The 56,702-nt window shown below is 48.4% G+C and carries 61 protein-coding genes (2 of these 61 cut by a window edge); 49 read left to right on the top strand and 12 right to left on the bottom strand.

Annotated features, from left to right (window positions below):
• Positions 1 to 442, top strand: partial view of a YkvI family membrane protein gene (locus tag CHL76_RS11625; protein WP_233133385.1) — the 3' portion only. 647 nt of this gene lie to the left of the window's left edge; the window shows 442 of its 1,089 coding nt (coding positions 648-1,089); its start codon lies beyond the left edge, outside the window; its stop codon occupies positions 440 to 442.
• A 365-nt stretch (positions 443 to 807) separates the two neighbouring features.
• Here CHL76_RS11625 and CHL76_RS11620 read toward each other — a convergent pair whose 3' ends face one another.
• On the bottom strand, positions 808 to 2,397 hold the full coding sequence (locus tag CHL76_RS11620) for a solute:sodium symporter family transporter (protein WP_179124146.1): 1,590 nt from the start codon (positions 2,395 to 2,397) through the stop codon (positions 808 to 810).
• 338 nt (positions 2,398 to 2,735) lie between these two features.
• On the opposite strand from CHL76_RS11620, the gene CHL76_RS11615 reads away from it, so the two are divergent.
• Positions 2,736 to 3,950 (top strand): MFS transporter, encoded by a 1,215-nt coding sequence (locus tag CHL76_RS11615; protein WP_094908625.1) that lies wholly within the window; start codon positions 2,736 to 2,738, stop codon positions 3,948 to 3,950.
• A gap of 46 nt (positions 3,951 to 3,996) precedes the next feature.
• Here the strand turns inward: CHL76_RS11615 and CHL76_RS11610 are convergent, their stop codons facing one another.
• Positions 3,997 to 4,995: an LLM class flavin-dependent oxidoreductase gene (locus CHL76_RS11610; protein WP_094908624.1), complete on the bottom strand. Its 999-nt coding sequence runs from the start codon at positions 4,993 to 4,995 to the stop codon at positions 3,997 to 3,999.
• Between the two features lie 94 nt (positions 4,996 to 5,089).
• Between CHL76_RS11610 and CHL76_RS11605 the strand changes: the two genes are divergently transcribed.
• Both CHL76_RS11605 and CHL76_RS11600 read left to right on the top strand, forming a co-directional pair.
• Entirely contained in the window at positions 5,090 to 5,683 is a 594-nt protein-coding gene (locus tag CHL76_RS11605) for a hypothetical protein (RefSeq protein WP_094908623.1), read from the top strand.
• Positions 5,684 to 5,731: 48 nt separating this feature from the next.
• Positions 5,732 to 5,980: a hypothetical protein gene (locus CHL76_RS11600; RefSeq protein WP_094908622.1), complete on the top strand. Its 249-nt coding sequence runs from the start codon at positions 5,732 to 5,734 to the stop codon at positions 5,978 to 5,980.
• 9 nt (positions 5,981 to 5,989) lie between these two features.
• Here the strand turns inward: CHL76_RS11600 and CHL76_RS11595 are convergent, their stop codons facing one another.
• Entirely contained in the window at positions 5,990 to 6,532 is a 543-nt protein-coding gene (locus CHL76_RS11595) for a GbsR/MarR family transcriptional regulator (protein WP_079475392.1), read from the bottom strand.
• A gap of 258 nt (positions 6,533 to 6,790) precedes the next feature.
• On the opposite strand from CHL76_RS11595, the gene CHL76_RS11590 reads away from it, so the two are divergent.
• The 3 genes from CHL76_RS11590 to CHL76_RS11580 are packed head-to-tail and all read left to right on the top strand — an operon-like array spanning position 6,791 to position 9,819.
• A complete protein-coding gene (locus tag CHL76_RS11590) occupies positions 6,791 to 7,987 on the top strand; it encodes a quaternary amine ABC transporter ATP-binding protein (protein ID WP_079475393.1) in 1,197 nt (398 codons plus the stop codon).
• Positions 7,980 to 8,819, top strand: coding sequence for an ABC transporter permease (locus CHL76_RS11585; protein WP_079475394.1), 840 nt, complete (start codon positions 7,980 to 7,982; stop codon positions 8,817 to 8,819). The genes CHL76_RS11590 and CHL76_RS11585 overlap by 8 nt, the downstream gene beginning before the upstream one ends.
• Before the next feature lie 58 nt (positions 8,820 to 8,877).
• Positions 8,878 to 9,819: a glycine betaine ABC transporter substrate-binding protein gene (locus CHL76_RS11580; RefSeq protein ID WP_079475395.1), complete on the top strand. Its 942-nt coding sequence runs from the start codon at positions 8,878 to 8,880 to the stop codon at positions 9,817 to 9,819.
• Positions 9,820 to 10,068: 249 nt separating this feature from the next.
• On the opposite strand, the gene CHL76_RS11575 is transcribed toward CHL76_RS11580, so the two are convergent.
• A complete protein-coding gene (locus CHL76_RS11575) occupies positions 10,069 to 10,308 on the bottom strand; it encodes a DUF362 domain-containing protein (RefSeq protein WP_079475396.1) in 240 nt (79 codons plus the stop codon).
• 226 nt (positions 10,309 to 10,534) lie between these two features.
• Here CHL76_RS11575 and CHL76_RS11570 point away from each other — a divergent pair, with 226 nt between their 5' ends.
• Both CHL76_RS11570 and CHL76_RS11565 read left to right on the top strand, forming a co-directional pair.
• The gene (locus CHL76_RS11570) at positions 10,535 to 12,313 is read left to right on the top strand and encodes an SLC13 family permease (RefSeq protein ID WP_158219167.1); all 1,779 of its coding nucleotides are present in this window, start codon (positions 10,535 to 10,537) and stop codon (positions 12,311 to 12,313) included.
• A 61-nt stretch (positions 12,314 to 12,374) separates the two neighbouring features.
• A complete protein-coding gene (locus CHL76_RS11565; protein WP_158219166.1) occupies positions 12,375 to 12,890 on the top strand; it encodes a VanZ family protein in 516 nt (171 codons plus the stop codon).
• Positions 12,891 to 12,974: 84 nt separating this feature from the next.
• On the opposite strand, the gene CHL76_RS11560 is transcribed toward CHL76_RS11565, so the two are convergent.
• Positions 12,975 to 13,361 (bottom strand): single-stranded DNA-binding protein, encoded by a 387-nt coding sequence (locus CHL76_RS11560; RefSeq protein WP_079475399.1) that lies wholly within the window; start codon positions 13,359 to 13,361, stop codon positions 12,975 to 12,977.
• A gap of 18 nt (positions 13,362 to 13,379) precedes the next feature.
• Positions 13,380 to 13,946, bottom strand: a complete 567-nt coding sequence (locus CHL76_RS11555) for a transposase (RefSeq protein ID WP_079475400.1) — start codon at positions 13,944 to 13,946, stop codon at positions 13,380 to 13,382.
• Positions 13,947 to 14,289: 343 nt separating this feature from the next.
• On the opposite strand from CHL76_RS11555, the gene galU reads away from it, so the two are divergent.
• On the top strand, positions 14,290 to 15,177 hold the full coding sequence (gene galU, locus CHL76_RS11550; protein WP_079475401.1) for a UTP--glucose-1-phosphate uridylyltransferase GalU: 888 nt from the start codon (positions 14,290 to 14,292) through the stop codon (positions 15,175 to 15,177).
• A gap of 83 nt (positions 15,178 to 15,260) precedes the next feature.
• On the opposite strand, the gene CHL76_RS11545 is transcribed toward galU, so the two are convergent.
• A complete protein-coding gene (locus CHL76_RS11545; RefSeq protein WP_079475402.1) occupies positions 15,261 to 16,196 on the bottom strand; it encodes an accessory Sec system S-layer assembly protein in 936 nt (311 codons plus the stop codon).
• Positions 16,197 to 16,409: 213 nt separating this feature from the next.
• Between CHL76_RS11545 and CHL76_RS11540 the strand changes: the two genes are divergently transcribed.
• From CHL76_RS11540 to CHL76_RS11530, 3 genes are all read left to right on the top strand, one after another.
• Positions 16,410 to 17,525 (top strand): CAP domain-containing protein, encoded by a 1,116-nt coding sequence (locus CHL76_RS11540; protein WP_158219165.1) that lies wholly within the window; start codon positions 16,410 to 16,412, stop codon positions 17,523 to 17,525.
• A 7-nt stretch (positions 17,526 to 17,532) separates the two neighbouring features.
• Complete coding sequence (gene rbsK, locus CHL76_RS11535) at positions 17,533 to 18,411, top strand: ribokinase (RefSeq protein ID WP_094908620.1); 879 nt, start codon at positions 17,533 to 17,535, stop codon at positions 18,409 to 18,411.
• Positions 18,412 to 18,548: 137 nt separating this feature from the next.
• Positions 18,549 to 19,850, top strand: a complete 1,302-nt coding sequence (locus CHL76_RS11530) for a UDP-glucose dehydrogenase family protein (protein WP_094908619.1) — start codon at positions 18,549 to 18,551, stop codon at positions 19,848 to 19,850.
• A gap of 66 nt (positions 19,851 to 19,916) precedes the next feature.
• Here the strand turns inward: CHL76_RS11530 and CHL76_RS11525 are convergent, their stop codons facing one another.
• Both CHL76_RS11525 and CHL76_RS11520 read right to left on the bottom strand, forming a co-directional pair.
• Positions 19,917 to 20,960, bottom strand: a complete 1,044-nt coding sequence (locus tag CHL76_RS11525) for an LCP family protein (protein ID WP_094908618.1) — start codon at positions 20,958 to 20,960, stop codon at positions 19,917 to 19,919.
• A gap of 219 nt (positions 20,961 to 21,179) precedes the next feature.
• Positions 21,180 to 21,818 (bottom strand): YigZ family protein, encoded by a 639-nt coding sequence (locus CHL76_RS11520; protein WP_094908617.1) that lies wholly within the window; start codon positions 21,816 to 21,818, stop codon positions 21,180 to 21,182.
• A gap of 230 nt (positions 21,819 to 22,048) precedes the next feature.
• Here CHL76_RS11520 and CHL76_RS11515 point away from each other — a divergent pair, with 230 nt between their 5' ends.
• From CHL76_RS11515 to CHL76_RS11455, 13 genes are all read left to right on the top strand, one after another.
• Complete coding sequence (locus CHL76_RS11515; RefSeq protein WP_079475408.1) at positions 22,049 to 23,182, top strand: sensor histidine kinase; 1,134 nt, start codon at positions 22,049 to 22,051, stop codon at positions 23,180 to 23,182.
• A 59-nt stretch (positions 23,183 to 23,241) separates the two neighbouring features.
• The gene (locus tag CHL76_RS11510) at positions 23,242 to 23,958 is read left to right on the top strand and encodes a response regulator (protein ID WP_079475409.1); all 717 of its coding nucleotides are present in this window, start codon (positions 23,242 to 23,244) and stop codon (positions 23,956 to 23,958) included.
• 135 nt (positions 23,959 to 24,093) lie between these two features.
• Entirely contained in the window at positions 24,094 to 24,951 is an 858-nt protein-coding gene (locus CHL76_RS11505; protein ID WP_233133382.1) for a DegV family protein, read from the top strand.
• A gap of 62 nt (positions 24,952 to 25,013) precedes the next feature.
• Positions 25,014 to 26,471: an ATP-dependent helicase ComFA gene (locus CHL76_RS11500; RefSeq protein WP_079475410.1), complete on the top strand. Its 1,458-nt coding sequence runs from the start codon at positions 25,014 to 25,016 to the stop codon at positions 26,469 to 26,471.
• Entirely contained in the window at positions 26,461 to 27,177 is a 717-nt protein-coding gene (locus CHL76_RS11495) for a ComF family protein (protein WP_079475411.1), read from the top strand. Before CHL76_RS11500 ends, CHL76_RS11495 begins: the two co-directional genes overlap by 11 nt.
• Before the next feature lie 58 nt (positions 27,178 to 27,235).
• Complete coding sequence (locus tag CHL76_RS11490; RefSeq protein ID WP_079475412.1) at positions 27,236 to 27,640, top strand: TIGR03826 family flagellar region protein; 405 nt, start codon at positions 27,236 to 27,238, stop codon at positions 27,638 to 27,640.
• 133 nt (positions 27,641 to 27,773) lie between these two features.
• Positions 27,774 to 28,040: a flagellar biosynthesis anti-sigma factor FlgM gene (gene flgM, locus CHL76_RS11485; RefSeq protein WP_079475413.1), complete on the top strand. Its 267-nt coding sequence runs from the start codon at positions 27,774 to 27,776 to the stop codon at positions 28,038 to 28,040.
• Positions 28,041 to 28,088: 48 nt separating this feature from the next.
• Positions 28,089 to 28,574, top strand: a complete 486-nt coding sequence (locus CHL76_RS11480; RefSeq protein WP_079475414.1) for a flagellar protein FlgN — start codon at positions 28,089 to 28,091, stop codon at positions 28,572 to 28,574.
• A 33-nt stretch (positions 28,575 to 28,607) separates the two neighbouring features.
• Positions 28,608 to 30,209, top strand: a complete 1,602-nt coding sequence (gene flgK, locus CHL76_RS11475; RefSeq protein ID WP_079475415.1) for a flagellar hook-associated protein FlgK — start codon at positions 28,608 to 28,610, stop codon at positions 30,207 to 30,209.
• An 18-nt stretch (positions 30,210 to 30,227) separates the two neighbouring features.
• On the top strand, positions 30,228 to 31,127 hold the full coding sequence (flgL, locus tag CHL76_RS11470; protein WP_079475416.1) for a flagellar hook-associated protein FlgL: 900 nt from the start codon (positions 30,228 to 30,230) through the stop codon (positions 31,125 to 31,127).
• A 114-nt stretch (positions 31,128 to 31,241) separates the two neighbouring features.
• Complete coding sequence (gene fliW / locus CHL76_RS11465; protein WP_079475417.1) at positions 31,242 to 31,694, top strand: flagellar assembly protein FliW; 453 nt, start codon at positions 31,242 to 31,244, stop codon at positions 31,692 to 31,694.
• A complete protein-coding gene (csrA, locus tag CHL76_RS11460; RefSeq protein WP_079475418.1) occupies positions 31,688 to 31,915 on the top strand; it encodes a carbon storage regulator CsrA in 228 nt (75 codons plus the stop codon). The genes fliW and csrA overlap by 7 nt, the downstream gene beginning before the upstream one ends.
• Before the next feature lie 350 nt (positions 31,916 to 32,265).
• Positions 32,266 to 32,970 carry a response regulator transcription factor gene (locus tag CHL76_RS11455; protein WP_094908616.1) on the top strand — a complete coding sequence of 235 codons (705 nt, stop codon included), beginning with the start codon at positions 32,266 to 32,268 and terminating at the stop codon, positions 32,968 to 32,970.
• A gap of 790 nt (positions 32,971 to 33,760) precedes the next feature.
• On the opposite strand, the gene CHL76_RS11450 is transcribed toward CHL76_RS11455, so the two are convergent.
• The gene (locus CHL76_RS11450) at positions 33,761 to 34,228 is read right to left on the bottom strand and encodes a competence protein ComK (protein WP_079475420.1); all 468 of its coding nucleotides are present in this window, start codon (positions 34,226 to 34,228) and stop codon (positions 33,761 to 33,763) included.
• 279 nt (positions 34,229 to 34,507) lie between these two features.
• Here CHL76_RS11450 and CHL76_RS11445 point away from each other — a divergent pair, with 279 nt between their 5' ends.
• The 5 genes from CHL76_RS11445 (at position 34,508) to CHL76_RS11425 (ending at position 37,646) form a co-directional block, all read left to right on the top strand.
• Positions 34,508 to 35,887: a flagellin N-terminal helical domain-containing protein gene (locus CHL76_RS11445; RefSeq protein WP_094908615.1), complete on the top strand. Its 1,380-nt coding sequence runs from the start codon at positions 34,508 to 34,510 to the stop codon at positions 35,885 to 35,887.
• 132 nt (positions 35,888 to 36,019) lie between these two features.
• Positions 36,020 to 36,370 carry a hypothetical protein gene (locus CHL76_RS11440; RefSeq protein ID WP_079475422.1) on the top strand — a complete coding sequence of 117 codons (351 nt, stop codon included), beginning with the start codon at positions 36,020 to 36,022 and terminating at the stop codon, positions 36,368 to 36,370.
• An 84-nt stretch (positions 36,371 to 36,454) separates the two neighbouring features.
• Positions 36,455 to 36,700, top strand: a complete 246-nt coding sequence (locus tag CHL76_RS11435; protein WP_158219164.1) for a putative motility protein — start codon at positions 36,455 to 36,457, stop codon at positions 36,698 to 36,700.
• A gap of 29 nt (positions 36,701 to 36,729) precedes the next feature.
• Positions 36,730 to 37,083, top strand: a complete 354-nt coding sequence (locus CHL76_RS11430; RefSeq protein ID WP_079475424.1) for a flagellar protein FlaG — start codon at positions 36,730 to 36,732, stop codon at positions 37,081 to 37,083.
• 284 nt (positions 37,084 to 37,367) lie between these two features.
• Entirely contained in the window at positions 37,368 to 37,646 is a 279-nt protein-coding gene (locus tag CHL76_RS11425; RefSeq protein ID WP_198951237.1) for a hypothetical protein, read from the top strand.
• A gap of 101 nt (positions 37,647 to 37,747) precedes the next feature.
• On the opposite strand, the gene CHL76_RS11420 is transcribed toward CHL76_RS11425, so the two are convergent.
• The gene (locus CHL76_RS11420; protein WP_079475425.1) at positions 37,748 to 37,963 is read right to left on the bottom strand and encodes a hypothetical protein; all 216 of its coding nucleotides are present in this window, start codon (positions 37,961 to 37,963) and stop codon (positions 37,748 to 37,750) included.
• 102 nt (positions 37,964 to 38,065) lie between these two features.
• Between CHL76_RS11420 and CHL76_RS11415 the strand changes: the two genes are divergently transcribed.
• The 8 genes from CHL76_RS11415 (at position 38,066) to CHL76_RS11380 (ending at position 45,715) form a co-directional block, all read left to right on the top strand.
• Positions 38,066 to 38,824, top strand: a complete 759-nt coding sequence (locus CHL76_RS11415; protein ID WP_079475426.1) for an IclR family transcriptional regulator — start codon at positions 38,066 to 38,068, stop codon at positions 38,822 to 38,824.
• 127 nt (positions 38,825 to 38,951) lie between these two features.
• The gene (locus CHL76_RS11410; RefSeq protein WP_079475427.1) at positions 38,952 to 39,590 is read left to right on the top strand and encodes a bifunctional 4-hydroxy-2-oxoglutarate aldolase/2-dehydro-3-deoxy-phosphogluconate aldolase; all 639 of its coding nucleotides are present in this window, start codon (positions 38,952 to 38,954) and stop codon (positions 39,588 to 39,590) included.
• Positions 39,587 to 40,534 (top strand): 2-dehydro-3-deoxygalactonokinase, encoded by a 948-nt coding sequence (locus CHL76_RS11405; RefSeq protein WP_079475428.1) that lies wholly within the window; start codon positions 39,587 to 39,589, stop codon positions 40,532 to 40,534. Before CHL76_RS11410 ends, CHL76_RS11405 begins: the two co-directional genes overlap by 4 nt.
• Positions 40,531 to 41,679, top strand: coding sequence for a galactonate dehydratase (gene dgoD / locus CHL76_RS11400; protein ID WP_094908614.1), 1,149 nt, complete (start codon positions 40,531 to 40,533; stop codon positions 41,677 to 41,679). Before CHL76_RS11405 ends, dgoD begins: the two co-directional genes overlap by 4 nt.
• Before the next feature lie 133 nt (positions 41,680 to 41,812).
• Entirely contained in the window at positions 41,813 to 42,790 is a 978-nt protein-coding gene (locus CHL76_RS11395) for a tripartite tricarboxylate transporter substrate binding protein (protein WP_158219163.1), read from the top strand.
• Positions 42,791 to 42,801: 11 nt separating this feature from the next.
• On the top strand, positions 42,802 to 43,245 hold the full coding sequence (locus CHL76_RS11390; RefSeq protein ID WP_079475431.1) for a tripartite tricarboxylate transporter TctB family protein: 444 nt from the start codon (positions 42,802 to 42,804) through the stop codon (positions 43,243 to 43,245).
• Between the two features lie 17 nt (positions 43,246 to 43,262).
• Positions 43,263 to 44,744, top strand: a complete 1,482-nt coding sequence (locus CHL76_RS11385) for a tripartite tricarboxylate transporter permease (protein ID WP_079475432.1) — start codon at positions 43,263 to 43,265, stop codon at positions 44,742 to 44,744.
• A gap of 2 nt (positions 44,745 to 44,746) precedes the next feature.
• On the top strand, positions 44,747 to 45,715 hold the full coding sequence (locus CHL76_RS11380; protein WP_094908613.1) for a 2-hydroxyacid dehydrogenase: 969 nt from the start codon (positions 44,747 to 44,749) through the stop codon (positions 45,713 to 45,715).
• A 35-nt stretch (positions 45,716 to 45,750) separates the two neighbouring features.
• Here the strand turns inward: CHL76_RS11380 and CHL76_RS11375 are convergent, their stop codons facing one another.
• Positions 45,751 to 46,449: an aspartate/glutamate racemase family protein gene (locus CHL76_RS11375; protein WP_079475434.1), complete on the bottom strand. Its 699-nt coding sequence runs from the start codon at positions 46,447 to 46,449 to the stop codon at positions 45,751 to 45,753.
• Between the two features lie 560 nt (positions 46,450 to 47,009).
• Here CHL76_RS11375 and CHL76_RS11370 point away from each other — a divergent pair.
• The 10 genes from CHL76_RS11370 to CHL76_RS11325 form a co-directional block, all read left to right on the top strand.
• On the top strand, positions 47,010 to 47,273 hold the full coding sequence (locus CHL76_RS11370; RefSeq protein WP_079475435.1) for a hypothetical protein: 264 nt from the start codon (positions 47,010 to 47,012) through the stop codon (positions 47,271 to 47,273).
• Between the two features lie 155 nt (positions 47,274 to 47,428).
• Positions 47,429 to 48,013, top strand: a complete 585-nt coding sequence (locus tag CHL76_RS11365; protein WP_079475436.1) for a class I SAM-dependent methyltransferase — start codon at positions 47,429 to 47,431, stop codon at positions 48,011 to 48,013.
• Between the two features lie 181 nt (positions 48,014 to 48,194).
• Positions 48,195 to 48,857, top strand: a complete 663-nt coding sequence (locus tag CHL76_RS11360; protein ID WP_079475437.1) for a DUF4867 family protein — start codon at positions 48,195 to 48,197, stop codon at positions 48,855 to 48,857.
• A 14-nt stretch (positions 48,858 to 48,871) separates the two neighbouring features.
• Positions 48,872 to 50,650 carry a solute:sodium symporter family transporter gene (locus tag CHL76_RS11355; RefSeq protein ID WP_079475438.1) on the top strand — a complete coding sequence of 593 codons (1,779 nt, stop codon included), beginning with the start codon at positions 48,872 to 48,874 and terminating at the stop codon, positions 50,648 to 50,650.
• Positions 50,651 to 50,663: 13 nt separating this feature from the next.
• Entirely contained in the window at positions 50,664 to 51,863 is a 1,200-nt protein-coding gene (locus CHL76_RS11350) for a Gfo/Idh/MocA family protein (protein WP_079475439.1), read from the top strand.
• Positions 51,864 to 51,934: 71 nt separating this feature from the next.
• Positions 51,935 to 53,281 (top strand): sulfoquinovose isomerase, encoded by a 1,347-nt coding sequence (gene sftI, locus CHL76_RS11345; RefSeq protein WP_079475440.1) that lies wholly within the window; start codon positions 51,935 to 51,937, stop codon positions 53,279 to 53,281.
• Between the two features lie 18 nt (positions 53,282 to 53,299).
• On the top strand, positions 53,300 to 54,478 hold the full coding sequence (locus CHL76_RS11340; protein ID WP_158219162.1) for a diphosphate--fructose-6-phosphate 1-phosphotransferase: 1,179 nt from the start codon (positions 53,300 to 53,302) through the stop codon (positions 54,476 to 54,478).
• Positions 54,450 to 55,184, top strand: coding sequence for a GntR family transcriptional regulator (locus CHL76_RS11335; RefSeq protein ID WP_079475442.1), 735 nt, complete (start codon positions 54,450 to 54,452; stop codon positions 55,182 to 55,184). Before CHL76_RS11340 ends, CHL76_RS11335 begins: the two co-directional genes overlap by 29 nt.
• Before the next feature lie 12 nt (positions 55,185 to 55,196).
• Positions 55,197 to 56,087 carry a class II fructose-bisphosphate aldolase gene (locus CHL76_RS11330; RefSeq protein WP_079475443.1) on the top strand — a complete coding sequence of 297 codons (891 nt, stop codon included), beginning with the start codon at positions 55,197 to 55,199 and terminating at the stop codon, positions 56,085 to 56,087.
• A gap of 19 nt (positions 56,088 to 56,106) precedes the next feature.
• Positions 56,107 to 56,702, top strand: the 5' portion of a protein-coding gene (locus CHL76_RS11325; protein WP_079475444.1) for an aldehyde dehydrogenase family protein. The gene runs 838 nt beyond the window's last position; 596 of the gene's 1,434 nt are visible here — the first part of the coding sequence; it begins with the start codon at positions 56,107 to 56,109; its stop codon lies beyond the right edge, outside the window.

Here is a 56,702-nt window from a genome sequence, read left to right as displayed (position 1 = left end):
CGAAGAAAAGAACGAAAAAAACGCAATAATCGGCGGCCTTCTTGGAGGTCTAGGTCTGGGTTTTATAATTATTTTGGGAAATGGAGCTATTTTTTCTCAGATGGCTGTACTAGATGGCCAGGCATTACCTATTCTTGAAATGGTAAACAATATTTCCCCCATTCTTGGAATTTGTATGGCACTCGTGCTATACGCTATGATTTTTAACACTGCTATTAGTATGTTTCTACCCTTTACGACTAGATTTACGAAAATAGGCACTAAAAATTTTGCTTTCTTCTTAGGTACTACTCTTATAATAGCTTATATAGCTAGTTTTATTGGTTTTTCTGATTTGATTGGTTTATTTTATCCAGTTATTGGTTTTCTAGGTTTGGTTTTACTTATCACACTGGCGATCTCTTGGCTCCGTTTAAATCGTTTAGAGAAACAATATAGTTAAATCATTTACATGAGAACATAATATTTAAAAGTCCCATTAAAACAAAATTGTTCTTCAAACGTTATTTTAAAAGTAACTCATTTCTTATTGAGTTTTTCATTTTTAGAACTTCTTTTTCACTATTATTTAAAGGATAATAAAATAGGCTGTGCTGAAAATGAACTGAACTCTATCAAGTAGATAATAAAAATAAGTAAAATCCTTAAGCGGCTTGATTCCGGTATTCTATCGGAGTCAAGCCGTTTAAATATTCCTAGTATCAATTGGTAGTTGGAAAACTGAGTGTAGCGGCGAACCGCTTCCACCAGAACCTTAGAATTGGCATAAAACGAGCCAAGCAGATAGTATCTTCACATTTTTTGAGATTAAGAAGCAATTCCAAGAGGAGAAAAGATAACATATAGGATAGCGATGCCGGCAACCAGGCCGGCCGCAGCTGGTTTAGCGTATTTCCAAGGCACCATATCGACAGGTGCTTCATTTTTGAATTCAAAAGGCTCGGCCATCGGTTTGAATTTACCGACAACAAGCATCACGATTACGCTGAGTGGAAACAACACGCTCAGTACATAAAGGAAGTTGAGTTCTCCGATAAAGATTTTACTGGCGCCGTACAAGATGATATGCACCGGCACAGCCACTTTTGCGGCAAATGGCGACACTCTTTTGGTGTAAAAGCCGACGACCATAATGGCAAGCACGGGAATGTTAAAAAACCCGAACATTTCCTGCAGATAGTTATAAAGTCCTGATGGGGCAAACAAAATAAATGGGGAGATGAAAATAGAAACGATTGCTACAATCATCGCAAACCGCTGGCCGGAACGAACAAGAGTCGTTTCATCTGCGTCCGGGTGAAATAGCGGTTTATACAAATCAAGCGTAAACAGCGTAATCACGCTGTTAATACCCCCATTAAACGAACTCAGGACAGCCCCGAACAAAATAGCTGCGAATACGCCAGTGAGTACTGGCGGCAGCAGGTCAGTCACAAGGGTTGGGTACGCGGCGTCTCCATTGGCGAGACTGTTGCCATACAGATGATAAGCGATTACGCCGGGAAGAACGAGGTAAAAGGCGCCGAATAATTTAAACAGGGCGGTAATCATGACGCCTTTTTGGCCTTCTTTTAAATTGCGTGCTGCAAGTGGACGCTGGACAATGGCCTGGTTGATACAAAAATAAAAAAGGTTATTAAATAACAGTCCCATAAATATGGTGGGCCAGGGCACCTGGGCGTCATTGCTGCCGTCGATGGCATTTAATTTTTCAGTATGTTCAGAGGTGAGCGTCCCGACTCCGTTAAACACATTACCATTGCCGAGCGCCATGAGACCGAGTATCAGAATAAGCAGGCCCCCGGCAATTAAGCCAACGCCGTACAGGGAGTCGGCAGAAGCAATGGCCTTCAGACCGCCGAATACGATGTAGAGCATACCGACAAGCCCAATGGCGGCAGAGACAATCAAAACAGTGAAGAATTGACTCGTGCCGAGCACGCTTGAAATATCAAATATTTGATCAAGCACAAGCGAGCCGGAATACAGCACCGTCGGAAGAAATGAAGAGGCAAAGCCAAGCAGCATCAGTAAAGAAACAATCTGTCTGGTCCGCTGGTCATAACGCTTTTCAAGAAATTCGGTGACGGTGGTTACCCCCGCCCGTAAGTATTTTGGCAGAAACATAAACGCCATAAAAATGAGCGCGATCGGCGTTGTAACTTCCCAGGCCATTGAAGCCATTGATCCAGTGTATGTCTGTCCACTCAGTCCGACAAGCTGCTCGGTAGAAAGATTGGCAAGCAGAGTAGAGGAGCCGATGGTGAGTGCCATCAGGCTGCGTCCACCAAGGAAATAGCCTTCCTGGCTTTTCATATTAATGCTTTTTGTCCGGTAGGAGGCGTAACCGGCAATGGCTATGGTAATGAGAATGAATGTAAAAAGTGAAAACATGATGTCCCTTCTTTCCTGCTGTTAAATTATGTCGAAACGTTTTGGTAACGTGCACGAAAAAAGGTTTACCCCGGGGGATTTCTGCGCAAACCCCCGATGTAAGCGGATTGTACAAAAAACATCATAACGATGATTTCATAAAGCAAATGAAACTATTGATAAAAAAGAAATGATAACCCTTACATGATGTAAATAAAAAAATCAACAGAAAAAATGTGACGATTTTGTGTCGTAAGCGTTTTACAATCTAGACGTATGTAGACTCAGCCTATAGAATAAGAACTCGTTGCGGTTAAACAGGACGAAAGAATGATTGATTAATATATCAAGGAGGGATAACAATGATCGTACGCAATGGCCAAACGTTTCGCCCAATGGTGATGATTGCCATGTTTATGATTTCTACGTTCGCTATCGGTACTACCGAATACGTCGCCATGGGGATTTTATCGAATGTCTCGGATTCCTTTGGCATCACGATTTCTGCTGCAGGGCTGATTGTCAGCATGTATGCGCTCGGTGTCGCTGTGCTCTCGCCAATCGCTATATCTCTGTTGGTGAAATTTCCAAGAAAGTATGTATTGATTGGATTGATGCTGCTGTTTATCGGGTCCAGCATCGCCAGTGCGCTGGCTCCAAACTATACGGTGCTGCTGTGGGCACGCGTCTTCTCCGCATTGATGCACGGACCTTTCTTTGCCATTGCCATGGTTATGGCGAGTGAAGTTGTCCCTCCATCGAAGAAAGCCGGCGCGGTGGCTGCCATTAACGGCGGACTGACTATTTCGCTAATGATCGGGGTGCCGTTTGGAGCATATATTGGAGATTTGTTTGACTGGAGAATGGTTTTTGCCGGCATTGCCGGCCTCGGTGTTATCAGCCTGCTCGGCATCATCTTTTTCGTGCCGAATATGAACGCCGAAGAGCCAACATCGATGAGAAAAGAACTTGGCGTATTTAAGAGGAAGCAGGTGCTGTTTGCACTAGCTATTACGGTTTTCGGATATTCAGGTGTTTTCACTGCCTACACGTATATTGAACCACTGCTTCAGGATATTACCGGCCTTGGTCCGGTAGGTATAACGCTTTCCCTCTTTTTATTCGGGGTAGGGGGCGTTCTGGGCAACATGCTGTCCGGACGCCTGAACGCTGAATCACTGCTGAAGCCGCTCATGGTTGTGATGGCTTCGCTGACTGTTATTTTGTCGACTCTCACCTTAACGAGCACGATTACCTGGCTGGCTCCGATTTCGGTGCTTCTGCTTGGAATGGGGGCCTTTGGGACGGTGCCTATTCTGCAGACGACGGTTATCCGGGCGGCAGAAGGAGCGCCATCGATTGCGAGCGCTTCTGCAGTCTCTGCATTTAATCTGGCCAACGCCTTTGGAGCCTGGGTCGGCGGTGTAGTGATCAGCCTTGGTTTCAGCCTTCCGCTGATTGGTATGGCCGGTGCTGTTATTACGCTCTTAGGCTTAATGCTTTCGTGGCTTTCGTTTCGTTCCAGCGAAAAAGAAGTCCAGGAAAACAGACAGGGAGTCCCGGCCACAGATTCTTAAGAACGAAAAAATCCGCACCGCTCAATCGAGCGTGCGGATTTTTTGTTTAAAGATTGCCGGCAATATCTGCAGTATACTGAAAAGATATCTTTTTTGCTTCAAAATCATAAATGTTGGTAATGCCCATTAATTCATCGAGTCCGAGCTTATCCCGAAGCTCGCGCAGCTGCTTTTGGACCGTGGCGGGAGAGCCAATAACAGCACGGCGTCGATTGTGCCGGACTTTTTCCTGTTCTTCCTGTGTCCAGTTACTGGGGTCTATACTGTTTGGAGCAGGTACTTTCGTATTTGTTCCTTTTTCAACATTTAACAGCCATTGATCCTGACTTAAAGCGAGGTGCTCAGCTTCTTCGTCGGTGGGAGCACAAACGATAAATACGCAGGCGGCAGTCACCGGCCGAGGCTGGCGCTCGCTTGGTACAAAAGAATCGTGATATTTTCGGACTGCGTCCACCCCCTGGTTGGGACTGATGAAATGGCCAAACATGAACCCGGCGCTTTGTTTGCCAGCGTCCCGGGCGCCGCGTTCAGACAGGCCCAGCACCCATGTTTCGGGCAGAGAGGCACTCATCGGAGAGGCTTTAATGGAGGCATAGGGGTGGTTTCCGGGAAGAGAGCGGTCAATAAACCCCTGGACTTCCTGCAGAAGGCGGGGGAAGGCGGAAAGGCTCTTTTTATGGCCATCGGTCAAAGCTTCCCGGATCGTATTGCCTCCCCCGGGAGACCTTCCGATGCCAAGGTCGATTCTGCCTGGAAATAAAGCTTCAAGCACCTTGAAGTTTTCTGCTACTTTATAAGGACTGTACTGAGGAAGCAGGACCCCTCCTGAACCGATGCGGATGCTTGAAGTAACGCTTGCCAGGTGCGACATCAGAATTTCCGGCGAAGAACCGGCCAGGCCGCTCGTGCTGTGATGCTCAGCTACCCAAAAGCGGTGAAATCCCAAGTCTTCGGCCAGTTTAACAAGTTCACGTGTGTGTTCAAAGGCTTTTTCGGGTGTTTCGCCGTCTGCAATTGGTGACTGGTCAAGAATGCTTATATTCATACGCGTTCCTCCAACTAAACAGAATGCTTTTCTATGCTAGTCCAGTGTAAAAGAAAACCGGAAAAATCTACAGTAAATGAAACGGAGGCGTTTGATGAACACAAAAGCAATCAGCCATTGGATCCAGGAAGTGTACGGTATAGCCCGGGCAACGGTTCAACAATGCGGAGCCAGTCATTATGAAGTGAAAGACAGAATGAATACAGAATGGGTTCTGATAATTGGAAAGCTTGTCCTTTCAGAGAAAGAAACAATTCAGTGGCTTGAAGCTGAAAATGATATCGGTATAAGAAAAACAATAGATGGGAAAAAATTGCCGAGTGCAGGGGAGGATGGCCATGCCTATATGTATCAGAAGAAAGCCGGGACCTGCGGAAAGGGGAAAGAGAAGTACCGGAAGCTCGGCGCCGGCTTGGCAGCAAAACACCGCAGCTGGCATGAAAAACTGCCGGGAAACGATAAAAAGAGCATTCTATTGGCAGAACAGACCGCTGAGGCAGAGCGACGGCAGATGGATAAACTGCTTCCGGAAGGCCAGACGATTATTCGGCAAAGCATCGATTCGTTATTCCCCGTCATACAGCAGGCGGCCACACAACCAGGCAGCATAGGTTTTGTTTTCAGGGAAGTGAAATGGCGGACTGGGTTTTCAGCAGAGAAAGTCCTTCTTCCAGGAGCAATGCCGTGAGTCCATGTAAGGTTATACGATCTTGCGGCGCTGCTGCGGAGTATCCTGATGTCTTTTTCCGGAGAAGAGGATTATCAGCCATTTGCGAGAATGGTTTTTAATGAACTGCTGGCCGGCTATGACAGTACGTGGAGTATTCCACTTCCCTCGCTGCAGCAATTTGCCAATATTTTAGAATGGCATGATTTGTATCAGTATGCGCTGCTCTGGCAGCCGGCAGATACGGAGGCAGTTTTGGCGAGGAGAGTGCGTGAACAGATCCGGCTTGAACATCGGCTGCCACTGCTGGAAATTTAACAGCTGAGCTTATTTTGGGGGGACCATCGTAAAAATTTCACCGCTTTCAAAGATGCGTATCACTTCATCCAGCCATTCGTAATATCCGAGGGCATAGTTGATTTTTTCCAGATCGTGCTGCAGCACTTCAATAAGATACGGCTCGTCCGCTTCCTTTAAAAAAGTTTCAAAATCTTTTTTGGCCTGGCGGGCTGCTTTTTGATTATTATCCGCAGCTTCCCGCCACCGGTTCACAAAAGCAGAAGCAAATGACTGGTACCAGTCGTCGTTGGGTTGGTACAGGTCCTTGCGTACTCCCTTTTCCCACACCCGTTCCACCATATCTGCCTCCATGAGGGCCCGTATCCCTGTACTCATGCTCATTTTACTCATGCCGAGTGCTGTGCTCATATCATCCAGGGTCATGGGCCGCTTGGCAAACAACACGGTGCCGTACAAACGTCCGTTTGTATCGGAAACGCCGTACAGGCCCATATTTTGGGCAATCGTGCCAATAAACTGATGTTTCGCTTCGTCCAGTTTGTCCTGAATGTTTTTTTGTTCCCTTTCCATACAGGGCCCCCTTTTTGCATGTAGTGCTTAAAGTTTAGCAAAATGCTTTGAAATAAAAAAATTGAATATTCGGTCGTTAAATCTTTTAATCAGTAGATAAAGATAGATATAAGTATATAATTTATGTACAGTATATACTTTATGAATAAAACAGCCTCAAATGGAGTGAGGAAAGTTTTGTAACTTTTATCCTAATAATATATAGTAAAAGAGTGATAACAAATACAGAGACAGACATAGTAAAAGAGGTGTGAAACGTTGGCGAAGATAGAAGTAGAGAACTTAACCAAAGTCTTCGGCAAGCGCCCGAACCGTGCGATTAACCTGTTGGAACAGGGAAAATCGAAAGACGAGATTTTAAAAGAAACGGGCTGCACGGTCGGCGTGAACCGGACCAATTTTTCGGTAGAAGCCGGGGAAATTTTTGTCATCATGGGCCTTTCCGGAAGCGGGAAATCTACACTAGTGCGACTTCTGAACCGGTTAATTGATCCGACCGAGGGAAGCGTATGGGTGGACGGCGATGATTTGGCCCGCATGGATGATAAAGGACTGAGAAAGGTACGCCGGGAAAAAATGAGCATGGTTTTCCAACAATTCGGACTATTCCCATTTCGGACAATTCTCGACAATGTAGCATACGGTTTGGAAATTCAGGGCCTGGAAGATCAGGATAAAAAGAAAAAAGCGGAGGACGCGCTGCAGCTCGTAGGCCTTGGCGGCTACGGCAACATGTACCCGGATGAACTGTCCGGCGGCATGCAGCAACGGGTCGGCCTGGCCCGGGCACTGGCAGCGGACACCGATATCCTGCTGATGGATGAGGCTTTTTCCGCGCTGGACCCATTGATCCGGAAGGAGATGCAAGACGAGCTGCTGGAACTGCAGGAACGGATGCAGAAAACGATCGTGTTCATCACTCATGACCTGGACGAAGCACTCCGGCTCGGGGACCGCATTACCATTATGAAGGATGGCCGGATTGTCCAGATCGGTACGCCGGAGGACATTCTTCAGCATCCGGCGGATGATTATGTGGCCCAGTTCGTCGAAGACGTAGACCGCTCCAAGGTGTTCACCGCCGAAGCGGTCATGAAACGTCCGGAAACGCTTACGATTGATAAAGACGGCCCGCGGGTGGCGCTGCAGCGAATGAAAAAAGAAGGCATTTCGAGCTTGTATGTGACGAATAAAGACCGGACGCTGCTCGGGATCGTGCATGCTGACGAAGTATCGGAGCTGGTGGAGCAGGGCTCGGAAGATATGCGCAGCGTGCTTCACGAAAACGTGCCGGCAGTACAGAAGGACACAGTAGTCAAGGAAATGATTGAGCTGCTTACATACAAAAATACACCGGTTGCTGTCGTTGATGAAGATAACAGGCTCGTAGGTATCGTCGTGAGAGGTTCTGTCATGGCACTTCTGTCCGGCAAGGAGGTAGAAGCCGTTGAATAAGATTACACCGCTTCCGCTGGCTGACTGGATTGACGCGTTTGTGTCCTGGCTGACCCAGGCAGAATTTATTTTTGGGCCTCTGACGGATATTGTTGGTTACTTGATCAGCGGCTTCGAATGGTTGTTCGGCATTTTCCCGCCGTGGCTGCTGCTGTTAATCATGACCGGATTAACGTTCTGGTTCGCCGGCCGGAAAATCGGGCTCACGGTGTTTGTTCTGCTTGGGCTGCTCCTGATCTGGAACCTAGGCTATTGGGAGGACATGGTGCTCACGCTCGCCATCGTACTAACCGCCGGGCTGATTTCCATAGTGATCGGGGTGCCGGTCGGCATCTGGATGTCCCGGAGCCCGGTTGTAGAAGGCGCCGTGAAGCCGGTGCTTGACTTTATGCAGACGATGCCCGCCTTTGTGTACCTGATCCCGGCCGTGGCGTTTTTCGGGATCGGCATGGTGCCGGGGGTCGTTGCCTCCGTAATCTTCGCGATGCCGCCGACAATCCGTTTTACGAACCTCGGCATCCGCCAGGTGCCGACCGAAATCATTGAAGCGTCGGAGGCCTTCGGGTCGACGGGGAACCAAAAGCTGTTCAAGGTACAGCTCCCGATGGCCAAAACAACGATTATGGCGGGGATTAATCAGACGATCATGCTGGCGCTGTCGATGGTCGTCATTGCCTCAATGATCGGGGCGGACGGCCTCGGCACGGCCGTCTACTTTGCCGTCGGCCGGAACGACGTTGGCGGCGGCTTTGAGGCCGGTCTTGCGATCGTGATTGTGGCGATTATCCTGGACCGGCTGACGCAGGGTATTGGAGCAAGTAAGCGAAAATAGGAACACCTTCCGTTAATGGAAGTATCCATATAATTCAAACAAAAGGGGAGTAATTTACATGGAAAAATTATGGAGAAAAGCTGGTTTAGGCGCAGCCGGAGTTTCAATGGCTGCAATTATGACCGCGTGCGGCGGTGGCGGAGATTCCGAAGAATCCGGCGGCTCTGACGATTCCGGATCGAGTGAAGAATCCTCTTCGGGAGGTTTTGGCGAAGAAGTAGACTACACGATTACCGGCATTGACGCTGGGGCTGGCATTATGTCTCAAACAGACCAGGCGATTGAAGATTACAACCTTAGCAACTGGAATCTCCAGGCAAGCTCAGGAGCGGCAATGACTAGTGCACTTGGGGACGCGATTGCAAATGAAGAACCGATCATTGTCACCGGCTGGACCCCTCACTGGAAATTCGCCGAATATGATTTGAAATACCTGGAGGATCCGGAGGGCTCTTACGGTGACGGTGACGATATTCATACCGTGGTGCGCCAGGGACTCGAAGAGGATCTACCGGGGGCGTACCAGTTCCTCGATCAGTTCCAGTGGGAAGCTTCTAACATGGAAGAAATCATGGTAGAGATTCAGGACGGCACAGAACCGGCTGAAGCTGCTGCTGCATGGGTCGATGAAAACGAAGATATGGTATCTGAATGGACTGACGGCGTAGAGGAAGTCGACGGTGAAGCAATTGAACTTGTGTACGTTGCCTGGGATTCTGAAATTGCTTCTACGAACGTAGTCGGAGAAGTGCTTACCGACCTTGGCTATGATGTAACGTTAACTCAGCTTGAAGCGGGGCCAATGTTTGCGGCCGTTGCTGACGGTGAAGCAGACGGCATGGTTTCCGGCTGGTTCCCGAACACACACGCGAGCCAGATGGAAGAATACGGCGACAGCTATGAAGATCTTGGTCCGAACCTCGAAGGCGCAATCACGGGCCTGGTTGTACCGGAATATATGGATATCGAATCGATTGAAGATCTTGAATCAGAAGAATAAACGTAGAAAGCCGGAGCTCCTGAGAGTTCCGGCTTTCTTTATGGCTAACTACACCAAATACCCACAGGCATAAGCCTGCGGGCATCAGGAAGTGGCGCAATCATGAACCAGGCAGCAGATAATGCTGCCTTAAACCGGTTCAATAATCGAGGTATGGGGTGGGGTAGTAATGGTTTACCCGTTTTCACCCAATTTAATCTGCCTAATTATAAAATATAAAAATCCCGCTAATAAAAAGCGGGATCTGATCTATTCTGTACCGAAGTACTGTTTTGCTTTTTCCAGATACGGTTCTGTTTCCGGTGTCAGTTCAGTGTCCTCCACGATTGCTTCTACTGGACAGACAACTACACAGGCACCACAGTCGATACAAACGTCCGGATCAATATAAAATTGCTCTTTTCCTTCTTCGATACAGTCTACAGGACAAACATCCACGCATTCCCCTGCTTTTTCCTCTATACATGGCGATGTAATGACGAATGCCATTTTGGTTCACCTCTTTTCGAAATATTCAAGAGATTTGTGAGTACGCGCCGAAAACCTGTCTCTCCAATGAAGAAAGCCGGCGCCTAGTAAGAAACCTCTCTTCTCCTAGTGTAAAACATATAGTGTTCCTTTACAATTACCTGCCGATAAGTATAATGGGTTATGAGTCTAAATTTGATTAAACATATTAAAATACTATGGATTACACATGGAGGGAGGTGACGGCGTGTCCTGGGAGATTGCATGGGTGCTTATTATCGTATTGGCGATGGTGGGGGCGTTGATGAAAGAAATTGCGAGACCGAGTATTATTTTTCTATTCGTGCTTTCTTTGCTGTTGGTCACGGGGCTTATTACCCCGCAACAGGGGCTGAAGGGGTTTGCCAACCAGGGCATGCTGACCGTTGGCCTTCTTTGTATTGTCGCAGGGGCCGTCCAGCAGACCGGCATTGTCGACCGTTTCGTGGAAGGGGTGCTGAGTAAAGGGCGCACCCCGAGGGGTTCATTAATGAGAATGCTTGTACCATCGGCGCTTATGAGCGGTTTTTTAAACAACACACCGATCGTAGCAACGTTTTCACCGCTTGTGAAACGATGGTGTGAAAAGTATGACCTCGCTCCGTCCAAGTTTCTGCTTCCTCTATCCTACGCCACGATTATTGGGGGCACGATTACACTAATAGGCACGTCCACCAACCTTGTTGTGCATGGGCTTCTGTTGGAGCGGGGCTACGCAGGGTTTCATTTTTTTCAGCTCGCCTTAATCGGCATCCCGGCAACAATTGCTGTCACCATCTTTATTTTAACGGTTGGCATAAAGATTCTGCCGGCACGGAAACCCCCGCTGTTCTATCAGAAGGAAGGCCGGCGGAAGTATATGCTGAAGCTCGAAATCACGCCGGCATACAAGCATCTCGGAGAGACACTGAAACGGGCAGGTTTTATTAACGATCCTTCGATGCAGCTGCTTGCAGTGATACCAAAAGACGCCCCGGGCAGCAGAGAGGTCGGCGAACACCATGTACTCGAGCCCGGCGACTGCCTGGTTGTTTACGGAGATCTGGCCCAGGTAGCTGTGCTTGAAAACATTGAAGGACTCAATATCAAAACAGAAGCAAACGAAGCACAGGCATCTGAACAGCCAAAAGAACGAAAACTGATGGAAGTAATGGTAACTCATTACTCTAATATTTTATTCACCAAATTAAAAGACATATTCTTTGACCAGCGGTTTGATGCCGCAATTATCGGTATTCATCGTTATGATGAAAGCTACTCGCCGGAAATGAAAGAAATGGTGGTAAAGCCGGGGGACACGCTCCTGCTTTTGGCTGGCCCGGAATTTGAACAAAAAACGAGCGCTCATAATGATTTTCACGTACTAAAAAATAGCGTGAATCCCTTTTTAAAAGGACCGAGATGGAAAAGCTGGCTGCCGCTTGTCATGATGGTGCTGATGGTTGTTCTGGCGGCTCTGCAGATTATTCCTATTTTTTATGCAGCGCTGATTGCTGTCGCCGGCCTGCTCGTAACTGGATCACTGTCACTTACAGATGTCCACCGCTATATTCCATACGAAGTGCTGATTGTCATTGCCGCTGCTTTTGGGCTTGGAGAAGCGATGATGAGTACCGGGGCAGCCTCGCTTCTGGCTGAACAGATGATCGAATGGTTTATGCCGTTTGGCGTCCTTGGAGTATTTACTGCCCTGTATGTACTCACAAATATATTCACGGAAGTGGTAACCAATAATGCGGCGGCTATCGTTATGCTTCCGGTGGCACTGGAAACAGTGGATATTTTATCTGTATCCCCTGTAGCAGCGGCAGTCATTGTTGCGATTGCAGCATCGGCAAGCTTTATTACGCCGATCGGCTACCAGACGAATTTATTTGTATACACGCAGGGCGGCTATCGTTTTACCGATTTTATGAAAATCGGTGTGCCGGTAAGCCTGATTGTAATGACTATCACAATCAGTATTACATGGACGGTATGGGGTTAAAAATTGGAAAAACGCCCACAAGTTTTTTATACTGAAAATAAAAAGAAAGAAGGTAAGCACCTTGGAGATACGAGCAGAAAAACTGTCCGCACCCAATTGGCTGTTTGTGCTGCCGCTTGCAGGTGCTGTACTGACCATTCTTATTTCAACTTCGATGCCTTATCAGCAGCAGGATATCCGGCCGTGGCTCGAGCATGTGCCGTTTGAATGGCTGCAGCCGTATGTTTCCGTGCCTTCCTTTACTTATGGCGGGGACCCGGTGAGCGTAGCTGCTTCCGGCGTCGAAGGGTATGTGGAATTTTTTATCCGCAAGGCAAGTCATGTGTTTATGTTCACCGTTATATTTATGGCGGCACTGTTTGCAGTGTACCCGTATAGTTTTTCATTTTGGGGAAAGCTTGCAGGGGCCTATAGTTTTGTGTTTCTATTTGCCCTGGTTGACGAATTCCGGCAGCACTTCAGTCCGGACAGGCACGGCATGTGGCAGGACGTAGTCCTCGATATGACCGGAGTAACCGCCGCAGCGGTCATTGTAGTTTTAGGCTGGCTGTGGAGATATGGCTCGAAATATATGTAAAAAGTCCCCTGCAGAGGAGTGCGGGGGACTTTGTTTTCAAACGGGGAGGATAGAGCGGGGGTTTAATGGAAGGGAGAAAAATTATTAGATGCCGGCAGGGAAGGGCTCAGTATTTAAACCAATGCTTTCCGGCGGTTCTTCGGGAGAGTTGTATTGCAGCTTTAAAAACCGGACGTCTTCGGCGTTTACTTCGACCACCTGAACACGCTTGTTGTCTTTGTTATCGTAGAGCCGGGTATTAATTCTTCCTTTTACACCGACCATAGCTCCTTTGTGACAGTATTCGCACGTCGTTTCCGCCTGCCGTCTCCATACGGTAACAGGTACGAAATCAGCATCATATTCCCCGTCCTGGTTGCGAAAGGACCGCTGGACAGCGAGGGTGAAGTTGCATACCGGGGTGCCGTCTTTCGTATAGGTTAATTCGGGATCCCGGGTGAATCTGCCGACAAGCGTCACTTGGTTAAACATGTAATCACTCCTGAATTGTTAGTAGGCCTGGAATGCAGACGTGTGGTGTAAAAAACGATGAAAGTATTCATGCCTGGGGGAGGGGAAAAATGCAAGGGTACGTTCAAGGGATAAAAAGGGGTGTTTCGGGGCGTACTCGGGCTGCGGTGCGAGATAGTCCCGGGCACTGCACCACCGGTACGTTCCCGAGTATGAATGGTCCAGCCTTTCAGTGGGAAGCAGATGTATCCGGCGGCTGTGCTCAAAAAAGGATGTTTCGTCCGGAAGAAGTTCAGAATGATAACGGGCCTGGAAGACCGGGCCGCTGGTTTCATAATGGCGCCGGTAGTGCATGGCGTAGGAAGCATGCAGCTCCCGCATAATAGTGGAGATAGAAACGTAGGTGGATTCGGCCAACAGATGAATACTGCCTGGAAGCAGGCAATAGGCGTGCAGGTCGAGCTTGGTGGTATTAATTACTTTAGCCAATAAGTATACGTATTGTTTATAATCTTTTTCGTTGGGAAATAACGTGCGGTTGGAAGCCCCAGCTGCAGTAATATAGTAGACAGTGCCTGGAAACCAAAGGCGTTCTTCCCGGGGCATGGGTATCACCTCTTTCGGTAACGATTTGCAGGGGGATTTCACCAAGAGGAGGGGGTTGGTGAAAATAAGGCCGCAGACTGGGCCTGGGAGCAGAAAAAAACGCGGTCGCGCCTCCTTTCATGTTAGAATATAAATACTATACCATATATTCCAACAAAAGGAAGAAGCAGAATGTGACAATACTTTGGGAGCCCTGGTACAGCTTTTGGAAAATTTAAGCAGGATGATTTTATTTCATGTATTTGTATTTCCTATTCATTATGGTATGTTGAATACAGCTTGATTTGTCTTGTATTTAACCTGCGTGCAGAGCGCGCAGCACAGTTATCAAGGAGGAAAAAAGATGAAAGTACGTAAAGCTATTATTCCGGCCGCGGGGCTTGGAACACGTTTTCTGCCAGCGACAAAGGCACAGCCGAAGGAAATGCTTCCTATCGTGGATAAACCCACTATTCAATACATAGTAGAAGAAGCGATTGCTGCCGGCATTGAAGACATTATTATTGTGAGCGGACGCGGCAAACGTGCGATTGAGGACCATTTTGACGTTTCGTATGAGCTGGAGCAGACGCTTGAAAAGAAAAACAAAACGAAGCAGCTCGAAGAGGTCCAGCAGATTTCCAACATGGCAAACATCCACTATATCCGCCAAAAAGAGCCGAAAGGCCTCGGCCACGCCATCTGGTGCGCTCACCGCTTTATTGGAGATGAGCCGTTTGCCGTTCTGCTTGGAGACGATATTGTCCATTCGGATGAGCCGTGCATGAAGCAGCTCACCGACGTTTTTGATAAGTACCAGAGTTCAGTCGTCGGTGTGCAGCAGGTTCCCGACCAGGACGTCTCCAAATACGGCATCATTGATCCGAAAAGTGAAGAAGAATCTGGCGTACACAAAGTACAGGGCTTAAAGGAAAAGCCGGACCTTGCGGATGCGCCTTCCAATTACGCAGTAATGGGACGCTACGTTTTAACGCCTGAAATTTTCGACATTCTCGAAACGCTGCCGCCGGGATCGGGCAATGAAATTCAGCTGACAGATGCCATTACGAAGCTGAACGAAAGCCAGGATGTGCTGGCGTATGAATTTAACGGGGTACGCTATGATGTTGGCGACAAATTCGGCTTTGTTAAAGCAACGATCGATTTTGCCCTAAATCGGGAAGATCTGCGTGAGCCGCTTGAAGATTATCTGCAGAACAGTATTCTGCAAAAAGAAACGGACAAAAAGTAAACATTTCAACCGCAAGCGCCGCCGGGGGAGCACCCCCAGGCGGCTTTTTTGCATAAAAAAAGAGCCCGCGCCAGGCTCTTTCGTTATGCTTTATCCTCCTCCTGTTTCTTTTTAATTGGATACGCTCTCCACTTGGAAAGGTCGATCTCATCCTTTTTCAGCAGACGATGCGGGAAGACAAACGTCCAGGGCCGGCTTGAAAAAGGCTGCACGGCGAAATCCTCGAGCTTGAATCCGCCCCGGGCAATAACATCCCCGTGTGCATCCTCGACCTGCAGCGGCACATTGTCGAGCTTGAGCTCGTTGTTGCCCCCATTGCGGATGAGGAGCGTCACATGGAGGTCACCGTTTTCGGACTGTACGGCACGCATGCCCATAAAGTTAACTTCACCAGGACGCGGCGGCTTCATGTCACGGATCATGTCCTTCAGCTTATCCACCTGCTGCTCGCTGAGCGCACTTTTCCAGCTGTCGGCAAGGTCAAGGTGGTGTTCGCGCTTTGGTTTTTCAACGTGAAAGCCAATTTTCCATCCGTCTTTTGGAAATTCCTGCTGAAGCTGCTCTTTAGGTGCGAAATAAAAGTTCCACGGCCGTGCGCTTCGCGGCGGAATATCGCCGACGCCTCTTAAATCGACTTTCTTTTTCGCAATCACCTGGTTGTCATTGCTCATGATTAATACGGTGGACTCCTTCAGCCGGATGGCTTTTTCCGCCCCGTTACGGATAAAAGCGGTGACAAGCATCTGGCCGTGTTCATCCCGCTGGGCGCTGATGCCGGAAAGCGCTACCTGGCCGGGCTTCAGCCGGGGTGCTTCGCCGTTTAAAAAGCGCAGGTAGTATTCATCTTCCTCCGGGATTTCGGCTTCAGGATGAAGGCTGAGCGTGGTTTCGACAGTGCGTCCGCTGTCATCGTGTGCTTCTTCTATGGTTTCCTCATCCTCCTGGGGTTGTTCTGCCAGGTTTTCTGGTTTGGCAGCATCTCCCTGGGACGATTGCTTTTTTCTACCGAATAAAGCCATTTTTTTCACCCTTTTATAATCGTAGTCATGGAGCTTTTTTATAAATGTACCAGCGTTGAATATATTCTGTGCGTCTTTTTAGTATATCATTCTGCCGAATGACTTTTAAGGGAAATCTCCAGGTGCAAGTTATTATTCCCACGACTCGTTTTCCTGTACAATTGATATACAAGCGATACAAACAATAAATGAACAAATAGAGGAGATATGCACATGAAGGGTCTGGTTGGTGCGGCGGTGTTGATGGCTCTATTGGCAGCACTCGTAGTTTACAGCCCGGCGGATTCTCCGTGGAGCGGCGTCAAAGAGCGTCTCGAAGAAGCGGGTGGCACGACCTACGAAGAAACGGCCACGCAGGGCGAGAGAATGGCGCTGTTTTTATCCAATCTGCTTGGCGAAAATCTGCAGGCAGATGAAAACAGCGGAAGCGCTCCGGGGGCCGGCACGGTAGAAACAGAAGTGCCAAAAGGAACAGGGGACTGGGAAATGGCAGGCGTAAGCCTTGGGGACAGCGTTGAAGAAATGGAAGCTGCACGTGGAGAAGCGAAGGATGTGCAGGCAGGCAATTATTCGTTCGACTGGCATATCTATTATAAGGATAAATATGAGCAGTACGCCCAGTACGGCGTGCAGGACGGGCGCGTAGTGGCGCTTTATTCCAACCAGCAGACGTGGCAGGACGCTGAAGGAAACGGTTGGGGAACCGGACGCGACACTATCCGGGAGACGTACGGAGAATCCATAGAAACGGTGGCCAGAGGTAATATCCGGACAGAAACGAATGAACAGCAGCAGGGAGTCTACGAAGTGGAAGATGGGTATGCCACCTTTTTCTACGACATTCATGAAGAGAACAGGGTAAATGCCCTGCTGTTAGTAGATAAAGAGGTGGAAAGGAATTCTTCGTTCTATGCCGGAGAATCCGAAGAAGTGCGGGAGTCGTATGAACAGCTGGTGTGGCACTTAACCAACGCCCAGCGCGTCCAGCTCGGCCGGGATACGCTCGCCTACAATGATTCGGTGGCGGCGGTGGCAAGGGCACACAGCGAGAATATGGCCGAAAACCAGTTTTTCGATCACGTAAATCCGGAAGGGCAGAATCCGTTTGACCGCCTGGAAAGAGATGGTATCGGCTACATGCAGGCGGCTGAAAATATTGCTTCTGGCCAGCGGTCCCCGCTGTATGCTGCAGCTGGATGGATGAATTCATATGAAGGGCACCGGGAAGCGATGCTCGGTAATTATGACGGGCTGGGAGTTGGCGTAGCATTTGACGAAGAAAACCGGCCGTTTTACACTCAGAATTTTGTTAGTCCAAGCAGGGAGTGATCGATGAATGCCGGCAAATATCGTAGTGGTAGGAAGTATTAATATGGATCTTGTTACAATAGCGGAACGGATGCCTTCCCGGGGAGAAACGATCCTCGGGGAGGATTTTCACACGTTTTTTGGAGGGAAAGGGGCTAACCAGGCGGTCGCCGCTGCCCGACTCGGGGCCCGGGTGTCAATGGTCGGAGCGATTGGAGGCGATGCTTTTGGAAAAGAGCAGCTCGGACATCTGGAAGCAGAGGGCATTAGTACAGAGCATGTCCGTACGCGACATGGCATGGCAAGCGGTATTGCGACCATCCTTGTATCGGAAGGGGATAACCGCATCATCGTCACGCCTGGAGCAAACGCCACTGTCCGCCCGGAAGATATTGAAGCAAGCCGGACGCTCCTGAGAGAGGCGGATGTTATTCTTGTGCAGCTCGAAATCCCGGCGCCGGCTGTGGAAAAATTGCTGTACACCGCAGAAGAGGAGCAAACACCGGTTATTCTGAATCCGGCGCCGATGCAGCCGCTTCCCCCTGAATGCTGGAACAAAGCCGCCTACCTGACGCCGAACGAGCAGGAATTTGTCCAACTGCAAGAGGCGTATCCGGCCATTGTTGAACGCCGGGAGAATATTGTGGTGACAAAGGGAGCGGCTGGAGCGCTGATCACGCGCAAAGACGGCAGTGAAGCTGTAATCCCTGTGCGTGCGGCAGACGTGCGGGATACTACAGGAGCAGGTGATACGTTTAACGGAGCGTTTGCGACAGCCGTAGCAGAAGGCATGACCCTTGAGGATGCCTGCCGGTTTGCTAATGCCGCCTCGGCCCTTTCCGTCGAGAAGGAAGGAGCCCAGACCGGCATGCCGGAACGCTTACAGGTTGAAGACCGGGACCTTTAACACGTATAAAGAAGTGGATGTAGAATAACTGGCAAAATGTGATACAATAACATTTGACAATCCCGCTTAAGCGTAAGCGGTTATTCACGCGTATAATTAAAGTACGAAAATACATAAACTAAAGGTTGGGAAAACGTATGAAGCTAACAGTAGTAGGCACCGGCTATGTCGGCCTTGTATCAGGAACAAGCTTTGCAGAGCTTGGCAATGACGTGATCTGTGTGGATAAGATCCCGGAGAAAGTAGACCGGCTGAACAATGGGGAAATCCCGATTTATGAACCAGGGTTAAAGGAATTAGTGGACGCAAACCGCGCTGCCGGGCGGCTGCAGTTTACGACAGAACTGCAGCCCGCCGTCCGGGCTTCGGACATTGTAATCATTGCGGTGGGTACACCGGAATCGGAAACAGGGGCTGCCAACATGTCCTACGTGTACGGAGTGGCGGATGAAATTGGCGAAGCGGTAAATGATGACAAGTTCCGCGTGGTCGTGAACAAATCAACGGTGCCGGTGGGGACGGCGGACCGTGTGCGCTCGCTGATTGCCGACAAAAATCCGGATGCTAAGATCGAAGTGTGCTCCGTGCCGGAATTCCTCCGGGAAGGTTCGGCTGTGAAGGATACGTTCAATCCCGACCGTGTCATTATCGGTACGAACTCGGATAAGGCAGCGGAGATTCTAACAGAGCTGCATCAGCCGCTTACAGACAATATTGTTGTCACGGATCCGCGCAGCTCCGAGATGATTAAATACTCCTCCAACGCCTTTCTTGCGACGAAAATTTCCTTTGTGAACGAAGTGGCTAACATCTGCGATTACTACGGGGCAGATATTAACGCGGTTACCCGCGGGATGGGGATGGACAACCGGATTGGGCCGAAGTTCTTGAATGCAGGGATCGGCTACGGGGGCTCCTGCTTCCCGAAGGATGTTAAAGCGATCAAGCACCTGGCGGAGGTTAAAGGTTACTACCCACAGCTGCTGCAGGCGGTAAACGACGTGAATGAAAAGCAGAGCCTTCGTATGGTGGACCACCTGAACGTGATTTTTAATGAGGACATCCGCAATATTACGGTGGCGCTTCTCGGCCTGGCCTTCAAGCCGAATACCGACGACATGCGGGAGGCACCGTCCCTGAAAATCATCCGCTCGCTCCAGGAGTACGGCGTGAAAGTGCGTGCCTTTGACCCGGTAGCTGAAGACAACGCCAGGCAGCTCCTCGAGGGAGACGTCTACTATGCGGAAAACGCCCTGGATGCATGCGAGGGTGCAGATGCAGCCATGCTTGTCACGGAGTGGGAAGAGTGCCTGCAGGTGACCCCGGAAAAGTTAAAAAGCATTATGAAAAAGCCGGTAATGATTGATGGCAGAAACGCATTTAAAGCAAAGGAATTTAAAGAAGCCGGATTTATTTATCACGGCATCGGCCGGAAATAATAGAAAGAAGCCCGGAAGGAGATCGAACTCCTTCCGGGCTTCTTTTACCTCTGAAAAAGCAAGTGTTTACGGCGCGGTTTCCCCGTAGGTTTCTTCCTCTACAGCGGGTGCCTCATTGTACATCTGCGTGCCGGGGAGGGCCAGTGGCTCCCTGGATGCCGGTAAATCGAGCTGGTTACGCAGGTTGTTGGATATTTCGAGCGTTGCTTCCGAATTTAACTGGTAGTAATAAACCCCGTTAATCGTCGTGTCTGAGCCCTCCAGCTGGGTGGAGTCAATCTCGTTTAATGAGTCGGCGTACTGCTGCAAAGCGATCATGTTGCCGAACGTCAGGTTGGTGCTGACATTTTCGCTGACGCTGTCAAATACGTCATTATAATTATCGATGGATTCGATAGAGCCGGCCTTGCTGATCAGGCTTTCGAGCACCTCCTGCTGACGTTCACCGCGCCCAAGATCTCCGCGTGGGTCCTGTTTTCGCATCCGCACGTATTTCAGCGCTTCTTCGCCGTTCAGCGTCGCCGGTCCTTCTTCAAACGTCGTGCCTTCCTCCGTAAAATCAAATGGCACATTCACATCCACGCCGTTGAGATCGTTAATAATGTCGGTGAAAGCCGCAAAGTCTGATTTTACGTAATAGTCAACCGGGATGTTCAGCGTATCTTCAACGGTCTTAACCGCTAAATCGGTACCGCCGTAAGCGTGGGCGTGGGCAATTTTGTCTTCACCGTGGCCTTCAATGTTTACAAGCGAGTCTCTCGGAATGCTTACGAGCTTTACTTTCTTGGAATCCTTGTTGAAGGTACCGACAACCATTGCATCGGAGCGGCCTGACATCGATCCTTCTTCACGGTCATCCACCCCGAGAAATAATACCGAGAAGCTGTCCTCCGCCGGATCAACGGCCTGGTCCCGCAGATTCGATTTTTCCCCGCGTTGTAGCTCTTCTTCTGTGTCTGCGGATACGCTGTTCAGCTGCTGGAGAAAGTAGGCGGAGGCGCCTCCGGCAAGCAGAAGAAAAAGCAGTGCAACTACAGCCGCCGTTTTCCAGACGAGGGCTTTCTTTCTTCTTTTACGGAGGTTTCTCCGTTGGGATGTTGAGCTTGGCATGTCAGCACTTCTCCTTTAAATTGTATAATGGCCGGGGCATATGAACTAGCAAGAGCGCCTGCAGAGGCGCTGTTAGAGAAAAAGCAGTTATGCATTCGAAAAAAGATTGTATTCTTTTATTGTAGCTGAGGCAGCGACAATAGTAAATAAAATATATACCGAAGCGAAAGGTGTTCCGCTCCTGGGAGCGGGTTTTATTACCCGGGAAATAAAAAAGTGCTAGGACAATTCATCCGTTTCCACGAAGGCCTGTCTTCCTGCTTCTATACCGGCCTGGCCGCTGCTGATATTTATAAGCCACTCCCGGCATGCTTCCTGTTCTTCCACAGGGGCGTAAAGATGAAGCTTTACCTGCTCCTCGTAGTCAACGGTGTCAAGAATATAGGAAGAATTGCGGGCTTCGTATTCCAATTTGCCGAGCAGGGTGTAATCGGCAGTCACTACGAGCTCCTGCATCAGGGTGCGCCGTACGATGCCCACGTGATTCAGCGCTTCAGAAACCGAGGAACCATATGCCCGGATCAGGCCGCCGGCGCCGAGCTTTATCCCGCCGAAATAGCGGGTAACCACAACCACGGTATCCTTCAGCTCCCGTTTTTTCAATACTTCAAGCATCGGTACGCCGGCGGTGCCGTTCGGCTCCCCGTCATCATTTGCTTTTTGAATATGGTCCTGTTCGCCAATTACATACGCTGAACAGTTGTGGGCGGCATTCCAATGCTCTTTTTTAATTCCTTCAATGAACGAATGCGCGGTTACTTCGTCTGCTGCACGGGTAATATGAGTAATAAAACGTGATTTATTTATGGTAAATTCATGCTGGCCGCTTTGTTTAATGGTACGATATGAAGTAAGCATACGGTAACATTCCTCCTAGGTAATGTCATTACCGTATAACAGGATTGTAACAGTTGCAACATTTTGGCTAGTATATACCAGGAAATGAGCGAAAATGAATCAAAATGCCAGTTGAATATGTAAATTTATGATTTTTCATTACATAGCGGAATAGGTCCAAAAGAATATGCTAAACTATTCATGAACCGTTCTATGCGGTATTGAAAATTCGCAGGCAAGTATAGAGGGTGATGGTAGCCTTGCGAAACCCAGCAGATTTAGATCAAATTATTGAGCAAATGCTCCAGACAGTAGAGAAAAGTAAAGAAGAAATCTTTGAAATCAGCGAAACCTCCAGAAAAGAACTTCATGCACTCCAGGAAGAATTAAAAGAGATACAGGAACACATTTCTGATACGATTGAACGCTCCGATCAATTGGAGGTTGAAGCGAGAGTCGCAAGAAATCAGTTAGCAGAGGTAAGCAAACGGTTCCGCCAGTTCAGTGATGAAGAAGTGCAGAAGGTGTATGAAAAAGCCAATGAGGCGCAGGTAAACCTGGCTGTGGTCCGCCAGGAGGAAAAACGCCTCCGTGACCGCAGGGACAATATCGAACGCCGCCTGATTCAACTGGATGAAACCATTGAACGGGCTGAAACGCTTGTATCCCAGGTTGGCATTGTTTACAATTTTCTCGCTGGCGACCTGCAGGACGTCGGGGAGTTTGTCGAAAACGCCCGGGAAAAGCACGAGTTCGGCCTTCAGATTATCGAAGCGCAGGAGGATGAGCGCAAGCGGGTAGCGCGTGAAATTCATGACGGCCCGGCGCAGACGCTCGCACACGTTTTGCTCCGCTCGGAGCTTGTCGAGAAAATCTCCCGTGAAAAAAGCGCGGAGGAAGCCATCCAGGAATTCCGGGAGCTCCGCGTCCTGATCCGTTCAAGTCTTGGGGAGGTCCGCAGGATCATTTACGACCTGCGTCCGATGGCGATTGATGACCTTGGCCTTGTGCCGACGCTGCAGAAATATCTGCGCCACCTTGAGGATAATACAGGCATGACGACAGAGTTTACGGCGAAGGGAAAAGAAGCAAGGGTCGCCCCGAACCTTGAGATCGGGCTGTTCCGCATTGTACAGGAAGCAGCCCAGAACGCTTATAAGCACGCAGAGCCGGATCTGCTCCGGGTGCAGCTCGAACAAAGGCCGACGAGCATTACGATCTTGATTAAAGACGATGGCAAAGGATTCGATGTGGATAAAGCCCGGGACAAGTCGTTTGGCCTGCTCGGTATGCGAGAACGTGTGAACGCGCTGGGCGGGGAGCTGACGATTGATTCCGTCATAGGCCAGGGCACGCGGGTGAAGGTGTTTGTCCCGCTTCATTAAAAGCTAAAGCACCAGTATATAAATTAAAGATAAGTGAAGAGAAGAAAGGATGAGAACGTATGCAAGAACGTATCGATGAAAAAATCAAACTGTTGTTGATTGATGACCATCAGCTTTTCCGTGAAGGCGTCAAACGCATTCTGGATATGGAAGAAAACTTCGAAATTGTCGCAGAAGGCAGCGACGGAGAAGAAGCGTTTGCGCTTGTGGAAGATTATCATCCTGACGTTGTGCTGATGGATATCAATATGCCAGGCGTCAACGGCGTCGAGGCAACCAAGACGCTGATCGAGCGCCACCCGGATCTGAAGGTGCTTATCCTGAGCATTCACGATGATGAATCATACGTGACCCATGTGCTGAAAACAGGCGCTTCCGGCTATCTGCTGAAGGAAATGGACGCTGATGCCCTGATCGAAGCTGTGAAGGTGGTCGGCTCCGGCGGCGCGTACATTCATCCGAAGGTGACGCAGAACCTGATTAACGAATACCGCCGGCTCGCTCATGAAGGCGACGATCACGGCGTGGATGACACCGAAATCGGCTACAAAGAGGTGGAGTACCGCAAGCCGCTTCATATCCTGACGCGCCGGGAGTGCGAGGTGCTTCAGCTGATGACAGATGGCTACAGCAACCGGATGATCGGCGAATCACTCTATATTAGTGAGAAGACGGTGAAAAACCACGTCAGTAACATTCTGCAGAAAATGAACGTGAACGACCGGACCCAGGCAGTTGTGGAATCCATTAAAAAGGGCTGGGTGAAAGTCCGCTAAACGAGCAAGAGCTGCCGGTGTCATATCGGCAGCTTTTTTGCGCTTTGGCATTGACTTCCGTCGGGAAGTCCGTAAAATGAAATCGAACTCATACACAACCCGTATTTATAGAAAGCACGAAAGGAGAGGGCCTGCTTGCCAAATATCGCCGTAGTTACCGACAGCACATCATACTTGGACCGGGAAGAGCTCAAGCAGTGGAACATTCATGAAATTCCGCTCAATGTGGTGGTGAATGAAGAAACGATGCCGGAGACTGACTGGGACGTTGCCACGTATTTTCAGACGATGAGACATTCAGAAACGCTGCCGACCACGTCGCAGCCGTCGCCGGGAAAGATGGAGGACCTGTACCAGGAAATTGCCCGGGAGGCCGATGAAATTATTTCGATTCATTTAAGCAGCGGCATCAGCGGGACGCACCAGACAGCTGTCGCCGTCGCTGATGACATTAAGGATACGGTCCGCGTGCACTGCTATGATTCGGAAATCAGCTGCCGGGCGCAGGGCTATTTTGTATTAACCGCTGCCCGGATGGCCTCGGAAGGACATGATATAGCGGCCATTATCGCCGAGCTCGATAAAATCAAAGAAACGATGCGGGCGTACTTTATCGTTGAAGACCTGCGCCATCTGCAGCGGGGCGGACGCCTGAGCGGGGCGCAGGCACTCGTCGGCAGCATGCTGCGTATTAAGCCGGTGCTCGAATTTACTGATAAGCAGATTGTGCCATATGAAAAAGTGCGCACCTCTAAAAAAGCACTCGCCCGCATTCAGTCGATTTTTTTGGAGGAGGCTGCCAAAGGACCACTCCAAGCAAGCGTCCTTCATGCTAATGCTGAAGAGGCCGGGGAAGCATTCCGCCGCCAGCTGCAGGAAGCCTCGCCGGAGTCCCGGGTCTCTCTCGACCATTTCGGACCGGTGATCGGCACCCACCTCGGCGAAAACGCCATCGGGCTTACCTGGTACCGTCCCGAAATCCTCTCCAAGTAATTCCGGCGGCCGTCTGGCCGTCTCCTCTTTTTACACCCTCCGACGAAAGGAACCACCCTCCCATGAATAAACTATCTTCTTTGTTTACCGGCAGCAAACGACCGGCATCTCCTTTTCACTCCCTCTCCTCTGTTTCTGAATTTCCCGATATCCCCTTGCCAGATTACGAACAAATGCAGGCCCACTGCAGCGGCCGGGCGCTTCTCGCCCAGGAACTGCCATATGAGCAAAAAATAATCGATACCTACGTGCGGGCAGGAATGCTGCAAAAGGTGCCTGCCATTACGCAGCAGGACTCTTTTTGGCGATGCCAGCGATGCAGCAACCAGGACCCCGGCTTGTTCGGCGCCCACACATGCGCATGCGGAAGCGAGCGGTGCTTCTACTGCCGGGAGTGTCTGGAAATGGGCCGGGGGTCAGCCTGCACGCCGCTCTATTACTGGACCGGACCGGAAGCTTTCCGTGCAGCTGCCGAGCCGCTGGCATGGGCTGGCCGGCTCTCTCCCGGGCAGGCACGTGCCTCCAGCGCCGCCGCTGAAGCCGGCAGACAAAAGCGTGAGATATACATCTGGGCCGTGTGCGGCGCGGGTAAAACCGAGATGATGTTTCAGGCCGTGGCTGAGGCGATCGCACGCGGGGAACGTGTGCTGTGGGCTACCCCGCGGACAGATGTAGTAAGAGAGCTGTACCCGCGTCTTGCCGGCGTATTTCCCGGGGTGCCTGCAGCGGCCTGGTATGCCGGCAGTCCCGAAGCGCTGCCGGGAGCGAGCCTGGTGCTCGCAACGGCACATCAGGCACGGCGGTTTAAGAGTGCTTTTGATGTGGCGGTGATTGACGAGGTGGACGCGTTTCCGTACGTGTTTGACCCGGGCCTCCAGCAGGCCGTGCGCGAAGCGTGCCGTCCGGAGGCCGCGGTTGTATATTTAAGTGCTACTCCCGGACAAGACGAACAGCGCCGGATGAAAAGCGGGGCACTTGCATATGTGCGGGTGCCGCGCCGGTTTCACGGCCACCCGCTCCCAGTGCCAAAGTGCCGGTGGGCCGGAAACTGGAGCCTGCAGCTCTCCCGCAGGCGCCTGCCGAACGCCCTGCTCCACTGGTGCCGGTCGCGGAATGCGGTCCATCCGCTGTTTGTGTTCATTCCATCCGTCGCGGTCATTCAACCGGCGGTGGAAGCGCTCCGGTCAGAAGGGTTTCGCTGTGAGGGCGTGCACGCCGGGGACGAAGAGCGGGAGGAAAAGATTACTGCATTCCGGAACGGAAGCCTTGATATACTCGTGACCACTACTATATTGGAGCGAGGCGTCACAATTCCGAAAGCGGATGTTGCGGTGCTTGGCGCGGATGACGCTGTCTTTACCGAAAGCGCCCTCGTACAGATTGCCGGAAGAGCCGGGCGGAACCCGGAGCGGCCGGAGGGTGATGTGATTTTCTTTCACTACGGGCGCACCAAGGCGATGCAGCAGACGATCCGCCATATCGAAACGATGAACCGGGAGGAGGCGCCCTATGACCACTGACGGAGCTCTGTTGTCGTTTGCGCGCGGCCGCTGTCTTTCCTGCCGGGAGCAGCTGCAGACGTCGTGGACATACAATAATCTGTTTACGTGGAAGAAGAGCCTGCTGTGCGACAATTGTACAGAGCAGCTCCCTGCTATTACCGGAGCGGCGTGCCCGGAATGCTGGGCACCAGGGCACCCAGAAGTGTGCCCCGACTGTCTGCGGTGGCGCCGGCAGAACAGCGCCGGCCGCTGGGTGAAAAATGTCTCGCTGTTTCACTACGATAGTTGGATGCAGGCGTGGACGACCCGCTGGAAATTCCGCGGCGATGCGGTGATGGCGGCGGCGTTTTATCACGATCTCCGCCATGCCTACCGGAAGCACTTTCACGGCTTCGTGCCGGTACCTATTCCGCTGACGCCGGAACGGACGTTAGAGCGACGGTTTAACCAGGCGGAAGTGCTCGCCGCCGGCCTTAACATTCCGTACGTTTCCGCCCTCGAACGTGCTACAGAGGCTGCCGGCAAGCAAAGCAAGCAGACGAAACGGGAACGCCTGCAATCCGTGCGCGGCTTTACTGTTTCCCTTCCGGAAATCGTTTCCGGGCGAAACGTTCTGATTATTGACGACATTTATACGACCGGGGCGACGGTTCGCGAAGCAGCAGGAGTGCTTGAGGCAGCGGGTGCTGCGTCCGCGGCTTCGCTTACATTGATTCGTGCTTAAACTCCGGACAGGCTGTGCCGATATAAAAAGCAACACTGAATCAAAGGAGAAACGAACTATGGGCGAATTAAAAAACTGTCCGTCATGCGGCAATTTGTTTGTGCATGCGCTCCGGGCCGTCTGTCCGGAATGCCACCGGGTGGAAGAGGAGCGGTTTCAGAAGGTTTATACGCACGTGAGGAAAAGCAAACACCGCCAGTCGACCATTCTGGAGGTCACGGAAGCTACCGGGGTCAGCGAGGAGGACATTTTCCGCTATATACGCGAAGGGCGCCTGAACCTTGCGCATCTGCCGAACTTCAGCTACCCGTGCGAAGGCTGCGGGGAGCCGATTCGCGAGCTCCGGCTGTGCCGCGCTTGTTCCGGCCGTATTTCTTCGGGGCTCGAGGAGGAAGCGAAGCAGAAGCAGTGGGAAGCCAGACAAATTAAAGATACGCGGGCGACGTACCGGGCGCGGGAATAAGGAATGAGTCAAAAAGCATGTATGTATGTTAAAATTTAAGTCTTAAGTACCAAGGAAAGCGACGCTGCCCTGGCCGATATAAAGAGTAACAAATCAGCCGGAGCAGAACGTCCGGATGGGAGGGACTTAACAGATGAAAATTCATTCCGCGCATTCCGCTAATGCCATATACCGTAATCAGAACACCCAGCAGCAGAAGCCGCCGCAGGGTGAGCAGACAGGGAAAAAAGACTCCGTCGAAATTTCAGCCGCAGCCAAACAGCTGCAGCAGTCGGAATCTATCGACCCGGCCCGCAGGGAGAAAGTCGACCAGCTGAAAGCCCAGATTGAAAACGGCACGTACGAAGTGCGGCCGGAAGAGACCGCAAAGAAAATGCAGAACTACTGGAACAATCAGTAACAGGCCGTCTTCCGGCCTGTTGATACATATACATAAAGGAGCGACCGCATGAGCGTACAGATAGTGGTAGAACAGCTTGGCGCACTGATCGAAGAGCACCGGGTGCTGCTTGGCATATCCGAACAGAAAACGCAGATGCTGAAAAATAACAGTGCAGAAGCCCTGCAGCAGAACGTCCGCGACGAACGCCGGCAGGTGCAGCGTATTACACGGATCGAGCGGGAACGCCACCAGCAGGCTGCAGCACTTGCAGGGGCCAGCGCGGAGGACACTGTATCCATCGATGCGTTAAAGCCGCTTGCCTCCGAAGCAGAGCGAGTGCAGCTCGAGGAGGGGCAGTACGAGCTGATTCAGGTGATGACTGCTCTACAGCACCAGGAGGAGCTGAACCGGGCGATGCTTGAGGACGCGATGAAATACACGCAGGTGATGCTCAGTGCCATGCAGCCGCAGGAGTCGGCACAGTACGGCCGTCAGGGGCAGATGCCGCAGCGGGCGAAGAGGGAATACTCGGTCTTTGATTCACGGGCTTAAGCAGGAGGTACACAGAAACGAGGAGGAAAATGCATGACTTCGACATTCATGGGGCTTGAAACAGCGAAACGGGCGCTCACTGCCCAGCAGCACGCGCTGCAGACGACAGGACATAACATTGCCAATGCCAATACGCCGGGGTTCACACGGCAGCGGGTCGACCTGCAGCAGAGTGATGCTTTTTCGAAAGCCGGCATGAACCAGCCAAGCACGCCAGGCCAGATGGGCACCGGGGTGGACTCCAACACAGTCGCTCGTATCCGCGACCAGTACCTCGACGTGCAGTACCGGAGTGAAAACGCCAAGCTCGGCTACTGGGAAACGAAAAGTGAAAACCTCTCCCGCATGGAGGACCTGATGAACGAGCCGACCGAAGAGGGCGTCGCCAATGCGATGGATGAATTCTGGAAATCGCTGCAGGACCTGGCGGCGAATCCGGAAGACTCCGGGGCGCGTTCGGTCGTGCGTCAGCGCGGGGAAGCAATGGTTGACACCTTTTCCTACATATCCAATTCTCTGCAGGCGAATAAAACCGACCTTGATGCCCAGATTGATAACGAAACCGTCCAGTTCAACTCGCTGCTCAGCCAGATTAACAGCTTAAACGAACAGATCGCGGGCGTCGAGCCGCACGGCAAGGTGCCAAACGACCTGTACGATGAACGCGACCGGCTGATTGACGAGCTGTCGTCTATGGCGACGGTGGAAGTAAAGCGCAATCCGAGCGGTGGAAAGGCGAACAGTAACGCTGAAGGCACGGTCGATATTTTCATGACGAGCAATACCGGCGAGCGGCTTCAGAAGCTGGTGGATGGCAACGCCCTTGCGTACCAGGAAGTGAGCGTGGAAAAATCCGCCGGCCGAAACGGGCACGTGGAAACGGCGAGCTTTGAATGGGCGAACGGTAAAGCGGGCACAAACGTCCCCAATCCTTCTGCCAGCGCCAACGTATTTATGGAGTCGAGCGGCAGCATGCAGGGACTGCATGAGGCCTACGGCTACATGAACGAAGCTTCCGGAGAAGTCGAAGGCCTGTACCCGGATATGCTAGGTAACATCGACACGATGGTGACGACCTTTGCGAACGCGCTCAATGCAACCCACCGGGAGGGGTGGACGATGAACGATGTCGAAGCGGGCACAAAGGGTGCCGGCATTGACTTTTTCAGCTTTGACCCGGCGGTACTTGCCTCCAAGGGTGCTGCTAGTGCGCTGCGCGTAAGCGGGGACATCAAAGCCGATTTAAACAATATTGCCGCAGCTTCAGCATCAGAAAACGGCACCGGCTATGCCGGCAACGGCTCCAACGCGCTGAACCTCGCTAACGTGAAGGATGCCAGCCTGAACTTCGGGGAAGGAACCGAAAACTCGACGAGCGTGCAGCGGTTCTACCAGGGCGTGATCGGCCAGATGGCGGTCGATGCAAGCGAAGCAAACCAGAAAACAAATATTACCCAGTCCCTGACCTCCAGCGCCGACGAGCGCCGCATGTCGGTGAGCGGGGTAAGCATGGATGAGGAAATGGCCAACATGATTCAGTTTCAGCACGCCTACAACGCGGCGTCCCGGAGCGTAACGACGTTTGACGAAATGCTCGACCGCATCATCAATAACATGGGTCTGGTCGGCCGTTAAAAAAAGGAGGAAAATGATATGCGAGTCACCCAGCAGATGATGACCCAGCGCTCCACCGGCCACATCAGCCAGAGCTATGATCAGATGATGAACCTGCAGGATCAGCTGTCTACCGGCAAAAAGATTACCCGGGCCTCCCAGGACCCGGTCGTTGCGATGAACGGGATGCGCTACCGCTCCCAGGTCGGAGAGGTAGAGCAGTTTGAACGGAACGTCGGCGAAGCGCACAACTGGCTCGACTCCAGCGATGCCGCTCTCGGGGAAGCAACCCAGGTGATGCAGCGGGTGCGTGAGCTTGTCACCCAGGCGTCGAACGACACGTACGAAGGCGAACAGCGCGGCAACATTGCCAAGGAAATCAAGGAACTGAAGGAACAGCTGATCAGCTCGGCCAATACGAAGGTTGGCGACAAGTATATTTTTAACGGCTCCAACACGACCAAACCGCCAATTGACACTAATGCGACCGAAAACGGCGTAAAGGCGGACAGCTTCACCGGCCACGGCGATGCGGTGGAAATGGAGCTCATGAAGGGCATTAAAATCGGCGTCAGCTCCGCCCCGGGTGCAGTGTTTAACGAGCAGCTGTTTAATGAACTCGAACAGCTGCAGGCGGACCTGGAAAACCCTGATACGACCGGGCAAGATCTGCAGAAATACCTGGGCACGCTTGATACGCAGATGAACAGTATTGTAAATGAGCGGGCCGAGCTCGGTGCGCGCTCCAACCGGATTGAGATGATTGAAAGCCGGCTTGCCGATCAAAAGGTCATTTCCAACAAAATTATGTCCAACAATGAAAACGCCGATCTCGAAGAAGTGATTACGAACTTAGTGAACCAGCAAACCGTGCACCAGGCGGCACTCGCCTCGGCCGGACGGATCATGCAGACGACGCTGCTTGATTTTCTAAGGTAAAGAATTTATAAAATGTGGGAAAATCTGTTTTATTATGAAGTGCGATTCAGTATACTTGAATTTGTGACTATCATCTGTTTCGCATGAGTATTCAAATTAGAAGGGGGCCAAGGTGTGGAAATCGAAACGAAGCATTTAGGTGCTGTCACAATCGAAGAAAAAGATATTACCCGTTTTCCGCAGGGCATACCGGCGTTTGAAGACGAACGCGACTTCGTGTTTCTTCCGTTTGACGACAGTGGAAGCCTGTTTATCATGCAGTCGGTCCAGCATGCGCACATTGCGTTTATTACGGCCGATCCGTTTGTGTTTTTCCCGGATTATGAGCTTGAAGTGCCGGACGCTGTGACGGAGCAGCTGCACATCGAAAATCCGGAGCAGGTACTTGTGTACGTCACGCTGACGCTTGCGAACACGCTTGAAGAAAGCACGGCGAACCTGCAGGCACCGCTGATTATCAATGTCGAACAGAAACTCGGCAAGCAGTGGCCAATGGCCAAGTCGCCGTATGAAACGAAGCACCTGCTGTTTCAACGGGCGCAGAAAGAAGGCACAGGATCATGTTAGTACTCACACGAAAGAAAAAAGAATCGATTCGTGTCGGGGATGATATCGCGATCACTGTACTCGGAATTGAAGGGGACCAGGTGAAGCTTGGTATCGATGCCCCGGAGCATATTGATATACACCGCCAGGAAGTATACGTTTCTATTCAACAGGAAAACCGACAGTCACTCGCGGGCGATATTACCCTTTTGCAGAAATTATCGGAAAATATGAAAAAATAATAAATGGCTATTCATTCACTACATACAACTTACGGACTAATAAAAATACTAAAAAATATGGAAATGTATCTAAAAAATGTACAATAAGGAAAAATTATAGTTCTTTATTCATATTTATGATATAATTAATTTACRATAAGTGGAAAATGCCTAGGGTCATAGGGCTTCTTGTCGGAACCGATGAAGAAAAGGTAGAATTTGTATACGGCCGTTCGAGTTCAGGGGATTGGTTGTCCTGCTGCAGTTTACAGAGAGAAATTAACAGACAAAAACGCAGAGGGCATGCTTGGGGAAAGTGTGTTCAACAATAAAAAACATCACTTTCGGTGAGGTCTCAGGAGGAATACATAATGGCCAAGACTTACAGTCGCAACATCCCGGGAAGCAGGGTGCYGATTTTATTTATCGACCTGCAGGGATCAGAAGTACTGCCGCAGGCAGCAGAATCAATGGGGAAGCTGGCTGTGCGTACGAATGGGGAAGAGTGGACCACGCTCATGCAGCGCGGTTTGCAGAAAGATACGCTGTATTATACAGCGTGCAGTGATTTGGATGCGTTTGTGCGTCTTCAGGAAGCAAAACGGGCCGGATCTGCGTGCAGGATTGGTGTGAACCTGCCGGAGCGGCTCAGGCACCTGGTGGATGAGTTCATCTGCCAAGAAGTGACTATGCTTCTGGCCGCCGAGCGCGACGAAGACGACTGGCGCAAGCATTTTATGCGCGCTACGCAGTTTCAGACGTACATCGACCCGGTATTTCAGCCGCAGGTCGTCGAACGGTACCGCCGCATGAATCAGCTACAGGAAGAACCACCCGAGCAGCAGCTCGAACTCGACGTGCATAAAGCACGCGGTACGCTGTCCGAAGCAGAAATCCGGATTTTGGAAAAAATTCTCGAAGGCAAAAGCAACCGCAAAATTGCCGAGGAATGCTTTCTGGCCGTCGCCACCGTCAACAACCACGTCAGCCACCTGACGAAAAAGATGCAGGCCAATGACCGCACGCACACCATCAAGCGCGCGATCGAAGAAAACTGGGTCGAGTTTATAACGTGATAGAAAAGCGTAGGTCCGCCGTTCAGGAGTCTCGTACGGCTGACCACGCCCTGCAAAGGAAGTTCGACTAACCTCGCCACGTCCTGTGGCAACGTCGAACTGACCCACATCCTGTGAGCCTAAGGCAGGGCAAGGTCAACGGAATGAGCGACTGCGGACCGAAGCTGGACATCATGAAAAGCGGTGAGCGTTCGTTCACCACCCGGGACGGCTCGCGGCTTTCGGTCGGCTTGTGACGAAGTCGCAAACGATCCGAAACAGCGAATGGACCCGGGTGGTAACGCTCGTAGCTAGACAGCGAGAAAAGCGAAACCACCCTTGTTGTAAGGAAGTTCGATGAAAGACGTCACTATCGTGACACCATCGAACTGACCTGCTTCGCAGGCCTCAGACGGCTGGCGTAAACCTGGCTGGAAGCGTCGACAGACGGTGAAGCCAGGGTGCAGCCAATAGACTGGACGGCTGGGTGGCGGAGCTGGACAGCGAAAGACGAATTTATCTTAGCGAAAGTAAGCTCGGTAAAGCTCATTACTTTTTGGGAACTATCGAGCTTACTATGTTTGAAAGTCTCTAAATTCAAGAATCAAAAAATGCCATGCTCTATCATTCAGCACGGCATTAATTTTAGTATTATTAGCGAACATGCTGACGCAGCCTTTGAAACTACTTCTTAGAATTATAGCATAGTAGCTAAACAGCAATGTCGCTGAACTTTTTAGGCATTATACTTTTCTAACCAAGCATAAACAGAGCGGGAGCCCTTGTACTCCGTGCTCTGTTTTTTTGCTTTTTAGGCGGTAAACATGCTCTGGCAGTGACCGGTACGGAACAACTGCTGCTGGATCATAAAAGTACTCGCTTTTGTTGGAAGCGACGCACCGTCTGTGAATTGGATCATCGTTCCATCAGCGGAAGTGACAAACTGGCCAGGCTGCACATGGTTATAAAAAATCCAGATGTTTTCCGGATCGCGTAGCGACGAAATTGGAAACGCATAAATGCCTTCCGACGGGTTCACCGGTACCGGCAGCTTCTTGCGGATATGTAAGTAATGCTTTACCGCTTCGCTTCGACCCTCAAAAGAAGATCCTCCCCGTAGGCACCCTCTTTTAATAATAGCGGTCGGGGTACATGAAGCCGGAATGCGTGCTCCGTCCTTTTCCCATATAATACTTTTCGCCTCTCCTTCAAAATTCGGTACGATAGCCATCGTGTTTTCATTTACTTCGTACTCATCCAATACTCTGTTGTTATACATAAAATATTTCCCCTATCTGATAGTCTCCACACCGTTCTTTTCTGTAAATAAGTATACGAATGCTATGTGAAAATAACTAGTACTTTTTGCATAATATAACTAAAAGAATATTTTTAAGAGAATTACAAAAAATACTAAATACATAAACCGAGCAGCCGATATAAAGAGTGTAAGCAGGAAATGCTAAAACGCAACGTACGGGCGTTAAAGCAAATTCTGTGATATAGGCTTACCACAAGGACGTGGAAAGCACTTACACACTCAGGGAGGAATTTTACGATGATTATCAACCACAACCTCGGTGCCATGAACGCACAGCGTCAAATGAGCACCAATCAGAACAACATGAGCAACTCAATGGAGAAACTTTCTTCCGGTCTTCGTATTAACCGTGCCGGTGATGATGCAGCTGGTCTTGCAATCAGTGAAAAAATGCGTGGGCAGATTCGAGGGCTCGAGCAAGCAGATCGTAACGCTCAGGATGGCGTATCGATGATTCAAACAGCTGAAGGGGCGTTAAACGAAACGCACAGCATTTTACAGCGTATGCGTGAATTGGCCGTTCAATCATCGAACGATACCAACACCAACGACGATCGTAAAGAAATACAAAAAGAAGTAGAACAATTAAAATCAGAAATCAATAGGATATCAGATGACACTGAATTTAACACGCAAAAACTATTGAATGGCAGTCTGGGAGCTGTTGGTTCTTCCAGTGATTCAGCCGTTATTCAAGTCGAAAGTGCTTCGGGCTTGAAAGCTGGCGATTATGATGTTTCGGTTACGACAGAAGCTACTGTGAAAACAGCAGTTGATGGTACTGTAGGATTTGGCGAGGGAGGCACCCCTCCAGATCCTACTGGAAAAGATCTAAGTATTAATGGAGTGAGTATTGATTTCAGTGATTTATCAGCTAGCGCGAGTCAAAGCGATGTCATGAGTAAAATTAATGAGTACACTGACCAAACTGGAGTATTTGCTAGCGCTGGTACTGCCGCTGGTACGATTTCTTTATCTACAGAAGCCTATGGTTCAGACGCAAAACTTAGTCTAGGAGGTAGCGATTCATTAGAATTTGGTGGCGCAGTATCTGGTGGAGCTAATGCTGTGGTCGAAATTACTGATGAAGCTGGTGTGACTGAAGAATTAACTGGTTTGGGTCAAGATGTTTCTTATAGAGGCTCTCAGTTAACGGTTACTGAGGACGGCAATGGAAGCGGGGCAGCAACCATTACTGTAGCAGGTGGTGGAGCGACCTTACAGATTGGATCAAATAAAGATCAGCATATGCTTATCGATATCAATGAGATGAGTACAGCGACACTCGGCGATTCGAATGTTGGATTAGTTAAGGACATCAACCTAGAAAGTCAAACAGGTTCAGACGATGCTATTGCTACATTGGACGCTGCAATAAAAGAAGTCTCAGGTGAACGTTCTAAACTTGGTGCTTTTCAAAATCGTTTGGAGCACACCATCAATAATCTCGGAACATCGGCTGAAAATCTCCAATCTGCGGAATCTCGTATTCGTGACGTTGATATGGCTAAAGAAATGATGAACATGACTAAAAACAACATTCTTTCTCAAGCTTCGCAATCTATGCTTGCCCAAGCTAACCAACAGCCACAATCGGTTCTTCAGTTACTGCAGTAAAACTATTTCATCGTAGGGGTTCTAGTGTTAAGACTAGGACCTCTTTCTTTACATAATTGTATAATTTTCAGGTTTAATAACAAAACTATTTATATAGAAAACAGGGCTTTTATAGGAAAATATTTGAAAATCATGAAACAGAACCTAAATGTTATCGATACGATGGTGGAGGGTCTAGCCCATGTCCAAAAACAGCTTAATGAAAGAAACTACTCAGAAGCGGTTCAGCTTATGGAAGACATGATCATTGGCTTCACTGCAGTGAAGCGTGCAACCCGGGCAGTATTGAAAAATATCGAAAACACTGGGGGCGCGGAAAAGTGTTTCAATCATGTCCACGAGAATTTAAACTTAGTCGTTACTCATTTAGAAAACCACTCCTACACCAGACTGCAGGAAATTTTCCAATTCACCTTAATTCCCAACGTAAAAAAACTGCAGCGTGAGCTGGAACAGCTTTTCCAGCCTTACGTATTATCCTAAACACTACACTCCTGCGAATTTCTGCTAATACTATAAACAACTGAGGCAATCTTACACCACAAGACTATACATCCAGAGGTTCCGGTGCCCCGGGACCTTTTTATACTTTTTTGGAAAGGAGGTGATGGTATCGATGTCGGCAGTGTTTCGATCATAAGCAGTCAACTGCAGGCGCAGCAGCAGGCGAACATATCGCTCATGCGCCAGTCGATGGACACGGCGTCGAAGCAGAGCGCCGAGCTGCTCGATGACATGGCTGGCGGCAACCATGCCGGAACGATGCAGAGCGTGGTTTCCGGTAAAGGCCAGTCGATCGACGTAAAGGGATAGGGATCATCCCAGGAGGAGGTAGGCGGGAGATGGATGTTTCTATTCGATCAGCCGGAGGCAAGGGAGCTTCATCCAAGCGGGAAGCGGGCGTTATAGATGTTTCGAAAGTAACGTCGAACGAATTGGTGGCAGCTGAAACCAATTCTGCGCTTCACGTAACAAAGAAGGAAATGGAAAAATCAGTCGAAACGTTGAGTGCGATGCTTGACCCGCATTTAACACGGCTGAAGTTCAACGTGCACGAAGACACCGACCGGGTGTATGTGCAGGTGATTGACCGAGACACAGAGGAGGTCGTGCGGGAAATTCCGCCCGAGTCGCTTTTGGATTTTAACGCTTCGATCTTTCGCCAGGCCGGGCTGTTGGTAAATGAAAAAGGATAAATGGAATGCGTCTATCTGTAAAGGTAGGCGTTTTCTTTATATAAACTGATTTACTTAGTGAATGTGTAAAAGTTAAAGTAATTGATCTGCACATATATGGTTGAAAGTACTAATATTAGAAGTACCAATGTGACTTAATGAAGCAATCTTTTTTTATAAATTTTCATGGTAAAACTCCTACTTTAGTATTGTAATTTCCTGTAATTAAGTTTACTATTAAATAAGAATATAGTCCTAATATATTTGTATATTTTATATTTATAAATTTTTAAGGAGGAGAAATTATGGCTTTAGACAGAATTAGAAGAGTAGAGTCGAAGCGTGAAATGGAAAGCGTAACGGATGATTTTGTAACAATGGGATATGAAGTAATTTCTCGTGGAGAGTCGTCAATCAGAATGCGCCAGCATGGCGGCTGGGGTTCACTGGGCGGCCATTTGATTGTTGGTCTATTAACTGTCTGGTGGTCGTTTGGAATAGGGAATATAGTTTACGCGGTATATAAGCGGTATAGTGGAGAAAAGGTACTTCTTAAATTAGAAGAGCTAGATAAAGAAGCATAGAAGCTAGCCAAAAGTCCTTATTCTTTTAAATTGTTCAGAGTATTTTTAATTAAAATAAGAGGCAAGTCGCCTGCGCCTACCCCTCGGGATAAGCGCTTTTTTTATTCCTCCTCCCGATATTTCCGGAACTTCCGCACGGAACCAACACAAAGAAGCAGGGCAATAGCCGCCGCTACGCTTACCTTGCTTGCCATACTTGAAGGTTCGCCGGCAGAGAGGCTGTCGATACCAACCAGCATCGCAAACATCATGGCAAAATTGCCGATAATACTCGCAACCAGATTCCAATGCTCATCCACAAACACACGGGAATACATACAAATCTCCCTTCCGTACTTTTCCATTTGGCGTGTAGTTTTATACTAACATACAGAAAAAATATGCTACGATGACAGCAGTACCGAAAGGAGGTAGGCTGCATGAATACGAACGGAGTTCAGTCCGTCGACCGAGCCCTCTGGATTATCGATCTGCTCGCCGAAGCGCCGGAAGGGCTTGGCGTGACGGAGCTTTCGAACCGCCTGGACGTTGCCAAAAGCACAGTACACCGGCTGTTGGCTTCACTTCTGCAGAGGGGCTATGTGAAGCAGGGAAACGAACGCGATGTGTATACGCTCGGGTTCACATTCATGGAAATGGGGGAGCGGGTGGCGGAATCCATCGATGTGCGGAAAGCGGCGGGAGAAATCATTCATGATCTCGCGAAAGCCACCGCAAGCACAGTGCACCTCGTGCAGCTCGAAGGATCGCAGGTCGTCTACATCGATAAAGTGGAAACGTATGCGCGGCTGCGGCTGTTTTCGCGTGTCGGGCGCAAAGCACCGCTCTACTGCACCGGGGTAGGTAAAGCACTGCTGGCTTTTCAGCCCCTGCACGTGCAGGAAAAGCTGGTAGATGAGCAGGAGATGGTCCGGCATACTCCGCATACGATTACGTCTAAAGAAGCGATGATGAACGAGCTGGAAAGAATCGCGCAGGAAGGCGTGTCCTACGACCGGGAGGAGCACGAATTAGGCATTCAGTGTGTGGCGGCACCAATTTTTGATTTTCACCGGCGGGCGGTCGCGGCAATTAGTGTCACCATGCCTCATATGAACGCAGAGACAATCGACTGGGAAAAAACCGTACAGCAGGTGCAGCGGGCGGCGACAGCCATATCACGCGAGCTTGGCCATTAAAAGAACGCTTTCAATCTGCCGCGCGGTCTGCTACACTATAAGCGATATATCCCATATGGGGATTTTCTTTTTATTCATAATACGGAACATTGTTCCTTAATAAGGAACAAAAGGAGGCCGCAGGCTGATGAGTATTATTCAGACGATTGAACAGGAAAAAATAGTGCCGATTATCCGAAGCAGTGATAAAACGCAGTTGCAGCAGGTGATTGAATCCTTATACGCAGGCGGAGCACGGGTGCTCGAAGTGACGATGAACACGCCGGGAGCGCTCGCGGCGATTGAGTGGGCGAAGGCGACGCACAGTGATCTGCATATTGGCGCAGGAACGGTACTGGACGCTGAATCTGCGCGTACTGCCATTTTGTCCGGCGCAGAGTTTCTGCTTGCCCCGACGCTTGATGCCAAGACCATTGAAACCGGAAATCGTTATGGCGCGCCGGTCATTCCGGGTGTGCTCACGCCGACCGAAATTCTGCAGGCAACCGAGGCCGGAGCAGAAATGGTGAAAATTTTCCCAATCCGCGCACTCGGAGCCTCGTACTTAAAAGATGTCCAGGGTCCGCTTCCGCATGTGCGCGCAATGGCTGTGGGCGGGGTGTCGCTCGACAACATGCAGGAATACCTGCAGAGTGGCTGGCACGCGGTCGGCGTCGGCAGTCAGGTGGTCGATCCGAAGGCAATGGAACGCGGAGACATGAAGCAGCTCACTCGCAATATGGAACAGGCCCGCGCCATCCTCCGTGAAGGCGGTGGGTACCAATGAACGTCATCGTCATTGATGGGGGGACCACCAATACGCGTCTCCGGGTCGTGGACGCCGAGACGCTGGAGGTCAAAAAGCGCATCTCGCTCGATCAGGGCGTGCGCAACCAGGCGATGGAGCAGGACTTTTCACTGCTCGAGCGGCTGATTGATAATGAGCTAGATACGCTGGCTGCGCAGTTTACGTTCCGTGACGTGATCGGCTACGGCATGCTAACGGCGAACATCGGCATGCGTGAAGTCCCCCACGCGCCGTCGCCGCTTACGATGGAGGAGCTTGCTGCGCAAACGGTGCACGAGCGCTACAACGCCCGGCGCTGGCACTGGATCACGGGCATGAAAAACGGCGATGAGCCGGTTGACGTGATGCGCGGTGAAGAGGTTGAGGCGTTTGGCATGCTGCGCCATACGCCGGCTGAAGGCAGCGGGCTGATTATCCTGCCGGGCTCGCATACGAAATACATCCGGGTCGAAGACGGCTCGCGGTTGCTCAGCTGCACGTCCACCCTGGCCGGCGAAACGCTCTCCGCACTTCGGACATCCACGATTTTATCCGATTCGATCGGGCCGAAGCTCGTGGAAGCGCTCGAACCGGAGGTGCTGATGGAAGGATGGGATCTGGCGGAAACCGAAGGATTCACGCGGGCGGCGTATTACGTGCGTCTGCGCCATCTGTTTGCTGATTACACGGAAAACGCCCGGGCGAATCTTTTGCTCGGTGCGGTATTATATGAGGATATGAAAGCATTTGAACACGCCGCGGACGGCGCCGGCTGGCTGTATCTCGGCGGGCATGGTGCAATGCAGGAGGCGTACCGGCATGTGCTCGAGCAGAAGCAGGGGCGCCCGGTCCACGTCTTTACGAAACACGATCTTGAAAAAGCGTCGCTGCAGGGAGCCCTGCAGCTGGCCAATCTGGAACAAACGAAAGGGGAATCCCGATGAAAATCCGATCCTACGAACTATTTCAGGTGCCACCGCGGTGGCTGTTTCTAAAAATTACGACGGATGAAGGCCTGGAAGGCTGGGGCGAGCCGATCGTGGAAGGGCGCGCTGCTTCGGTCAAGGCGGCTGTCGATGAGCTGATGGAATACATGATCGGGGAAGATCCGATGCGGATCGAAGACCACTGGAACAAGCTGTACCGCTCCGGTTTTTACCGCGGCGGGCCAATTCACATGAGTGCGCTCGCCGGCATCGACCAGGCGCTCTGGGATATTAAGGGCAAGTACTACAATGCGCCGATTTATGACCTGATGGGCGGCGCCTGCCGCGACAACATCAACATTTATTCCTGGATCGGCGGTGACCGTCCGAGCGACGTCGGCGCAGCGGCGAAGGAAACCGTAGATTCCGGCTTCCGGGCAATTAAAATGAACGGCACGGAGGAAATGCAGTACATTGATTCGTTCGATAAAGTCGAAGAAGCGGTGGCGCGCGTAGCGGCTGTACGGGAAGCCGTGGGCACAGGCGTTGGCATCGGCATCGATTTTCACGGGCGGGTGCACCGGCCGATGGCGAAGGTGATTGCCAAAGAGCTTGAGCCGTACCATCCGATGTTTATCGAAGAGCCGGTGCTGACCGAAAACATGGAGGCGTTGCAGGAGCTGCGCCAGCATACGCACATCCCGATTGCGACCGGAGAGCGTATGTATTCGCGCTGGGAGTTTAAGCATATTCTCGCGAACGGCTGGGTCGATATTATTCAGCCGGACCTCTCACACGCCGGCGGCATCACCGAAGGAAAAAAAATCGCGACGCTGGCAGAAGCATATGACGTGGCCCTGGCGCCGCACTGCCCGCTCGGCCCGATTGCGCTGGCAGCCTGCCTGCAGGTGGACGCAACAAGCCACAATGCCTTCATTCAGGAGCAGAGCCTCGGCATTCACTACAACCAGAGCAACGACCTGCTTGACTACATTGAAGATAAAAGCGTGTTTGCCTATGAAGACGGCGCGGTGAAAATGCCGCAGGGGCCGGGCCTTGGCATTACGATCAACGAAGATTACGTGCGCGAGCGAGCGAAGGAAAGCCACAATTGGAAAAATCCAGTGTGGCGGCATAAAGACGGAACGATTGCCGAATGGTAAGCTAACATTTCTTCTTAGTTTAAACAGGAATAATCAGTGAGTCACGGCCATGGAGGAAAATGAAGCGTTCATCTTTTCTCCATGGTCCCTATCATTCGCATAAATGATAGCGCTATCAAAAAGGAGGATAAAAATGAAAGGAATTTCCCTGCTGTTTTTTAGTTTATTACTGCTCCTTTCAAGCTGTAGTAATCAAAATGCTGATTCTTCAGGCTCCGACTTTTCTGGCGGTCCGTTAACATTTATTGTACCTACAGCTGCAGGTGGAGGCACAGATATCGTCACGAGGTCTTTAGGCTCCATGATGGAAGAAGAAATGGACCGTGGAATCGGTGTGGAAAACATTCCCGGCGGAAGCAATGCCATAGGCATGATTGAAGGGGCGAATGCCGATCCTAACGGTAAAACAGTAACAATGGTAGTAGCAGAACTTGCTATGCTGAACGATTTGGGGCTGGCTGATATCAGCCCGGATGATTATAAACCAGTAGCAATGGTTAATTTGGACCCTGCAGCTATTACGGTTCCTGCTGATGCCCCTTATGATACGCTGGAAGAATTTATAGCCTATGCAAAAGAACATCCTGATGAAATAAAAATTGGAAATTCCGGTACTGGCTCGATATGGCATATTGCGTCTGAAGCGATGGGCTCTGAAACAAATACCAGCTACACGAATGTTCCTTATGAAGGCGCGGGGCCGGCTGTAACGGCACTTGCCGGTGGGCATGTGGACGCAGTGACGGTTAGTGCTGCTGAAGTGTTGCCGCAGGTAGAATCTGGAGAGTTTAAAACATTGGCTGTGATGTCAGAGGAACGTGTGGAAGCGATGCCCGATGTGCCTACGTTTGAAGAAGAAGGATATGACCTTGGCACAGTAGGAACATGGCGGGGCCTTTGTGTACCCGTTGATACTCCTGAACAGACAGTGGATAAGCTGGAAAAATCGATATTAGAGACTGCGGACTCAAAAGAATTCGAAGAATTCATGAACGACGGGGGCTATGGACTTGAAATCAAGGATTCTGAAGAGTTTCAGGCATTTTTAAATGAGCAGTCGGAATTTTTTGATGAAATGCTGACAGAACTGGATATGAAACAAGAACAATAGGGAGGTTCTTTATGGCTAGAGCAGACCGGCTCATAAGTATTGTTGCAATTGCTTTGGCATTGGCGCTACTTGCTGTTACATTTAGTTTTCCATCGCCTGATATCGTTCGTACAAGTCCGGGATTTTTACCGAGGATATATATCGGTTTATTTATCATTTTTGCAGTGGTTTTATTCATGCAGGCGCGGAGCAGAAATAAAGAAGCAGACTCAAAAGTGACCTTTGATCGTTTTTCCTTTGTTTTAATGATAGTTTTCGGGATTTATTTACTTAGCATGATAGTGCTCGGATTTTACCTCAGCACGTTGTTATTGATTGCGGTACTGCTGTGGTTAAGTCGGGTTCGGGCGTGGTGGGTCATAGCCTCAATGCCGTTAATTGTTCTTTTATTTGTGTATATCGTTTTTTCGGAGTTATTAAATGTGAATCTGCCGCTTGGCTTACTATTTTCTTGAAAGGATAGGTGAAAAAGATGGAAACTCTTACATATGTATTTCAATTTGAAACTATCCTTTTACTTATTCTGGGCCTCCTTATTGGCTTGTTTATTGGAGCGCTTCCCGGGCTTTCTTCAGTAATGGGGGTAGCTTTAATGCTTCCAATTACATTTGGGATGGAGCCAATTAATGGCATTCTGCTGCTGATTGGAGTATATTTTGGGTCTATTTACGGAGGTTCGCTGACCGCAATTTTAATAAATACACCAGGAACCCCTGCTTCGGCTGCCAGTGTCATTGATGGGTATTCGCTGACAAAAAAGGGGCTGGCTTATAAAGCGTTACAAGTATCGACGGTATCTTCTGCTATCGGCGGGGTGGTGGGGGTTATACTTTTAATTTTAGTAGCTCCCCAGTTAGCTGAATTTGCTCTTCGTTTCAGTGCTCCTGAAACGTTTGCTTTAGCTTTGTTTGGATTGTCAGTCATTTCTACATTAACTGCCGGTTCATATGCAAAAGGGATGATGTCCGGGTTGGCAGGGCTGATTATCGCAACGGTAGGATTGGACCCCATCAGCGGCGTAACCCGCTTTACTTTCGGAAACGTTCAGCTGTTGGGGGGCGTGAGCTTCATTGCAGCAATGATTGGTTTGTTCGCAACCTCTGAAGCGTTTCGTATGGTGGAAGATAAGATAAGAAATACGGACAGTAGCCAAACAATTAATAAAGTGAAATTAAAATGGTCTGAATTTCGTGCTGTTTTCTTAACGATACTGGGTTCTTCGGGAATAGGAACTTTCATTGGCATGATTCCCGGGGCAGGGGCTGATATCGCCTCTTTTGTGGCCTACAACGAAGCAAAAAGGTTTTCTAAAAATAAAAAAGAATTCGGTAACGGTTCTCTTCGGGGCCTTGCAGCACCAGAAGCAGCTAATACAGGTTTGACCGGGGGAGCGATGGTGCCCTTACTGACTCTCGGCATTCCGGGAGATGCGGTGACAGCGGTATTGTTAGGAGCGTTGACTGTCCAGGGGCTGCAGCCAGGGCCTCAGCTGTTCGTTTCCGACGGAAGTCTTGTCTATGCATTATTTATAGGAATGCTTTTAGCTAATTTATTTATTTTAATTATTGGTTTTTCAGGCATTCGCTTTTTTACAAAGATATTGAAAGTGCCGGGGCACTTTCTAATGCCCGTTATTTTGGTATTAAGTGTAGTAGGCGCTTATGCACTGAATAACAACTACTTTGATGTTATCGTTATGTTCGCAGCCGGGATTGGCGGTTATTTTATGAAGAAATTCAATTTCCCGGTGGCCCCATTAATCCTGGGCCTGATTTTAGGCCCGCTCCTTGAAAGTAATTTACGACGCTCGATTATTTTAGCGCAGGGAGATATGACAATTTTTCTGACAAGGCCAATAACAGTAGTGCTGTTGGCACTTGCGGTTCTCACTTTACTTTCTCCGTTATGGAATATTCGAAAAAAATGGAAACCAGATGTTAAAGGGGAAATATAATAATGAAGCCTTATGTATATATTGGAAGACAAATCACAAACGAAGCCGAAACATTTATTTCAGAGCACTGCGATTACAACATCTGGAGAGAGGCTGTGAAAATACCGAGGGAAACGCTAAAGGCTGAACTAAAAGAGGCGGACGGGGCAATTATCCCGAAGGTGCCCGTAAATCAAGAATTGCTCGAGAATGCTGAAAACTTAAAAGTAATAAGCAACGTAGCGGTAGGGTACGATAATTTTGACATCGAGGCATTAAAAGAAGCAGGAGTGATAGGAACACACACCCCCTATGTGCTGGATGAAACGGTAGCAGATCTCGTTTTCAATTTAATCTTATCCGGGGCCAGAAGAACTGCGGAATTACAACAGTTTACCCGTAAAGGTAAATGGAATAAGATGGACGATCCCTACTTCTTAAGTAAGGATGTCCACCATAGCAAGCTAGGCGTTATAGGCATGGGAAGAATTGGAGAAAAAATCTGCCGAAGAGCGAATTTAGGTTTTGAAATGGAAGTAATGTATTATAATCGCAGTCGGAACCAAAAAGTAGAAGAAGAATACGAAGCGAGAAAAGTAAGCCTCGACACTCTTCTTGAGCAATCAGATATTATTGTCATCATGCTTCCGCTAAATGAAAAAACACGTCATTTTATTGGAGAACAGGAAATTCAAAAAATGAACGAAAACACCTTATTAGTAAACGCTTCAAGAGGACCAATTATAGATGAAGAGGCATTGATTAAAGCGTTGGAAAACAAGGATATTTATGGGGCAGCTCTGGACGTATTTGAAAACGAACCGCTGGCTTCAGACAACCCTTTGTTACAATTATCTAATGCTACAATCACGCCTCATGTGGGCTCTGCTACTAAGCAGACAAGAGATGCTATGGATCTAAGAGCGGCAAAAAACCTTGTCAATGGAGTATTGGGAAGCGGCCCTGTCGACATCATCAAAGAATTGCGATAGGTTTATTAAGATGGTCAACGTGTGAATCAAAAAGTTTAATAATAAGATTTTAAAGCCTCATTCACGGCTTCAAGCGCATGGACTCGGGTCGTATCGATCACCGAAAGTTCAGTGTCCTCCGAAGTGACCAGCATGCCAAGCTCTGTGCAGCCTAAAATAATACCTTCGGCTCCGGCTTGTTTGAGCTGTTCCATGACCCGGAGCATATAGCTTTTGGATTCCGGCCGGACCGTCCCGTGGCAGAGCTCCTCAAAGATAATGCGGTTGATCTCTGCGCGTGGTTCCGGGTCAGGCACCGTCACCTCCAGGCCGCCTGAACGGAGCCCGTCAGTATAAAACGTTTCCTCCATCGTATATTTGGTGCCGAGCAGGCCGGCACGTGAAAGCTTTTGCCGGCGGATCTCCCGGACAGCTGCTTCAGCAATGGGCAGCACCGGGATATTTACGCAGCCTTCGATCGTTCCGATGACCTTGTGCATCGTGTTCGTGCAGAGCACGATAAAATCTGCGCCGCCGCGCTCAAGAGCCGCGGCCGCCTCTCCTAGCCGTTCTCCTGCTTCTTCCCAGCTGCCTGTGGCCTGCATCTGTTCAATTTCTTCAAAGTCAACGCTGTACATGAGGCACCGGGCCGAATGCAGTCGCCCGAGCCGTCGGTTTACCTCTTCATTAATCAGCTGGTAGTACAGCGCGGACGACTCCCAGCTCATGCCTCCGAGCAGCCCGATCATCTGCATGCTTTCCGTCTCCTTTCTGTCTAGTTGCTCACATCTGGTGTTATATGCTTATATTACCATTTTTATCATACTTCATTGGCATGACATAATAACTGTGTTATGTTTAAAATACTAGAAAATAGTTTTAGCATGAATTTGGTAACTGCATTTTAAGCTCAGGGTGGTTAACATTCTGGACAAAAGCGCCAGTTAATGTACTGCCAGTAAAGTGGCGTTAGTAGATGTATGAATGACGATATACGATAAAATAAGGCATGAAAAGCTAGCACCTGCATGTTTGCGGCCGGAGCTTTGGTTCGTCATTAAAACACTTTTTAAATAATATCGAGCAGAAATATTCAGACAGTCAGCGCTGATGCAGAAGCTGCAGAAGTCTATATTTCTGTGGTTTTTTGTATTTGTACGGATACAACGATACGAGGCCATACACCGATGCACGAAATAATACGCGGCAAGTAGCTGAAAAGAAAATGCTTTTCGGCGCAGCCAGTACTAAGAAAGCTTCTTAGTGCTGGCTTTTTATTTTCCGCTCCATATTTTACAGAAAAGAGGCTGAAACAATGAACTCTCCCGCATTTGTTTACTGCTACAGCTCGAAGGAACGCGAAGTAATTGTCGGCCGGCGTGAGGACATGAACACAGAAGGGTGGAAACAACGGGGATACACGGTTGTGGAATGCGGTGATACAGAAAAATTATACGAGAGCGTAAAAAGATTTAAAGCGAACGAATGGATTGTCACCATTATGTCGGACCCCTCGCTGTTCGAAAAGTTTTTGCATGAATCCTCTGATAGTAAAGCAGGCAAACAAAAAAACAGGTAATGCCCTTATAGAGACGCAGAGGAGCTGTCCCATTCAGTGGGCGGCTCTTTATGATGAGCAGGAATATGGACATGCGAAGCAGCCAGTGCTATATTTAATTAAAGATAATAAGAGTCTTTAATATCTTTGTTGTCTTCACAGAAAGGGGCAGAACGATGACACACTACCATCACCAATCATCCTCTGATAAAAAGGCATATTTGGAAGGAAAAGAAAGACGGGAGGCGCTCCCGCCGGAAGCAGTGCTTGACCTTGTTACATTTGGCGATTCCGGCCGTGTGCTGGACTTAGGGGCCGGGACTGGATATTTAACTCTCCCTGCTGCAGAAAGAACAGAAGGAAGGGTTTATGCGCTGGACCGCGACCGGGAAATGCTCGAACTCATTGAAGCGAGGGCAGCCCAGGATTCACTCACCAACATACAGACCATAGAGGGAGAGATGAACCAGCTGCCGTTCGCTGAGGCTTCAGTCGAAGTGGTCCTGGCTTCGCTCGTGCTTCATGAAGCGCCTTCTCTTGCACCGGTGCTGGAGGAAGTGCAGCGGGTGCTCGTGCCGGGCGGCAGCCTGGTAATTGTTGAGCTGGAGAATAACTCATCCCATGCACACAACGCTCCCCGCGTTTCCCCGGAACAGATGGAGGAGGCAGTCAGCCGCGTTGGGTTGCACGTAACTGGTCACTCATTTCCGGCATCCGGGTTTTACACTACTACAGCTATTAAGAATCAAATTGATTACTAGTATATACAGTGATTCATAAAAGAAAGAGAAATTCAGCCAGCAAGCTGAATTTCTCTTTCTTTCGTTTTAGATGAAATTAAAAAATTCAAAAAACATGTTGAAAGCGCTTAAAAAAAATGTATAATAGAAGAAAACATTATGATCAATTAATAAAGGTAATGACCTTTAGGGGAGGAATTAAATGATTGAACAATTAAAAAGAAAAAATCCTGGTATAAAAATAATGGAAGTAGAGGATAGAGCCTTTAATAAATTCGGAAAAATACTTAAGAATTTTCCGGTAAACGATCTTCCAAACAGCTTTATAAAAGATGAAATACCAGAAAACGCTACAATTTACTTGCCCTCTATTGATGAGTGGGAAAATACTGAATTTAAACAAGAAATCGAAAAAAAGTTTTTCGGGGAACTACCGGTGCAACTAGGGTTATGCAAAGGTCATAATCAATACTTAAATGGATTTGAATTTCATAAAACCTCTGAAGTCATCGTCACAGCTACCCCTTTGGTATTATTCATCCAAACGCTGCAGGAAGTAGATTTGCAACAAGAAGTTGCAGCTGAAAATACGGTGGCAGTGTTTATACCCGCGTTTAAAGCTGTTGAAATTTATTCTACTACGCTTCATTTAGCTCCCTGTAAAGTAATCGAAGACGGTTTTAATAGTATGATTATTTTACCTAAAGGCACAAATGAAGAGTTAGAGTATGAAAGCAGGGAGGCTGATGAATTTCTTTTCAAAAAGAACAAGTGGGCGATAGCCCATCGTGATCATCAAAAATTTGTGGACCAAAACGTGCCGGTAAAGCTGGTGGGAGAAAATTTGAAATTAAATTATAGATAAAGGGAGGAAATCAAATGATTTTAACAATTGCCAGCTGTATTTTCTTTATGGCTCTAGTGGCCTGGATTTCTTATAGAAAAACCAGAAATCAAGTTTCTAACTCCGATGGTTATTTTCTGGCTGGACGTGGCCTGACAGGCGGTTTCATAGCAGGTTCCCTGTTATTGACGAACCTCTCGGCAGAACAGCTGATTGGATTAAACGGCCAAGCATATAGTGCGAATCTTTCCAACATGGCGTGGGAAGTAACGGCAGCCTTCGCGGTTATCATTTTGGCACTATTTTTATTGCCTAAATATTTGGGGGGAGCATTTACAACTTTACCGCAGTTTTTGCGCTCCAGGTTTGATAGCGGTGTTCAAACATATGTAGTTATGCTATTTATGCTTGGTTACGCTTTTGTTACGATTCCAAGTGTTCTGTACTCCGGAGGCCTGGCAGTGCTTCAATTATTTGAGGTTCCAGAATTACTCGGGATTTCCTTAGAACAAGGCCTTTGGCTGGTAGTCTGGACTATTGGAATTATCGGCGCCTGTTATGCCATTTTTGGTGGTTTGCGCGCAGTAGCAATCTCCGATACACTGAATGGCATCGGACTTATCATTGTAGGACTGCTGATACCGGTTTTAGGATTCATTGCTCTCGGAAATGGAAACATGCTTGAAGGCATGCGCACTATCACTTTAGAAAGCCCGGAAAAACTAAATGCGATAGGTTCCTCCGATGATGCTGTGCCAGTCGGAACTATTTTCACAGGCATGATTTTCATGAACCTGTTTTACTGGGGGACAAATCAATATGTAATTCAGCGTACATTAGGGGCAAAAAGCCTTGCTGAAGGACAAAAAGGTGCTTTGTTCACCGGTTTTTATAAGCTGCTGGTTCCGTTAATGATGATGATTCCAGGTATTATTGCGTTCCACCTTTACGGGGAACAGCTAAATCCCATCGACTTAGCATATCCGACGCTAATTGCAAACGTAATGCCCACTTTCTTAAATGGTTTTTTCTTAGCTGTTTTGCTGGGGGCTGTATTTTCAAGCTTTAACTCCTTATTAAACAGTGCTTCAACTATGTTTGCCTACGATATCTATAAAGCATGGATCAACAAAAACGCTACTGATACACAAATGATTCGTATCAGCAAATGGTTCGGTACTTTTTTGGCTATGGTCACCTTTTTCATTGCCCCATTACTACTGCGCGCGCCAGACGGTTTGTGGAACCTGATTAGAGAATTTACCGGGTTTTTTAACATTCCTATTATTGCCATTGTCCTCGTCGGCATTCTAACGAAACGTGTGCCTCCATTAGGGCCAAAGATTGCCATTATTTTTCACGTAGTAACCTACTACTTTTTATTGTACGGGGTCAATCAGTTCTTTGGTTATAATATTGAAATTAACTTTATTTACATCTCATTTGTATTATTCTTGATTGAAGTAGGCATCATGTTAAGTGCCGGGAAATTCAAACCGCTGCCAGAAGATTTTGAATTTCACGCTGATCCAAAAGTTAATATGACCCCCTGGAAATACGCTCTGCCAGTAACTACAGTGTTGCTTAGCGCAGTAGCCTTCACTTATTTAGTATTTTCTCCGTGGGGTGTTGCTTATACAGAAGGCATCGTGTCCTCTATGTTTTTGCCGATGTTTTTAATTCTTTTTGTTGTAACCGTTATCATATATATTGTTTCATTGAAATCGTGGAACAAAAAATATGAAGAAGCAATTCAAATTCAGCATGATAAAGCTGTTGAAAAAACAAACGACAAACCCGTAACAAAACTGTAAAAGGAGCATTATAATGACTAACAACAATTATTTCCAACAGAACTTTTATTCCGAGTATTTAAAACCTGAAGATAAGTATGTGTTTTTAAAGGCTCAGCCCGAATTCAAATTTAATGTGATAGGTGCGGGAATGATAGGCATGGAGCATATTAGAGTGACTATGCTCGAAGGAAGAGCTGCTATTAATGGTGTCTATGATCTGGACCAGTCGAGTGCAGAGTGGACAAAAGAAGCTTTTGAAAAAGAATACGATTATGAGCTGCACCTATACAATAGTTTAGAAGAAGCTTGTTTTGATCCCAGTGTAGATGGATTAATTATATGCACGCCTAACTATACTCATCTGGAAGTGATGAAAACAGCAGTGCAATCAGGGAAGCATATTCTATTAGAAAAACCAATGGCTACCACTATACCAGATGTTTTAGCTATTCAGGATTTAGTTAAAGATTATGAAGGCGTCTTTCAGATCGGACTTCAATACCGGCATAAACCCATCTATGATGAAGCTCTGCATGAAGTATTGCACAAGAAATCTTTAGGGGAAGTGAAAAACATCAGCTTAATGGAACACAGAGTTCCTTTTTTGGACAAAGTTGATCAGTGGAATAAATTTTCTAAGTTCTCGGGCGGGACCTTAGTGGAAAAATGCTGCCACTACTTTGATTTAATGAATGTAGTAGCAGGCTCTAAACCCGTATCTGTTTATGCCAGTGGAAGTTTAGCAGTCAATTACCAGGATTTTGAATACGAAGGGGAGTCTTCTGATGTTGTTGATCAGGCCTTTGTTACAGTCGAATACGAAAATGGTGTAAAAGGAAACTTTAATTTGTGCATGTTTGCTCCAATGTTTTATGAAGAAATGACTGTTTGTGGTAGCAAAGGAAGAATTAAGACATACGAAAACGATGATTTTTTACCATCCAGTAGAGCCAATACCCACTTTGAAATTTTAACAGGAGAAAATGGCACTTCAAAGATTTCCACTCCGATGTATCCAGCGATTATTCAAAATAGTGGGCATCACGGGGGAACGTATTACGAGCATAAGTATTTTGTAGATAATATTAAAGGTGATTATAAGGATACAGCTACGCTGGAAGAAGGACTCTGGTCCATCGTTGTAGGAGTAGCAGCAGAAGAGTCCATTAAAAACAAAGCGGTAATCAATATTGAGGAATTGTTAAATCAATCGAAACAAGCAGTGGAATGAAAACAGGTTGAACAATGAAAGGTTATTATGTTTAAATAAACATAATAACCTTTGCAAAATGGAGGCATAACATGAATGGCATGAAAGTATTGTATATTCCAGCGGTCAAGAAGACTTTTGATGTTGAAACGGCAAGAAAACAACGGTCGCAAACGAGCGAAGTACTCAAAAGCATAAGTGCTCACCTGTTCGAACCAGAGGATGTTCTAGGATCGGTTAACGATGTGAGTGAATTTATTAACACCATAGAAGCGGAAAGTATAGATTATGTCATTTATCAGAGTCTCACCTTTACTGATGGTGAGTACATTCGGGAAATTATTAGCCGGTTTTCTGCTCCCGTTATGGTCTGGTCCATTAGAGAGCCTGAAATAGGAGGAAGACTCAGGTTAAATTCTTTAACAGGAGGAAACAGTACGTCCCATGTTTTGCGTGCAGCGAAGCACCCGTACGATTTTGTGTTCGGCAATAGTGATGAAAGCCAGGTTCTTAAAAAATTACGGGTGAATTTAAATGTCCAGTCAATGATTAAAAATCTCCAAAGCACGAAAATTGGAGTTGTAGGAGAACACCCTCCAGGTTTTTTCTTCGCGGATACAGACGAAGAACTCCTGCAGGAACGGTTTGGTGTTCAAATACACAGCATGCAGCTGGAAAAAGCATTTGAACGGGCAAAAGAGACTACTGCTTCCATGCAGCAGCAGGAGCTCGACAGGGCAGAAACACAAGTGATCGGTCTCCAGCGTTCAGAAGAGACGACCCAGAAGTTCTCCGAGTTTTGTGCGTATATGCGCCAGGAAATCCGGGAAGAAAACCTTTCAGCACTGGCGATCCGGTGTCTGCCGGAATTCTTTACAGAGTTTGGTGCAGCGGCATGTTCGACGCTTTCCCAATTAACTGAGGACGGCATTTCTTCAGCCTGCGAAACGGATATCCACGGAGCCTTATCGATGCACATACTAAATCATCTCTCTTTAGGGGCCTCCCCGTATCTTGGAGACATGGTCCATGTAAATGAAGCCAGTAATTCTGTGGTTTTCTGGCATTGCGGAGCTGGAGCTTATTCATTAGCAAATGAAAAGCAGGGTGCTCAGGCAGGAGTTCATCCGAATAGAAAAACAGGAATGACAATGGAATTTGGATTAAAAGCAGGAGAAGTTACAATATTTCGGGTGAGTTATCTGCCTGGAGAAGGTTTCCGTCTGTTAATTATGAAAGGAAAAGCATTGGATACACCACAGCGATTTAATGGTACAAGTGTAGAAGTGGAACTGAGTACGTCAGTAACTGAAACGGTACAGCAGTTGATGGAGGAGGGTTATGAACCTCATTACGGCCTGGTTTATGCGGATGTAACCGAAGAATTGATGGAGCTGGGCCGTAAACTGAACATTCCGACGACTGTCTATGTAGAGTAGCAAGATGGGTGGATGTGTATGAAAAAACGAATTGTAATCGGTCAGGCTGGAGGGCCGACAGCTGTTATAAACGCTTCTCTGGTCAGTTTGGCAGAAGCTTTAGCCCCGAAACACGATATAACTTTTGTTTTCAATGGTTATGAGGGGCTGGCTGAAGGCAATTTTTTAGAAGGAACGACGGATTTGCTGGAGCGCCTGCAGATGTACAAAGATGTTCCAGGAGCGTGTCTTGGCTCGGGACGCTTTGAAAGCAGTATGGAAGTAATTGAAAAAATGTGCCAGCAATTGAATCATATCGGAGCCGACACCCTCATAATGATCGGTGGAAATGGGACTATGTATGCGCTGCATCTCATAGAAAAGGAATTAGCCAATAAGGGCACTGACCTTCAAGTAATAGGCATCCCGAAAACCGTAGACAATGATTTAGGAGGAACAGATCATTCACCCGGTTTTGGCAGTGCTGCTAGGTATGTGGCACAGACTGTAGCAGATTCCAGCAGGGATCTAATGGCGATGAATAATTTTGAACAGGTTAGAATTTTGGAAACCATGGGAAGAAATTCGGGATGGCTTGCTGGGGCCTCAGGATTTTTTAAAAAATATGAAGAAGAAGGGCCTCACTTTATTGGACTTCCTGAAATACCTGATACGCATGAGCAATTATTTGAATCTGTGGAAGCTTCGCTGCAGTCTCATGGTCAAGCATTGCTCGTAGTAAGTGAAGGCATGCTTTGGAAGGACAGCCTGAATGCCGAACACAAAAATGGCCGGGCCGTATTGGGAGGAGTTTCTGCCCAGATTAAATCCAGCTTAGAGGAGTATTTCAAAATTAGTGTAAGAGCTGAGGTATTGGGCATGAACCAGCGCTCTTCTTCCGTATACATCTCTGAATCAGATAAACAGGAGGCCATGGAAATTGGTACTAAGGCTGCTCATTTAGTAAATGAAAACGTCAGTGGCCAAATGGTTTGTATAGAGCGCATTAGTAATCTTCCTTATCATGTTAAAATAAATACTACTTCATTTAAAAACGTGATAAAAGAAGGGGAAAGAGCACTGCCAGGAAAATTCATTAACGACCAAAAGCAGTATTATGAATGGCTTCGTCCATTAATTGGCAATGGACTCTCTTACCCCCCTCCTTTAAGAAAGGAAGACAATATTTATGCCTCATCCATCGATCGACCAAAGTAAACCAGAATCCCTCTATTTGCAAGTGAAAAATGTTCTAGTTGATAGAATAGACCGTCACATTTGGCAGGAAAACAACTTAATTCCAACCGAACAGGAATTAATGAAAGAATTCGATGTCAGCCGGACAACTATTCGGCAGGCAATATCTATCCTCGTACAAACTGGTCTTCTGGAAAGAAGGCAGGGAAAGGGCACCATTGTAAAGCCGCAAAAATTGGTTGGGAGCCTGGGGAGGCTCAAAGGTTTTGCCGAAGAAGTTATTGAGAAAGGCCAGACTCCTAGTTCCCGGCTGATACGTGCTGAGTTTCGTGATGATTTGTATCATGAGAAAAGTATGTTAAAGGCCGGGAGCGAAGAAGAGATACTACTGCTTGAACGTATACGCTTTGCAGATGAAATCCCTGTAGCTTTAGAGCGTACGTGCTGGCCCAAAGATCTTGGTGAATTGTTGATGAATGAGGATCTAAACCAAGCCAAATACTATGAAATATTAGAAAAACATAGTATTTACCTGAAAAAAGCTAATGAAAGCATTATAGCCATCAATGCCACTATTGATGAAGCGGACTTGCTTGGTATTAGAGCGGGTGAAGCATTATTAAAAATGACCAGGCTTAGTTTTGGGATACATGATCGCCCAATTGAATATACAAAAACTAGATATAGAAGTGACCAATATCATTATGATATTGATTTAGAGCGCTAAGGAGGCCGAAAAATGGCATTTATTGATGGAAAAACAATGCTAGAGCATGCATTCAAAAACAATTACGGGGTGGGGGCTTTTAGTGCCCATAATGTAGAAACAGTTCAGGCTATTATCGAAGCAGGGGAAGAAATGCAATCTCCAATTATGATTCAGGTCGGGCAAAAAGTTATACAAACTGTGGGCTTAGAACCAATGAAATCATTGGTCGATTGGTATGGCAGGGAAGCGAGTATACCAATTGCAGTACACTTGGATCATAGCCGTGAATTAAAGCAGACAGCGAGGGCTATCCAGTTAGGTTTTCAATCCGTAATGTTTGACGGTTCTTCGCTTCCGGTTGAAGAAAACATTGAAAAGACAGCGCACGTAGCATTGATGGCAAAAGAATTAGGAATTGGTTCTGAAGGTGAAATAGGGAAAATAGGCGGTACGGAGGATGACATCACCGTAGATGAAAAAGATGCGCTTATCACAACCGTAGAGGAGGCAAAAACTTTTGCTGAATTTACAAATGTAGATTATCTAGCTATCTCTATTGGCACTGCTCATGGCATATATCAACAAACACCCAATATTCGGTTTGAAAGATTAACGGAAATAGCTGAAGAAGTTTCCCGTCCTATTGTTCTTCATGGCGGCTCTGATGTTCCGGATGAACAGGTGAAAAGAGCTGTTCAATTAGGTGTTTCAAAAATCAACGTCGATACGGAACTGAGGCAGGCATTTATTGTTGGGATGCGGGAGCATTGGGAAAAGAATAGCAGCGATATCGTATTAGCAAATGCTACGCAAAAAGGAAAAGAAAAGCTAAAACAGAAAGTTGCAGAAAAAATTCGTGTATTCGGCAGTCAAAACTATGCGGAAGAATTTTTCAAAAATAAAAAGGTAGTAACATTATGATGAATTGGGAGGTACTTTAATGCAAACCTTTGAACAACAAAAAGAATTCGGGCTTTTTATCAATAACCAAACCAAAATGACTGAACAAAAAATAAATATCTTAGACAAGTACAGCCTACAGCCAATAGCACAAGTCGCCCGTGCAGGCAAAGAAGATGTTGAAGAAGCAGTACGAGGAGCCCAGGAAGCATTTAAAACTCCTCTCAGCCCTTATGAAAGATATCAAATACTGCAAAAGGCGGCTGCTAAATTACGAGAACAGCAAGAAGGATTTGCCAATCTGCTCGTAAAAGAGGTGGGAAAGCCAATCAATGAATCGATGGGAGAGGTTTTCCGTTCGGCCCTGACGTTGGAGATTGCCGCTGAAGAAGGAAAGCGTGTTGCTGGAGAAGGCGTACCTATTGAAGCAGCACCTGGATCTGAAAATAGAAGGGCTTATACTGTTCGGAAGCCGGTAGGAGTAATAGCAGCAATTACCCCGTTTAACGTGCCATTGAATTTAGTTTGCCATAAAATCGGGCCGGCATTGGCCTCAGGCAACAGTGTGGTATTAAAGCCTTCAGACGCTACTCCGCTGGTGGCTTTGAAGTTAGCTGAAATACTTAAAGAAGCGGG

Source organism: Marinococcus halophilus, from assembly GCF_002265875.1.
Classification (GTDB): domain Bacteria; phylum Bacillota; class Bacilli; order Bacillales; family Marinococcaceae; genus Marinococcus; species Marinococcus halophilus.
The sequence above is the reverse complement of the archived record's forward strand: the minus strand, read 5'-3'. Positions and strand labels throughout refer to the sequence as shown.

Bases quoted from the DNA above. Each gene is read 5' to 3' on its own strand.
- flgK (WP_079475415.1), top strand. From the start codon at position 28,608: ATGACTTCGACATTCATGGGGCTTGAAACAGCGAAACGGGCGCTCACT.
- CHL76_RS11365 (WP_079475436.1), top strand. From the start codon at position 47,429: ATGACACACTACCATCACCAATCATCCTCTGATAAAAAGGCATATTTG.
- CHL76_RS11410 (WP_079475427.1), top strand. From the start codon at position 38,952: ATGAGTATTATTCAGACGATTGAACAGGAAAAAATAGTGCCGATTATC.
- CHL76_RS11510 (WP_079475409.1), top strand. From the start codon at position 23,242: ATGCAAGAACGTATCGATGAAAAAATCAAACTGTTGTTGATTGATGAC.
- CHL76_RS11500 (WP_079475410.1), top strand. From the start codon at position 25,014: ATGAATAAACTATCTTCTTTGTTTACCGGCAGCAAACGACCGGCATCT.
- CHL76_RS11425 (WP_198951237.1), top strand. From the start codon at position 37,368: ATGGCTTTAGACAGAATTAGAAGAGTAGAGTCGAAGCGTGAAATGGAA.
- CHL76_RS11360 (WP_079475437.1), top strand. From the start codon at position 48,195: ATGATTGAACAATTAAAAAGAAAAAATCCTGGTATAAAAATAATGGAA.
- CHL76_RS11540 (WP_158219165.1), top strand. From the start codon at position 16,410: ATGAAGGGTCTGGTTGGTGCGGCGGTGTTGATGGCTCTATTGGCAGCA.
- flgL (WP_079475416.1), top strand. From the start codon at position 30,228: ATGCGAGTCACCCAGCAGATGATGACCCAGCGCTCCACCGGCCACATC.
- CHL76_RS11420 (WP_079475425.1), bottom strand. From the start codon at position 37,963: ATGTATTCCCGTGTGTTTGTGGATGAGCATTGGAATCTGGTTGCGAGT.
- CHL76_RS11610 (WP_094908624.1), bottom strand. From the start codon at position 4,995: ATGAATATAAGCATTCTTGACCAGTCACCAATTGCAGACGGCGAAACA.
- sftI (WP_079475440.1), top strand. From the start codon at position 51,935: ATGAATGGCATGAAAGTATTGTATATTCCAGCGGTCAAGAAGACTTTT.
- CHL76_RS11490 (WP_079475412.1), top strand. From the start codon at position 27,236: ATGGGCGAATTAAAAAACTGTCCGTCATGCGGCAATTTGTTTGTGCAT.
- CHL76_RS11380 (WP_094908613.1), top strand. From the start codon at position 44,747: ATGAAGCCTTATGTATATATTGGAAGACAAATCACAAACGAAGCCGAA.
- flgM (WP_079475413.1), top strand. From the start codon at position 27,774: ATGAAAATTCATTCCGCGCATTCCGCTAATGCCATATACCGTAATCAG.
- CHL76_RS11495 (WP_079475411.1), top strand. From the start codon at position 26,461: ATGACCACTGACGGAGCTCTGTTGTCGTTTGCGCGCGGCCGCTGTCTT.
- CHL76_RS11445 (WP_094908615.1), top strand. From the start codon at position 34,508: ATGATTATCAACCACAACCTCGGTGCCATGAACGCACAGCGTCAAATG.
- CHL76_RS11395 (WP_158219163.1), top strand. From the start codon at position 41,813: ATGAAAGGAATTTCCCTGCTGTTTTTTAGTTTATTACTGCTCCTTTCA.
- CHL76_RS11615 (WP_094908625.1), top strand. From the start codon at position 2,736: ATGATCGTACGCAATGGCCAAACGTTTCGCCCAATGGTGATGATTGCC.
- CHL76_RS11415 (WP_079475426.1), top strand. From the start codon at position 38,066: ATGAATACGAACGGAGTTCAGTCCGTCGACCGAGCCCTCTGGATTATC.
- csrA (WP_079475418.1), top strand. From the start codon at position 31,688: ATGTTAGTACTCACACGAAAGAAAAAAGAATCGATTCGTGTCGGGGAT.
- CHL76_RS11430 (WP_079475424.1), top strand. From the start codon at position 36,730: ATGGATGTTTCTATTCGATCAGCCGGAGGCAAGGGAGCTTCATCCAAG.
- galU (WP_079475401.1), top strand. From the start codon at position 14,290: ATGAAAGTACGTAAAGCTATTATTCCGGCCGCGGGGCTTGGAACACGT.
- CHL76_RS11350 (WP_079475439.1), top strand. From the start codon at position 50,664: ATGACTAACAACAATTATTTCCAACAGAACTTTTATTCCGAGTATTTA.
- CHL76_RS11480 (WP_079475414.1), top strand. From the start codon at position 28,089: ATGAGCGTACAGATAGTGGTAGAACAGCTTGGCGCACTGATCGAAGAG.
- CHL76_RS11525 (WP_094908618.1), bottom strand. From the start codon at position 20,960: ATGCCAAGCTCAACATCCCAACGGAGAAACCTCCGTAAAAGAAGAAAG.
- CHL76_RS11520 (WP_094908617.1), bottom strand. From the start codon at position 21,818: ATGCTTACTTCATATCGTACCATTAAACAAAGCGGCCAGCATGAATTT.
- CHL76_RS11560 (WP_079475399.1), bottom strand. From the start codon at position 13,361: ATGTTTAACCAAGTGACGCTTGTCGGCAGATTCACCCGGGATCCCGAA.
- dgoD (WP_094908614.1), top strand. From the start codon at position 40,531: ATGAAAATCCGATCCTACGAACTATTTCAGGTGCCACCGCGGTGGCTG.
- CHL76_RS11370 (WP_079475435.1), top strand. From the start codon at position 47,010: ATGAACTCTCCCGCATTTGTTTACTGCTACAGCTCGAAGGAACGCGAA.
- CHL76_RS11575 (WP_079475396.1), bottom strand. From the start codon at position 10,308: ATGGCATTCGTCATTACATCGCCATGTATAGAGGAAAAAGCAGGGGAA.
- CHL76_RS11340 (WP_158219162.1), top strand. From the start codon at position 53,300: ATGAAAAAACGAATTGTAATCGGTCAGGCTGGAGGGCCGACAGCTGTT.
- CHL76_RS11335 (WP_079475442.1), top strand. From the start codon at position 54,450: ATGCCTCATCCATCGATCGACCAAAGTAAACCAGAATCCCTCTATTTG.
- CHL76_RS11530 (WP_094908619.1), top strand. From the start codon at position 18,549: ATGAAGCTAACAGTAGTAGGCACCGGCTATGTCGGCCTTGTATCAGGA.
- CHL76_RS11450 (WP_079475420.1), bottom strand. From the start codon at position 34,228: ATGTATAACAACAGAGTATTGGATGAGTACGAAGTAAATGAAAACACG.
- CHL76_RS11515 (WP_079475408.1), top strand. From the start codon at position 22,049: ATGGTAGCCTTGCGAAACCCAGCAGATTTAGATCAAATTATTGAGCAA.
- CHL76_RS11405 (WP_079475428.1), top strand. From the start codon at position 39,587: ATGAACGTCATCGTCATTGATGGGGGGACCACCAATACGCGTCTCCGG.
- CHL76_RS11605 (WP_094908623.1), top strand. From the start codon at position 5,090: ATGAACACAAAAGCAATCAGCCATTGGATCCAGGAAGTGTACGGTATA.
- CHL76_RS11375 (WP_079475434.1), bottom strand. From the start codon at position 46,449: ATGCAGATGATCGGGCTGCTCGGAGGCATGAGCTGGGAGTCGTCCGCG.
- CHL76_RS11600 (WP_094908622.1), top strand. From the start codon at position 5,732: ATGTCTTTTTCCGGAGAAGAGGATTATCAGCCATTTGCGAGAATGGTT.
- CHL76_RS11580 (WP_079475395.1), top strand. From the start codon at position 8,878: ATGGAAAAATTATGGAGAAAAGCTGGTTTAGGCGCAGCCGGAGTTTCA.
- CHL76_RS11595 (WP_079475392.1), bottom strand. From the start codon at position 6,532: ATGGAAAGGGAACAAAAAAACATTCAGGACAAACTGGACGAAGCGAAA.
- CHL76_RS11390 (WP_079475431.1), top strand. From the start codon at position 42,802: ATGGCTAGAGCAGACCGGCTCATAAGTATTGTTGCAATTGCTTTGGCA.
- rbsK (WP_094908620.1), top strand. From the start codon at position 17,533: ATGCCGGCAAATATCGTAGTGGTAGGAAGTATTAATATGGATCTTGTT.
- CHL76_RS11355 (WP_079475438.1), top strand. From the start codon at position 48,872: ATGATTTTAACAATTGCCAGCTGTATTTTCTTTATGGCTCTAGTGGCC.
- CHL76_RS11545 (WP_079475402.1), bottom strand. From the start codon at position 16,196: ATGGCTTTATTCGGTAGAAAAAAGCAATCGTCCCAGGGAGATGCTGCC.
- CHL76_RS11385 (WP_079475432.1), top strand. From the start codon at position 43,263: ATGGAAACTCTTACATATGTATTTCAATTTGAAACTATCCTTTTACTT.
- CHL76_RS11330 (WP_079475443.1), top strand. From the start codon at position 55,197: ATGGCATTTATTGATGGAAAAACAATGCTAGAGCATGCATTCAAAAAC.
- CHL76_RS11440 (WP_079475422.1), top strand. From the start codon at position 36,020: ATGAAACAGAACCTAAATGTTATCGATACGATGGTGGAGGGTCTAGCC.
- CHL76_RS11555 (WP_079475400.1), bottom strand. From the start codon at position 13,946: ATGCCCCGGGAAGAACGCCTTTGGTTTCCAGGCACTGTCTACTATATT.